Here is a 50538-nt window from a genome sequence, read left to right as displayed (position 1 = left end):
TTACTGCATTGCGCAGCTATTTTCCTTTCTATAACCACAGTAGAATGCACTCATCTTTAAATTATGTGTCACCCGCGAAGTATGAAATTCAATTCGCTTAATCAGGTGTCAATTTTATTGGGGGAAGATTCCGCGCCAAAAGCGGCGCGCCCCTCAGCTTAGACGTTATGTGCTTGTGAGCACTGGAGGCGCATGGCGAAGCTTTACATCATAGGGAATGGATTTGATCTGTGGCACGGACTGCCCACCGGTTACGATCGCTTCTATACATTCGCCAAAGAAATGCTCGACGAGCTTGAGAACTACTATTCATTTGATGTGGCTCATGTGGGGCCGTGGTGTGACTTTGAAAAGTCCCTCGGTTGTTTTGATTGGCTTCAGTTCTATGAAGCTCATAACCACATAGATGTTGCATCTGAAAGCTTTAGGCCAAGCGAAGTGTATGGTTTGGAAGATGATCTTACTGAGCAAGCTGATCATCATGTGGAAGCAATCAGAGAGTCCTTCCGGGAGTGGGTTGAAGGAATCGATATTTCAGTTGCTGAGATGAAGCTGGCATTCCCTCAGGACGCCAGCTTCATCACCTTCAACTACACATCCACGCTCCAATCTATATATGGGATAAGTGATGAAAGGGTATTTCATGTACACGGACGAGCCGACAAGTTTGATGATCTGATTTTTGGGCATGGCGGAAGCATGGAAGAGGAGCCAGAACTGGATGAGAACGGCGACAGTAACCGCACCATGTTCTCTGACGCTGAAGGTGCGGCTAAGTATCCTTTTTATGCCCTTCAAAAGCCTGTGAGTGAAGTGTTAGAGAAGAATCGCAAGCTTTTCGATTCAGTAGGTCACGTCAGCGAAATTATTGTAGTTGGTCATTCGCTCAACAAAATTGATTTGCCATATTTCGGCAAGTTGGCTGCGTGCGCCCCAAATGCTCGGTGGCTAGTGTGCTGTTATGAAGAAGCGGACGAAGTTCATCACGTGGAAGAGTTAGTCAACTGCGGCGTTCGGCGTGAGAGCATCCGGACGTGCACATATGCGGATCTACAAGACGAACATCATCATGGACGCACATAACTACGCCATCAACGCGGACAGTGAAAAGCGGCGCTCCTTCGTCGCCCCGCCTTTCACTGCCGGTTATGGCGAACGTTAGGGAGCAAGAGAAACCACAATGACAAAGAAAGTACATTTTCTCGCTGGCCTGTTGGCAACATTCACTATCGCCACCTTCTTTCTGTCCACGATCCTCGCTGAGTTGTTCGGTTCTCACCAAGCTGTTGCCACAATCAAAAATCTTATTGTCGTTCCGGGTCTGTTTGTTCTCGTCCCCGCCATTATGGCCACCGGTGGCAGCGGTTTCGCTCTCTCAAAATCCCGACAAGGGCGGCTTGTTGAAACCAAGAAGAAACGAATGCCCTTCATTGCGGCAAACGGGTTATTGGTCTTGGTTCCAGCCGCGATCTTCCTCGACCGTTGGGCTTCTGCGGGCACCTTCGATACAACATTCTATTTAGTTCAAGGCGTGGAGCTTCTGGCCGGGGCCGTGAATTTCACGCTCATGAGCATGAATATCCGTGATGGTTTAAAAATGAGTGGGCGTTTCCGTGTATCCCAAACAACTGCTCCCTAACATTGCGTTCGAGCGGGACGCGCCAAAAAGCGGCGCGCCCCTCAGCTTGCACGTTGGGCCTCTTGAAAAGCCACAGCACACACATTGACAGTATGTAGCCGACCGGCTACATTTGGTTCATGATCGAAATCCGCAAGACAGATGTCTATGTTCAATGGCTCGATGGCCTGCGCGACATCCATGCGCGGGCTCGCGTTCTTGCGCGGGTTGAACGCTTGGCAGCCGGGAACCCGGGAGACGTTAGGCCCGTAGGTGAAGGCGTCTCGGAGATGCGGATTGATTACGGCCCCGGTTACCGGGTGTATTACAAGAAGCCGGGTAGGGTGGGCAACATCTTTTTGTTTGCCCACGCGTATCGAATGAACGTGATGCATGATGGACGGTGAATTTTATAGTGTCGGATTCTTCGGTTACCGCGCGGGCACAAAAACCGTGCCCACCCTACTATGAAAAAAGTGAAAAAAAAGGTCAAAAACCGGGGTAGCTCAACTTGACCCTTTCCTGCTCTCTTGACAATATAAACAATATTGTTTATATTTTACTTGTATTGAACGAATGGAAGGCCTATGAAACAAAGCGCGTTCAAGCGGTGGCTCGCCGCCCAAGGAGCAACATTCAAGCAAGGTTCAAACCACTTAAAAGTCTATTTGAACGGCAGGCAGAGCACGCTGCCACGGCATCCAAGCCATGAAATAGGCGAAGGTCTGAGGCAGGCAATCTTGAAGCAGTTGGGATTGAAGTGAAGAATGCGCCAAAAGGGGATGTTTACCGCAGGGAGGCGAGCTGAGTGTGCTTACAACTTGATGGAGAGAAAGATGCGTTACCCTGTGAAAATCAAAACCGATGGTAAAGGCTGGAGGGTATCGTTCCCGGATATTCCCGAGGCGTTGACCTCTGGAGGAACCAAGGAAGAGGCGTTGGCAATGGCAAAGGATGCGCTGGAAACGGCGCTGGACTTCTATTTTGACGATAAGCGCGAGGTTCCTTCGCCGTCAACGGCAAGGCGTGGTCAGCCCGTTATCGAGTTGTCGGCCAGCACGTCGGCCAAGGTGTTGCTGCTTAACGAGATGGTGCGCCAAAAGGTACGTCCTGCGGAACTCGCGCGCCGCCTGCACACTACCGCCCAAGAGGTCAACCGATTGACCAATGTAAGGCACACCACGCGCATTGACGGTATCGCCGCGGCCTTGCGAGCCCTTGGCAGGCATCTCGATATGCGTGTGGTCTGACTGCACAACAAACGTGCCTACAAGAGGACACACATTCGTATCAATGCTCGCCCGCACGCTTGCGCAACTCCACTCGCTGATGACCAACCATGTCCATATCCTGGCCACCCCGAATCGAAGGTAGGACGATGGACAGTCATCACCGGATAAAGGAAGAAACAGACCGGAACAGACCGGGGCCAGCAGACCGGGGCCAGGTCTAGCTAAGTAGCATACTCGTGCGCTGATGCGGGCGTTGTGATTATTGCTGGTGACAGCTACTTGTTTGCGCAATAGGGGCTAGGTCTTGACATCACTGTTTCCGCCTACCACCAACTCACCCAATGGAACAGCAGTGCCTTGAGCTACGACCCGAACGGCAATCTCTTAAGCGACGGCAGCGGTAGCGTGAGCGCCAGCTTCAAAGGGAAGTAGAGGGTCAGGGGAAACAGAGGGTCTTGCCCCAACACACGATGGAATGGAAAGGGGTCGAGCAAGGTAGTCCGGAAGGAGTGAATCGGATTCCGGGATTCGATGAATGAGCGCTGTGGCTATGGCTCTCTCGGAATCTCCCCCGCCTGTAAATCCCGCCTTTTATGAATGACCGCCAGGATGTCGATATGGGTTGCCTTGATCTCGTAGAGGATGCGGTAAGAGTACAGCGACAACTCCCGGACCGCCTCGTCGTCGAGCTCCGGCACTTGCGTCCCAGGCGGGGTAATTCGTCGAGCAGAATGGTCTTGCGCACCAGGGCATCCGACACGCGCTTGGCGTAGAGCGGAGAATCCTGGGCGATGTAATCGTGAATATGGCGAAGTTGAGCTATGGCGTGTGCAGTCCACTTCACCATGATTGAATATTTCGCAACACCTGTTCGGCGGGCGTGGTCTTGCCTTTCTCGACGTCTTCCTGACCGCGGTGGATATTCTCCAGCACATAGAGCCGGTACATGATCTCTTCCATGTCCACGTCATCGGGCAGGTTGGCGATGGCGTTAATGGCGTCTTTCTTTAGGGGTTCCATAGTGACCTCGACCTTTCCAAAGAGTGGATCTTTCTTAGCCGCTGCTGGTAGTAATACAGTATGAATAGTTGACCACAGGATTTCAAATCATGGTGTGCGGCTATTGGCTCGCGGTCAGGAGTTATTCATGTCCTACGAAAATTTTCCGTGGTTCAAGGATGTGCCTGTGGGAAAAATCCTAAACGTTGATGAGCCAACACCTGGGCACTATTACTGGCCGGAATTGGGTGTTGATTTGACCGAAGAAAGCAATCTCGCATCCCGAACGGTTTCCACTGAAAGCAAAGTAACGCACAACAACCGGTTGGCGGACACAAGGGGTCGCTGTTGTCCCCTAACCATGTGTCCGTGAAATCGGGTATGCCTCACGAATAAATTCGCGCCTGCTTGCGGGGCCTTTCCTGATCTCGTCGAAGTCTGTACTGAGCGAAGGATGACGGTGTCAGGTCTTGCATGAACGTACGATAACGGTGTCGCAGAATAAGGGCCGGGTTTTGACATCACTGTTTCAGCACCTGGCGAGGTAGCTTGGAGGGAGTGAAACGGTTTCGGGATTACTTCTTCTGCAAAAAAACCTCCGGTTCAATGTGCGCCTGTTTAAGGATTGCTCGCAGCGTGCCCTCGGGCATGTCGCCGGGATGGTTGGGGAGGGTTGTGTAGTGGTTGGTTTGGGGGTTGTACCAGATTTCATGGCTGCCTGCGGCCTGGCGGTCGAATTCAAACCCGAACCGTTTTAGCCGCTTGACGATCTCGCGATAACGAAAACCTGCCAGCCGCCCCACTTAGCCACTCACCACCAGGGGATAGTCGAAGGAATCCCCAGCTTCTTGGAGATGGAGCGGCCCTTGGCGTTCGGTCTGTGCCTCCAGGAGTTTCTTGGCCACATCACGGGCAATCTCCAAGGTCTCGGTTACGGTGCGCCCTTGGGCCACCAAGCCCGGAAGCTCGTCCGATGTTGCCAAGTAGACGCCTTCCGGCAGGTGCTCGATGTGTAGATTGACGATCTGTTCCATACGTTAAACCTCCGCGTTAAACGGCCTTGTTCTAGCTATTCCTGTTTTACCTCTGACCCTGTTCCGGTTAGCCGGGGTTCTTCGGACCGCACGGTTTCTCTGGGCAGATAGGTCTCGACCTGCTGTGTCTCGGCCGGGCGCGCCAACGGAGGAGTTACAGGTGAAGGCATCACAGGTGGAGCAGGCTGTTCCGTGATCCGTTGTTCGGCAGGGGCCGTCGGCTCGAATGTATGCGGCGGTGCGACGCGCACTGGAGCCGTCGACGTACTACCGGCCGTTTCGGTCGCTCCCGGCATCCTGCCTCCCGCGACACTGGTACGTCCCTGTACGTCGGAACTGCTTTCTACCTGCGGCCGATAGGTGGATGTCTCGGCACGGGGTATGCCTTGCCCCTCAGATGACACCAGGGTGTCTGAGCTGCGCCGCTCCTGTGAGGATGATGTCTCTACGGGTGCGGTGGATGGATCGGCGCCGGCTGTCTTTCTGGCCTGTGTCGAGCCATCGGAAGGACGCCGGCGTCTGCCGCCACGCCGTCCACGCCGTCCGCTTTGGGGTCTCTCGCTGGGCTGGGCGGCGACTTCAGGAGCAGCGGTGGGGACGGGGGCGGCGATAACCTCAGCCGCTTCCGGCGCCTTGTTCTCTGCAATGATGCGTTCCTCCTGAGGGCGAGCCTGACGGGGTCTATCGGGTCTGCGTCCCTCTTTGCTTCCGCGCTCGCCGTTCTTCTTGCGCCCTTGTTGTCCGCCGCGCCGCGCCGCCTGTTCGTGACGGGCTTGTGGGGGGCGTTCGCGCTGTCTCTCTACGGGAGCGCGGGCCACTGGCGTTGCCGCCGGAACTTTTTCGGGTGCAGCAGTTCCGGCCGGTTTGCCCAACAGGCCGAACAAGATCTGCTTGAGTAAACCGGGTTTGGCTGCTGGGGCGGCAGTGTAGTCCGGGCGCACGGGCATGGGTGCGGGCGGCACGATGCCTCTTACTGCGGGCTCTTCGGCCGCTGCCTTTTGCACGGGGGCCATCATCTCGGTGGCTTCTTCGATGGGAGTCGCCAGTTCGTAACTCGGTTTGGCGGCCTCTTCGCTGGGCATGTCCTCCGCGCGGATACGCTTGAGTTCATAATTCGGCGTCATGAGATCCGTATTCGGCACCAGTACGATGCTGATCTCGTGACGTTTTTCGATCGCGCTCACCGCGTCGCGTTTCTCGTTCAGTAAGAAAGTGGCCACGTTGACCGGCAATTGCACCTCAACCCTGCCGGTGCTTTCCTTCATCGCCGCTTCTTCAATAATGCGCAACAAGGAAAGCGCCGAAGATTCAACCCCGCGGATGGCGCCTTGGCCGTTGCAACGCGGGCAGACGATCTGGCTGGTTTCACCGAGTGAAGAGCGGATGCGTTGCCGCGACATCTCCAGCAGACCGAAGCGCGAGATCCGCCCGACCTGGACGCGGGCGCGATCCGCCTTGAGCGCCTCCTTCAGGCGTTCCTCGACCAGGCGCTGATTGCGCGCCGGGGTCATGTCTATGAAGTCAATCACAATCAGCCCGCCGAGGTCGCGCAGCCGCAACTGACAGGCGACTTCATCGGCGGCCTCGAGGTTGGTGTTGAGGGCAGTCTCTTCGATATCCCCGCCGCGAGTGGCGCGCGCCGAGTTGATATCAATCGAGACCAGCGCTTCGGTGCGGTCTATGACGATAGAGCCGCCGGAGGGCAGGCGCACGTCGCGCCGGAAGGCCGATTCGATCTGACTCTCGATCTGAAAACGGGTGAACAGCGGGATGCTGTCCTGGTAGAGTTTGACGCGATGGAGGTTATGCGGCATGACATGCTGCATGAACTCGACGGCCTCATTGTAGACCTTCGGGTCGTCAATCAGTATCTCGCTGATGTCTTTGCGCAGATAGTCGCGGATGGCGCGGATGACGACATTGCTCTCCTGATGGATCAGGTAGGGGGCCGGCCGCGGCTGGGCGGCCGCCTCTTCAATCGCCTGCCACAGGCGGATCAGGTAATCGAGGTCCCACTGCAGTTCCTCGGCGCTCTTGCCGAGCCCGGCGGTGCGCACAATCATGCCCATGCCTTCGGGCACCTGCAGCGCGTTCATCACGTCTTTCAGTTCGCTGCGCTCTTCGCCCTCGATGCGCCGCGATACGCCGCCCGCGCGCGGATTGTTCGGCATGAGCACGAGATAGCGTCCCGCCAGGCTGATGAAGGTGGTAAGCGCCGCGCCCTTGGTGCCGCGCTCCTCTTTTTCGACCTGCACCATGATCTCCTGGCCCTCGCGCAGCAGATCCTTGATGCCGCGGCCGGGGATATTGGCCTGGGCAGGGTTGAAATAGCTGCGGGAGATTTCCTTGAAAGGCAGGAAGCCGTGGCGTTCGGAACCATAGTCTACAAAGGCCGCCTCCAGACTGGATTCGATGCGGGTGATCTTGCCCTTGTAGATATTGGACTTTTTTTGTTCCCGGGTAGAGGTCTCGATATCGAGATCGTATAAACGCTGGCCATCTACGAGCGCTACGCGCAACTCCTCGGGTTGAGTTGCGTTAAATAACATTCTCTTCATTGTGGTAATCCTTCAGCGCTCGACCGCATCCGTGGGGTGCCGGGTCGTCGGACTGCCGATTAAGGTGTACAATGCCTCACGATGCGAGTCGCATGGGAGGTCTGTTGGTATTGCACCACACCTGGTCGGCTGTCCCATTAGACATGGGAACGCATTCGTTATGGTCGCTCTTTACGGGGTGAGCGAAGTAAAACCCTTTATCGTATCCCCATCTATAGCAAGGCGCGGTAGGGTTACACCGCCGCATCGCGCTGACCAGTCGGTCGGGCGATTCTTGGCAGGCAGAGAGTACGTTAGTCCGTGTCGCCTGTCGCCGCGCTGTAGGAAGGTATCTAACCTTGCATCCGCGTCTGGCGTAGGGCCCAAAACCAAACCTAACTGTTTAGTTCTGTTCATATAGTATCTCAAAAATGCGTGAGCCATGCAAAAAAGAGCCCACCCCTGCCCAGTTCGTTGAGATCAGCGCCATGCAGGCTGGGCAACGTATTGATAATTATCTGGTTTCTCGCCTCAAGGGCGTGCCGCGCAGCCTGGTCTACCGGATTGTGCGCAGCGGAGAGGTACGGGTCAACAAGGGCCGCATCAAGGCCGGTTACCGGCTGCAGGCCGGCGATACCGTCCGCATCCCCCCTTTGCGCCTGAGCGAGGAGGGAGGTACGTCCCAACCGGGCGGTCAGTTTCTGGAGCGGATTCAATCGAGCGTGCTGTATGAGGATGACGAACTGCTGATTCTGAACAAACCTGCGGGGATAGCCGTACACGGCGGCAGCGGGGTGAGTCACGGCGTGATCGAGGCCTTGCGCATACTGCGCCCCGAGGCCCCGTTTCTGGAACTGGTGCACCGCCTCGACAGGGATACCTCGGGCTGCCTCATGATCGCCAAACAGCGCGAAACCCTGCTCAATCTGCACATGCTGCTGCGCGGGGGCGGGGTAACCAAACACTATCTCGCCCTGGTCAAGGGCCGCTGGCGCGGCAAGGGCCGCATCATAGATGCGGCGCTGCGCAAAAACCTGATCGAGTCCGGCGAGCGGCGGGTCAAGGTCAGCGAGGAAGGCAAGGAGGCCCAGAGCCTGTTTGAACCCGTGACCCTCTATGCAGAGTGTAGCCTGATGCAGATCCAACTGATGCAAGGGCGCACCCATCAGATCCGCGTGCACGCCGCGCACGCCGGGCATCCCATCGCGGGTGATTCCAAGTACGGCGACCCCGACTTTGACCGCCACATGAAAGGCCTCGGTCTCAAGCGCATGTTTCTGCATGCCCGCAGCGTGGCGTGTCAACTCTCCAACGGCCGCAAGGTGCATGTGACCGCGCCGTTAGGCGAGGATTTGCAGGCGCTGCTAAAGCGATTGGATGAAGGTCGTACTCAGTAATATGCGCTTTCCTTTACTGGTGTTTGATTGGGACGGAACCCTGATGGACTCCGAGGCCCGTATCGTCGGATGTCTGCAGGCAGCCGCACTCGATGCCGGGCTGCCCGCTCTCGATGAAGCCAGGGCCCGGAATATTATCGGCCTCGGTCTGCGCGAGGCCTTTTATGCACTGTTCCCGGATGTCCGCGAAGATCAGCACGCGCGCCTGGCCGCGGCGTACCGCCACCATTTTTTAGGGAGCTCCGAGATTACCTCGGATCTGTTTCCAGGCGTTGCCGAAACCTTGACCGCGCTGCGCGGGCAAGGCTATCTGTTGGCCGTGGCCACGGGCAAGGGCCGGCAAGGCCTCAACCATGTGCTGGAACAGACCGGGTGCACAAGCTTATTTCACGCCTCGCGCTGCGCCGATGAGACGATCTCCAAACCCCATCCGCAGATGTTGCTGGAGATCATGGAGGAGCTGGGGGTGGAGCCCGGTCGAACTCTCATGGTCGGCGATACCGAGTATGATATGCAGATGGCCAAACAGGCGGGCGCCGCCGCGCTCGCGGTGAGCTACGGCGTGCACAGCCGCGAGCGGCTGCTGGGACACGGGCCGCTCGACTGTCTGGATCGGATCAGCGATCTGCCTGTCTGGCTGGCAGAACGTCAGATATCTGATTAAAAAAAGTGCTTCACCGCAGAGGACGCGGAGGGATACATAAAAATAGCTTGTTTCTCCTCTGCGTCCTCTGCGGTGAAGCTTTTTTCAACTTGATAGATAGGAATGACTATGTCCGACAACGAACCGGAAAATCGTCCCGTACCGCCCCCGGCTTCAGAACCATCGAAGGAAGCCTGGGAGCGTAGTCTCGTTCAACGCCTGGTCTTTGCGGCCTACAACGAACAACGGCGCGCGCGCCGCTGGGGCATCTTTTTCAAGTCGCTGGCGTTCATTTACCTGTTCGCCTTGCTATTGATCTACCTGCCTAAGGAAACGGGCATAACGGTGGGCAAGCACACCGCCTTGGTGGACGTGCAAGGCGTCATTGCCGATAACGCGGAGGCCAACGCCGACACCATCAACGCAGGGCTACGCGCGGCCTTTAAGGACAAAAATACCGCCGGGGTGATTCTGCGCATCAACAGCCCGGGCGGCAGCCCGGTGCAGGCCGGCTATGTCAACGACGAGATCCGACGCCTGCGCGCCAAGTATCCGAACATCCCTTTATACGCCGTGATTACCGACATCTGCGCCTCGGGTGGCTATTATGTCGCCGCGGCGGCGGACAAGATTTACGCCGACAAGGCCAGCCTGGTGGGTTCTATCGGGGTGCTCTCCGACGGTTTCGGTTTTGTCGGAACAATGGAGAAGCTCGGCGTCGAGCGGCGCTTGCTGACGGCGGGGGAGCACAAAGGCTTTCTCGATCCGTTTTCGCCGGTTAACGAAGATGAAGTCAAGCATATGAAGAACCTGCTGGGCGATGTACACAAGCAGTTTATTGAGACCGTCAAAAAGGGTCGCGGCGATCGCCTCAAGGAGGGTGCAGATCTCTACAATGGTTTTATATGGACCGGAGAGCAGGGCGTGAATCTTGGTCTGGTGGACGGCTTGGGCAGCAGCAGTTCTGTGGCCCGCGAAATTATCAAAGCCGAGAATATTGTGGACTTCACCGTGCGCGGCCGCTATCTGGATCGTTTGATAGACCGGCTAGGCGTGAGCACGATGCAGTCCCTCTCCTCAGTGCTAGGCCTGCAAGAGCGGACGCCGAGTCTACGTTAGATGACGATTGCGGTCACTTATCTGCTCGCGCCTTATTCGCCAGGTCTTCCATCAGTTCGATCTGGATGCGCTGTATCTCAAGCAGCCGCTGCCACTGTCGCGTAAGCAGGAGATCAATCTTACCGTTGAGATGGCGTATTTCCAGTTCCGCCTTTAGGTTCACCTGATAATCGTGTTCGGATCGCAACCGGTCCTTCGACTCCTGCCGGTTTTGACTCATCATAATGACGGGCGCCTGCAGGGCGGCAAGACACGAGAGTACCAGGTTGAGCAGGATGTAAGGATAGGGGTCGAACGGCTGCCGCAACAACGCAGCAGTATTGACGGCTAGCCACGCTACAATGATAACGCCAAACAAAATAATAAAACGCCAGCTCCCCCCGAACGTTGCGACCCGGTCGGCGACCCGCTCACCCAGTGTGAGTCGCTCGTCAAACTGGATATTGATGTTTTTGGCGAGAAGTTCATGCTCGCGCAGACTTTGCACGACTTCCGACTCAAGGTTTGAGAGCTCCCCCTTTTGGAGTTCGAGCACATCCTCGACATATTCCGTCCTGAAGTGATTGAGGCAATCCAGGCAGATGAGATCGCGCTGGCTCCAATCCGGATGCTTTCTGTGTATCAACTCCGCCACCGGGGCATACACGAGTTCGCCGTGGATGGCCTCGTTCAGCGGCTTACGCTGCTGACATACGGGGCAGGTAAATTCATGATCGGGGGTCATGTCACTACTCCGGTTGTCAAGAACGGGTTTGACAAATTTTGCTCGCCCTTCAACGCTCCCTGTTAGCTCGCGCGCGCCGCCAACTGCGTTTTTTCCAGTTCCACGCCCTGGCTGTGCAGATAATCGTCATAGTTGCCGCTGAAATTGACCACACCCTGCGGCGTCAACTCGATAATGCGTGTCGCCAGTGACGAAACGAATTCGCGGTCGTGGCTGACGAAGATCAAGGTGCCGGGATAGTTATCCAGCGCCGTGTTAAGCGCCTCGATGGACTCCATGTCCAGGTGATTGGTGGGCTCGTCCATGACCAGGACATTGGGCTGCTGCAGCATCAGTTTTCCGAACAACATGCGCCCTTGCTCGCCACCGGAGATTATCTTTACTGATTTATTGATATCGTCCTGAGAAAACAACAACCGCCCCAAGGTGGCGCGTATCATCTGCTCATCGTCACGTTCTTTCTTCCATTGGGTCATCCAATCTAACAGGTTCATGTCGGTGGCGAAGTCGGCGGCGTGGTCCTGGGCAAAGTAACCGATACTGACATTTTCAGACCACTTGACCATGCCGCTATCCGGCTTCAGGTCACGAACCAGGGTGCGCAGCAGGGTGGTCTTGCCGATACCGTTGGGGCCGATCACGGCGACGCGCTCGCCCGCCTCGACCATCAGGTTAAGGTTGCGAAACAGCGGAGTTTCATCATAGCCTTTACTCAGTCGCTTCACTTCCAAGGCCAAACGATAGAGCTTTTTCTCCTGCTCGAAACGGATAAAAGGGCTGACCCGGCTTGACGGCTTGACGTCTTCCAGCTTGATCTTGTCAATCTGCTTGGCGCGCGAGGTCGCTTGCTTGGCCTTGGAGGCGTTGGCGGAGAAGCGGCTGACGAAGGTCTGCAACTCCGCGATCTGAGCCTTTTTCTTGGCGTTGTCGGCAAACAACTGCTCGCGGACCAGTGTTGCGGCGGTCATGTATTCGTCGTAGTTGCCCGGATAGATGCGCAGCTCGCCATAGTCCAGATCCGCCATATGCGTGCAGACACGGTTCAAAAAGTGACGGTCGTGGGAGATGATGATCATCGTGCTGCCGCGTTCGTCGAGCACCCCTTCCAGCCAGCGAATGGTACTGATATCGAGGTTGTTGGTGGGCTCGTCCAGCAGCAGGATCTCAGGATCGGCGAACAAGGCCTGCGCCAGCAACACACGCAGCTTCCAGCCCGGCGCCACCGCGCTCATCAAACCGTTATGCTGCTCCACTGGAATGCCGACGCCCATCAGCAATTCACCGGCGCGCGCCTCGGCGGTATAACCGTCCAGCTCGGCGAAAGTGGCTTCCAGTTCGGCCACCTGCATGCCGTCTTCCTCGCTCATTTCCGAGAGCGAGTAGATGCGATCGCGCTCCTGCTTCACGCGCCACAGTTCGGCGTGGCCCATGATGACGGTATCCAGCACCGTGTAATCCTCGAAGGCGAACTGATCCTGGCGCAGCTTGCCGAGGCGCTCGTTGGAGTCCACGGAGACGTTCCCCGACGAGGGCGCCAAGTCACCGCCCAGTATTTTCATCAGCGTGGACTTGCCGCAACCGTTGGCGCCGATCAGGCCGTAGCGGTTACCGCCACCGAATTTGACCGAGATGTTTTCGAACAGGGGCTTGGCCCCGAACTGCATGGTGATGTTGGCTGTAGAAATCAAGATAGTGTTCCAGAAAATAAAGTTAACAAAAGAGCTTTGCTAAAGCGTGAAGGGCTGCGTATCTGCCTGCGTGTAACCGCCAGGCTCAGGAATATGTATATTATCTCACAATTACCGCCGCACCGCGACCCGCATGAGGCTGTCAGGCCATGCCGGTTGGGCATGGATTGAATATGGAACTCAAGGCTGCAAATCGGGTATTCTTCAAGCCTCCACGTAGTGCACCGCCACAATAACAGCGACCCTATGGCCCTTAAAGCAACGATCTTCAAAGCCGAGCTGCAAATCGCCGACATGGACCGTCATTACTACCACGATCGTGCGCTCACTCTCGCCCGCCACTCATCGGAAACCGACGAGCGCATGATGGTGCGACTATTGGCCTTTGCGCTGCACGCCCATGAAGCATTGGCGTTTGGTAAAGGGCTGAGTGCCGACGACGAGCCCGATCTCTGGCAAAAGGATTTAACCGGCAACATCGAAATCTGGATAGACGTTGGTCTGCCCGACGAAAAACGTGTTCGCAAAGCCTGCGGCCGCGCCAGACAGGTATTTATATACAGCTATGGCGGCCGTAGCGCCGACATCTGGTGGGATCAAAACGGCAGCAACCTCGAACGGCTCAAAAACCTGACCGTGCTAAACCTGCCGGTGGCCGCAAGCATTGCCTTGGCGAAGCTGGCGCAGCGCAGCATGCAGTTGCAATGCAGGATTCAGGATGGACAGATTTGGCTGGCCGACAAGGATGCTACAGCGGAGATCGAGCTGGAGACAGTAAAAACCCCATAGCACCTGCGTATTTTTCAGGGTTTGCACAATTCCACTTTGCCATCCGCCGACACGCCGTCGGCAGCGAACAGCGTCTTGCCCGCGCCGCCGCTTTCGCAAACGCCTGTCAATTTGAGCAGTCGGTTCGGCTCGACAAAATCACCGGTTAGTCTAAACCCAAACTGTTGCATGTGATCACTTTTGCAGTGAAGCAGTGAAATAGCAGGTGCAGCTCGGATGGAGTGAAACACAATCCGGGGTAATAACATTGACATCGCTGAGCATTTTCCCTGGATTTCGCTCTGCTTCATCCAGGCTACGCTCGCTTATATTTCAGGATCTCCTATGCCCCTCTACGTCCTACTCTGCCTCTTGCGCTACTGAAGAGCTGTCAACAATCTTCGGAAGGTTCTCAGCGATGGCTAAAATGGTGGATGCTGCCCCGCGAGCGGCCATGCGACGAAACTCATCAAAGAACTCCGCTATGCCATTTCCGTTCGTTTCCCTGACGAGGCGAAGTGCGTGTTCATAGCCGAGCATAAGGATTCGCATTCCAAGAATGTACTTCTCCGTCATCACGTCTTTGGCAATATCCCCTCGGGCCTGCATCTTGTACTTCAAATGATAGACGTTGTCATAGTTAATAAAGTAGATAGACCGGCCGTCCCCCAGGTCATGAACAGTCCCGCCATCCTGGTCCGTGAATCCGTCCGGCCATACGTCGCTCTCTTGATCACCCACTTTGCGGCCATCCTTGGTAAGAAGCTTGTGTTTCGGTAGGCCGTGGGTCGGGGCAATATCGCCGTCGCCTTTGTGATCTTCGCCCTTACCGCCCTTGGGCTCTGTCGGCATTTTCTTGACTTTCGGCTTCACTGGCGCGGTCTCTTCATCCGTAATGCGAATAGTGAGTTCATCCTCGACGGGTAACGGTATCGCCGGGTCATGCAACCCGATATGGAATGTAAAAGTGTCTCCCGCCTTTAGCTTTGCCTCAATCGGATCGAAGTAAACTGTCAAACGGCCATTGTGGAGTTGAGTACGGAGGGCGAATCGGGTTGTAATCTCATCCGGCAGGACGAGTTGTCCCTGATTATCGGCACGCCCGAGATAGCCGTTCTCGGCATCCGTCCGAGCGGCAATAGGACGCGTGCGGTTGATCGGTAAATCGATTCCCTGGTCGCGAACCTTTTCTTCAAGACGTAAAAAGGTAGGACTGTATTTGCCTTCAAATTCACCCTTGCCTTCGTCATGGCCATTTGTTCCTCCGCTGGCCGGCAACCGAATGATCGGGTCTTGACCCGTGAGCAAGTTTGCCAATGTCGGGTCCTTATCAACCAGCTTTTGGAAGAGGTCGTTACGCTCGGTCTTGGCGGCACTCTCCATCTCTTCGCGGGCCACCTTGATCTGCAATTCCTTGAGTACTATTGATTCTTTAATGGTTGCGGTTACGAGTTCGCGATAACGCTCGCCGACAATCGTATTCCGAATATGCTCGCGATCTCCCTTCCAAACATCGTTGTGTGCCGAGAAGCTGAGATTACTAGCATCAACGATGACAACGACGCGATCTTTCAGCGCCGGAAAGCCGCAATCGGTCAGGTACCCGCGTGTCTGCTTGAACTGCACCTGGCCGTTCAAGGCATGAAAAACGCGGTTATTTGTATTGCTCGGTTTGAGCCAATTCGGCAGTTTTCTCTTTAGCGCGATAGCGCTGATCGAAATCTCTCCCAAGTCGGGGTCTTCGATCTTCCCGACTGTGAGCCTGCCATCGGCGGCTATTTCGTGGTCGTCGGTGTCATCGTCAGCCTCCGAGGAGCTCCCCTCCTTATGCGAACGCAAGAGCAGGAATTCCATCCCGTAAAAAGGGCGAGGATCGATCCCCTCTGCACGTTCGCCGCCTCGCGTTGGGTCCGGCTTCTGCCGAAAGTCCAGCAAGCGGAACGGCAGGATTGTTTCAACGAGATTTTCGTTAAGCGCCTCACGTGGACCGCGAAAACTCAAAAACCTCGAGCCGACTTGATAATCATAGAGCTTGATGATCGTGCCGGTTGCGATATGCACGCCGTCATAGCGTTTTCCATCGCCACGATGGAACGGATGCAACAAATCGGCTTCAAATGACGGAATCGAACCGTCCGGCAGGACGAAATACTCGGCTATCGGCATGCCTTCGCCAGGTCGGCGACGCATGAGTGTCCAGCCCCACGGGGTCTTGCCGTCATAGCGTCGCGAGACTATCAGCTTAAACCAGCGTCGCCCGCAATAACCGAGGACGCCGGAAGAACCCATGTTGTACTTGCCCTGTACGAAGGGGATGCTTCGCTTGTTGCCTTCGCTCAACGACAGAAATGTCTTCACGAAATCCTGTGGCTTTTGCCCCTCGCCGTTGTCGACGAAGGTATAGCAAGGCAAACCCTCTTTTTTGTTCTTCGCACCGGCAACACCGATAACAAGATTTTTCGAGGCAAACTCCCGCAACCAAGGATCATTCGGATCAAGGTTCACGAGCTTGCCGCCTTGTAGCGGCTTCACTAACTTATCGACCGCTTCGTACATCGTGCGGGGTGCATCCGGCCCCTTCGGGTCTATCTTCTTCAGGTAAGCATGCTTCATCAGCACCGCATCGACCATGTTGGTCATCAACTCGGTCAGAGCTTTGCCGCCATCCGATGCCTGGTTGGATGTGATGTTGAAATTGGTTTCTCTGCCATCGAGAGGCTTCCAATTCGAAGCTTTCCTAAATTCCGAAACCTCCTCAATAATTGCTTGAACCGCCGTTTCGGATTCCGCTTCAAGCAGTTGTAGACATATTTCTTTTAATTTCATACTCTTATGGTTCCTTACTGTTTTATGAATTGCCTATTCCAGCGTGAACTGCACGGCAGCTCCCTGGCGCTTTCGTGCAAGTTCAAATTTCTTTCTAGATGCACTTAGCTCATCCTGAAGCGCCTTGAATATCTTCTGTACGTCGTCTTCCGTATAGTCGTAATTTGATTTATTGGATAGGTTACCGACAAGTTGTATTGCTTTTAGAGCATTTGAAACACGCTTGGTGGCTAATCTAACGAATTTTTCTCGATCTTCTTGGCGCATAAATTTCCTGAATTTATAAAGTACTAGTACATTTTTATAATATACTAGTACTTATAACATTACAAGCAATGTAAGAAACTTTTTTCACTGTGTCGGATTCTAGCTATAGATGATCACATGGCATTGATTCGGAAAGTATTTTCGTATGCAGAGTTGTATACTTAAATATATGTGAATATACTTAACTATATCCCATATGGATGCGATAATGCCTAAATCGCTCAACGATAAGATCTATTACTCAGCTCATGAAACTGCACAAGCTGTGGGCATCTCGAAACCCACCTTGCTGCGGTGGGTTAAGCAACAGATCGTTAAAGACTCGGCCAAACGGGAGCGCAATGGGTGGCGTCTCTTTACCGAGAATGAAGTTGAGACGATCCGTAAGTTCGCGCAGTCTGCAAAGTGAATAAGAACCTCATGGCCACGAGATCGGAAACAAAGAAGGCCCGAACCTCGACTCCTCCACGTTTCCTGGCTGTCGATTTTTTCTGCGGCGCGGGCGGTACAACGCGCGGTCTCATTGACGCCGGCGGCTATATAATAGCCGGGATCGACAAGGACGAACGGTGTCGCTCAACGTACGTCGATAACAACAAGAACAAAACGCTTGATCGCCTTAAGCCACGCTTTATGTCATACGACGTTTTCCCCAAGACACGCCGCTACGCGAACGGTCAACAGGAAGGGCTGTTGGCGGAGTTGGAGGAACTAATTCCGACTTATCGCAGGACGGCAAAGGGCGTTCCCTTGCTGTTCGCCATCTGCGCTCCATGTCAGCCTTTTACGCGGCTTTCGCGAAAGGAATTGAGTGAAGAGCGCAAAGCGGGGCGGCGACGCGACAGGAACCTTCTCGGTGAGGCCACTAAGTTTGTCAAAAATTTTCAGCCGGAGCTCGTCCTGTCGGAGAATGTCCAAGGCATCCGCGATCCGAAGTACGGCGGCATTTGGGATGGTTTTCGCAAGGGACTCGAAGCCCTTGGTTACGTCACCGGAACCAAGGTTGTTTGTACTTCGCGTTTTGGCGTTCCCCAGTTTCGGAGGCGCTCTATCTTAATTGCAGCCAAGCGCGAATTCGTAAAGCCGGAGCGTTTTTCCGATTTGCTAGGGGAAGAACTGCTTGTGCCGGAAAACGACCCCGACAGTATGCTCGTGTCAGTGCGCGCGGCCATCGGTCATTTGCCGCCGATTGGGGCGGGGGAACACCATCCCGATATTCCGAACCACCGCACTCGCGCGCTCAGCGAACTGAACTTTCGTCGTCTTGCCGCGGCAAAACCGGGCGAATCAAATGCCTATCTCGAAAGCACCCCGGACGGTAATCTTTCCTTGGAGTGTCATCGCAAAGTCAACGAGCGCCTCGGAAATCGCTGTTTCAGCGATGTCTATACGCGAATGTACCCCGACCGCCCCTCACCGACGATTACGACAAAGTGTCATAGCATTTCGAACGGGCGCTATGGGCATTACGATACTAAACAAGTTCGCGCGCTCTCAATGCGCGAGGCCGCGATCTTGCAATCTTTCCCGGATAACTATGTTTTCTACCCGCTGGATCAGTTGGAGCCCGTGGCGCGGATGATCGGTAATGCTGTGCCTCCCAAGCTGGCCGCTTTCTTCTCGCGTTACCTCGCTCAATCGGTTGATCCTACTCTGGTGAAGCGTGCGCTGAGGCGTCGAGTACCTGCAATCGCTTAATTAACGCACTCACGCCGCGCTCAAGTGCGCACTGCCAGATCACGACAGGTTTCCATCCGGTGGCCCTAAGGGAGGCGCGGTTCCGGCGGTCGCGACGGATATTGCCGTCGATCTTCGTATTCCAAAATTTGAGGTTTGACGTTGGTCGTTTCCCTCGCGGACATGAGTGTCCGTGCCAAAAACATCCATGCACAAAAACGACTGTGCGGAATCGCGGTAACACAATATCCGGTTTTCCGGACAGGCCCCCGGCATGAAGCCGATAACGAAACCCAGCGGCGTGCAGACGTTTGCGAACAAATATCTCTGGCAGCGTATTAACGCCACGAACCGCAGCCATCATTCGAGAGCGTTGCGCTACCGTCACGCGGTCAGTCATTGATTTAGGTAATACCTAATATTTAGTTATGCGGCTTGAAGTTGCCGAGGAGCCGGATCTCGGTAATGAGGGGGTTTGGCTCGCCGGAGTGAGCGTCGCGCAGCGGGATGCTGAAGGTCGGCGCTACGCGGCGGTGGCCTTCGCCGTATTGGTCGTCTTGGATCACCGTATGGGCCGTGCGCCCTTGCAGCACCACGCTCGGCCCGTCTTCAAGCACTTCGATAATCTGGCAGTCTAATCCCTGGTAATTTATACGCCGCCCAATCAGGCCACGCAGTTGTTCCAGGCTGATGTGAGCGTCTGGCGTCTTTTTAGAATATAACGGCCCGGGTTTGAAGTAAAATAGGAGTTATGGTGACACGGGTTATCAGGACGATTATATGGTAAGGGTTTTATTTATCTGCATGGGTAATATCTGCCGCTCTCCCACTGCCCAGGGGATGTTTACGCAGTTGCTTGAACAAGAAGGTCTCGAACACCTTATTGAAGTGGATTCCGCAGGCACTCACGCGTATCACATCGGTGAGCCGCCCGACGTGCGTGCGCAGCAGAGCGCCGGCAAGCGCGGGATAGACATCAGTCGTCTGCGCGCGCGCCGGGTGGAAGAAACCGATTTTGAGCGTTTTGATTACGTGCTGGCGATGGACAGGGAAAATTACTCTCTCCTGGAGACTCTTTGCGAGGAGCCGCATCGTTCCAAACTGAGATTGTTTCTGGAGTTCGCGCCGCATCTGCGCGAAGAGGAGGTGCCCGATCCTTATTACGGCGGCGCCAGCGGCTTCGAGCGGGTGTTGGATATGATCGAGGCCGCCTCGCAGGGTTTGCTGGAGGACATCCGCCAGCGTCACCTCCATCGCGTGTGACCTCGCAACTCTACACCGACATCGAGACCGCTCTGGGGGCCAGGCCGGTCTCGGCGCACGCCTTGAGTGGCGGCTGCGTGGGTGAGGTTTACAAGGTGGAGCTTGCCGATGGGGATGTGATTGTCGCCAAGGTCGGCGGGAGCCCGGCGGCCAGGCTGGATCTGGAAGGCTGGATGTTACGGTATTTGGCCGAGCACAGCCGCCTGCCGGCGCCCGCTGTGCTGTACAGCAGCGATTCGCTGTTGTTGATGGAGTTTGTAGAAGGTGAGAGTCACTTCACCAGGGCCGCTCAACAGCACGCCGCCGAACTGTTGGCCGAATTGCACAACATCCGCGCCCCGCAGTTTGGGCTCGAAGGCGATACCTTGATCGGCGGTCTCCACCAGCCCAATCCATGGACCCCTTCCTGGCTCGATTTTTTCCGTGACCAGCGGCTGCTGTATATGGCGAATGAGGCGGTAGGGGAGGGTCGCCTGCCGCAAAAGATGCTGGGACGCATCGAAAAGTTCGCCGCCCGGCTCGACCGGTGGCTGGAGGAGCCCGGACATCCGTCGCTCATCCACGGCGATGTGTGGACGACCAATGTGCTCGCCGCGAACGGTCGTATCACCGGATTCATAGATCCCGCGATCTATTATGCCGATCCTGAAATCGAGCTTGCGTTTACCACCTTGTTCGGCACGTTCGGCGACGCCTTTTTCCAGCGTTACAACGAAATCCGTCCGTTGCGTCCCGGTTTCATGGAGGAACGGCGTGATATTTATAACCTTTATCCCTTGCTGGTTCACGTGCGCCTGTTTGGCGGCGGTTATGTGCAGTCAGTGGACGGCGTCTTGAGCCGCTTTGGCTGTTAAGGGACCTCTGAAAAACCCGTCCCTAGGATTTTTCAGAGTTTCCTAATAATAAATACCGATTTTACCGCAGAGGACGCAGAGAAATGCGATTAAATAGCTTCTTCTCCGCGTCCTCCGTGGTGACAATTTTATTATAAGGAACCTCTGATGTGTCAGAGGTTCCTTAATTATTGGGGCGTTCCATTGTGAAAGTTGCGACGTTCTGGTAGCCTGTAGTCCCGTCGGGTAGGAGTCGCGCCCGCCTCCAATTTCAGGTTCCGATGGCCAAATATATCTTTATTACCGGCGGTGTGGTGTCTTCTTTGGGGAAGGGCATCGCCTCCGCCTCGCTGGGGGCCATCCTGGAGGCGCGCCGCCTCAAGGTCACTCTGCTCAAACTCGATCCTTACATCAATGTAGATCCCGGCACCATGAGCCCGTTCCAGCACGGCGAGGTGTTCGTGACCGAGGATGGCGCCGAGACCGATTTGGATCTCGGCCATTATGAACGGTTCGTGCGCACCACTACCGGCAAGCGCAACAATTTCACCACCGGCCAGATCTACGAAAACGTGATCCGCAAGGAGCGCCGCGGCGACTATCTGGGCGGCACGGTGCAGGTCATTCCCCACATCACCGACGAGATCAAGCGCTGCATCCGCGAGGGCGCGGGCGACGCCGACGTGGCGATGGTGGAGATCGGCGGCACGGTGGGCGACATCGAATCCTTGCCCTTCCTGGAGGCGATCCGCCAGATGGGGGTGGAGCTCGGCCCGGTGCATACGCTCTATGTTCATCTAACCCTGGTGCCCTACATCTCCACCGCCGGTGAAATGAAAACCAAGCCCACCCAGCACTCCGTGAAGGAACTTCGCAGCATCGGTATCCAGCCCGACGTGCTGCTGTGCCGTACCGATCGGCCGTTGCCAAAAGACGAACGCCGCAAGATTGCGTTGTTTACCAACGTTCAAGAACGCGCGGTGATCTCCGCGGTGGACGTGGACAACATCTACAAAATCCCGCTGTTGCTGCACGCCCAGGGCCTCGATGACATCGTGCTGGATAAACTGCGTATCCAGGCGCCTGAGGCGGATCTCTCCGAATGGGAGAAGGTGATTCACGCCATGGAGCATACGACGAGCGAGGTGCGCGTGGCGATGGTGGGGAAATATGTTCATCTTACCGAATCGTATAAATCGCTTTCCGAGGCCCTGACCCATGCAGGCATACATACCCTTACGCGGGTGAAGATAGTCTACGTTGACTCCGAGGAGATTGAGCGCAACGGCACCGCGGTGTTGGAGGGCATGGACGCCATCATCGTGCCCGGCGGGTTTGGGGAGCGCGGCATCGAGGGGAAGCTTCAGACCATCAACTATGCGCGCGAACACGGTATTCCCTATCTGGGAATTTGCCTCGGTATGCAACTGGCGGTGATTGAGTTTGCCCGCAACGTGGCGGGGCTTGCCGGGGCGCACAGCACGGAGTTTAATCCCGCTACGCCGCATCCCGTGATTGGGCTCATCACCGAATGGATGACGGATGAAGGTACTGTGGAACGGCGCGACGCCGCCTCTGACTTGGGCGGAACGATGCGCCTGGGGGGACAGAAATGCGCCCTCGTTCCCGGCACCCGTGCCCGGGCAGTGTATGGAAAAGATGTCATCACCGAACGCCACCGTCACCGTTACGAATTCAATAATCGCTATCTGGAGCCCTTGCAGAAGGCGGGTTTGGTGATCTCCGCGAAGTCCATGGACGGAACTCTCGTCGAGATGATTGAGTTGCCCAATCACCCGTGGTTTGTGGCGTGTCAGTTTCACCCTGAATTCACCTCCAATCCGCGCAGCGGCCACCCTTTATTCAGTGGATTCATCCAGGCGGCGCGCCGGCAGCACGCGGAGACGCCCCGTCAGGTGGCAGCATTATGAGATGCATGAAAAACGAGAATTTTTGCCCAAGACAAGGCGTAGCGCTTTCGAGAAGCGGAGCATACATGACAGTATGTGAGCATCGGAGCAAGTGCTACAACACAGTATTGGGCAAAAGGGCGAAGTTTTTCATATGAGGTTATGCGGCTTCGAGGCGGGTCTCGACTACCCCTTCTTTTTGATTGCAGGCCCATGCGTCATCGAGAGCGAACAACTCGCCCTGGACAGCGCCGGTCAACTCAAGGAGATCACCGCCAGCCTCGGCATCCCGTTCATCTATAAATCGTCTTTCGACAAGGCCAACCGCACTTCCAGCAAAAGTTTCCGGGGGCTGGGTTTCGAAGAAGGGCTGCGCATTCTGGAGAAGGTCAAGACACAAATCGGTGTACCGGTGCTCACCGACGTGCACGAAGACACGCCCCTGGAGGAGGTCGCCAGTGTGGTGGATGTTTTGCAAACACCTGCCTTTCTGTGCCGCCAAACCAATTTCATACAAAACGTCGCGCGCCAGGGCAAGCCCGTCAATATCAAAAAGGGCCAGTTTCTCGCACCCTGGGACATGAAGAACGTGGTGGACAAGGCCAGAGAAGCCGGCAATCAACAGATCCTGGTCTGTGAGCGCGGCGTGTCTTTCGGTTACAATAATCTGATTTCCGATATGCGCGCGCTGGCGGTGATGCGCGAGACCGGCTGTCCGGTGGTGTTCGACGCGACCCACTCCGTGCAATTGCCGGGCGGGCAGGGGGCGAGCTCCGGCGGCCAGCGCGAGTTTGTCCCCGTGCTGGCCCGTGCGGCGGTAGCGGCAGGGATAGCGGGGCTGTTTATGGAGACCCATCCGCGACCGGCGCAGGCCTTGAGCGATGGACCGAACGCCTGGCCACTGAGCAAGATGGAGCGGCTGTTGCAGACTCTCAAGCTTATAGACAGCAGCGTGAAGATGCACGGCTTCGCTGAGCAGCAAATCTAATAATAAATACGATTTACCGCAGAGGACGCAGAGAAACATTATTTTTCTCCGCGTCCTCTGCGGTGGCGCTTGAAGATTTATATAAAGGATAACAGTGTCGAAGATCAAAGAAGTGCGGGCGCGCGAGATCATAGACTCGCGCGGCAATCCCACCGTAGAAGTGGATGTGGTAACGGAATCGGGGGCTCATGGACGCGCAGCGGCGCCGTCGGGCGCTTCCACCGGCTCACGCGAGGCCATCGAACTGCGCGACAACGATCCCAAGCGCTACGGCGGCAAAGGGGTGCAAAAGGCCGTCGCCAACGTCAACACGGAATTACGCAGCGCGCTGTGCGGGCTGGAGGTCACCGCCCAGTCCCATCTCGACCAACGCATGATCGAGCTCGATGGCACGCCCAACAAGGCTCGACTCGGTGCGAACGCCATTCTTGCGGTGTCGCTGGCCGCCGCACATGCCGCGGCGCGTGAGGCTCGTATGCCTTTGTTCCGCTACCTCGCCGGATTGGTCGCTCCCGGCGTCCTGCCTCCGGCGACATTAGTACGTCCCTGTACGTCAAGCGGCACGGACGGCGCGGCGTTGCTGATGCCTGTGCCGATGATGAATGTCATCAACGGCGGGGCGCATGCCGACAACAGCATAGACTTGCAGGAATTCATGATTCTCCCGGCCGGCGCGGCGAATTTCAGCGAGGCGGTACGCTACGGCGCCGAGGTGTTCCATGCCTTGAAAAAGGTCTTGCACGCCCGTGGTCTCAATACCGCAGTCGGCGACGAGGGCGGTTTCGCGCCGAACTTGTCTTCCAATGAGTCCGCCATTCAAATTATTTTGGAAGCCATTGCTCACGCGGGTTACATACCCGGCAAAGATGTCTTCCTCGGCATAGACGCCGCGAGTTCCGAGTTTTACAAGGATGGCCATTACGTGCTGGCCTCCGAGAACAAGCGGCTTACCAGCGCGCAGTTTGCCGAGTATCTGTCCGCCTGGGTGGACAAGTACCCCATCATCTCCATCGAGGACGGCATGGCCGAGGACGACTGGGCCGGCTGGGCGCTGCTCACCCAGCGCCTCGGCAAGCGCGTGCAACTGGTGGGCGATGATCTGTTCGTCACCAACACCGAAATCTTCAAGAAGGGCATTGCCGAAGGCATCGCCAATTCCATCCTCATCAAGCTGAATCAGATCGGCACGCTGAGCGAAACGTTGGCTGCCATTGCGATGGCGAAGCAGGCTGGCTATACGGCGATCATCTCGCACCGCTCCGGCGAGACCGAGGACACCAGCATCGCCGATCTCGCGGTGGCGACTCAAGTCGGGCAGATCAAGACCGGCTCGATGTCGCGCTCGGATCGCGTGGCCAAATACAATCAACTGTTGCGCATCGAGGAAGATCTGGGCGCGGAGGCCCGCTATGCAGGGCGTAGCGCATTTCCCAAGCTTACTCTATGATGGGCTTTGAGAAATGGTAAGGCGTGAGGAGTGAGGCGTGAGGTCTGTAACTTTTTTACTATCGGCTTTTAACTGTTCACTTGATAGGGCGGCGGCCTAGACGATGAAGTGGCTGGTGACGATACTCAGCGCGATGCTGCTGCCGCTCCAGTATTCTTTATGGTTCAGCGATAGTAGCCTTATCTCCTCTTGGAGTATGAAGCAGGCCATAGAGACCCAGCTCCAGCAGAACAAAACCCTCAGGGAGCGTAACCTCGCCCTCGATGCGGAAGTCAGGGATCTGAAGACCGGCACGGCGGCTGTCGAGGAACGCGCCCGTAGCGAACTCGGTTTGATCCGCTCCGAGGAGACCTTTTATCAGGTTATTCGGTGACACCGGAAGCGACCCGTGATCCGTGGGTAGCCGGTTGCACACATCTCTCATTGACTGCAAAAACAAAATCGCAAACAAAGCCATGAGTTACTGGGCGGTGATACCGGCGGCCGGTGTCGGAGCACGCATGGGCACGGAGCGACCCAAGCAATATCTCCCCCTGCGAGGCAAGCCGGTCATAGAGCATTGCCTGGATCGCTTGGCGGCTCATCCAAAGGTCAGCGGTGTCGTGCTGGCGCTGGGACAAGACGATGGCTATGGTGCGCAGTTTTTTTCACGGCCGTTATGGAACGGCAAACCCTTGCACCGTGTAGTAGGCGGCGCGCAACGTAGCCACTCCGTATTAAACGCCCTGGTGCGCCTGGCGGAAATCGCCGAGCTTGATGATTGGGTTCTGGTGCATGATGCGGTGCGCCCTTGTCTACGGCATGCCGATATAGATAAGCTGATCGCTACCCTGGAGGGACATCCTGTGGGCGGACTGCTGGGTGTGCCGGTTTCAGACACGATCAAGCGCGTGGCGGCGGATCATCGAGCGGTTGAGACAATCGCCCGCTTGGAATTATGGCGTGCACTCACTCCGCAGATGTTCCGTCTCGCTGCACTCACCCGCGCGTTGACCGAGGCGATTGAGAGAGGCATCGAAGTAACCGATGATGCGGCGGCCATGAGTCTCAGCGGTGCAGTACCGGTCATGATCGAGGGCCACGCCGACAATATCAAGATTACTCACCCCGCGGATCTCGCTCTCGCGGAGTTTTATCTGACCCGGCAAGAGGAATCATTGTGAGAATCGGCCATGGTTATGATGCACATGCTCTGGTCCCCGGCAGAAGATTAGTGCTGGGTGGAGTGACCATTCCCTACGAGCAGGGACTGGCTGCGCACTCCGATGGCGACGTTCTTATCCATGCCCTCTGCGATGCGCTGCTCGGCGCGGCGGGTCTCGGCGATATTGGCCGTCATTTCCCCGATAGCAGCACGCAATATAAGGGCATAGACAGCCGCATCCTGTTGCGCCGCGTGCGAGATCTGGTTAAGGAACGGGGATTCGGCATTGCCAATATGGATGCGACACTCATCGCGCAGGCGCCAAAGCTGGCGCCGCATTTTGACGCGATGAGAATGAACCTCGCAAGCGATCTGAACATCCTTCCTGACCGCATTAACATCAAGGCCACCACGACCGAAGGAATGGGATTCACCGGCCGCGGCGAAGGCATCGCCGCACATGCGGTGGTATTGCTTGAATACAGGGGAAAGGGGAAAGGGGAAAGGGGAAAGCAGGCGGTCTCTCTGCCTGGGGAATTTCCATCATAGGCGCTTCAACAGCACATATACCGCACCGGTGCCGCCGTCCACCTGGCGGGCGGAGCAGAACGCCAGCACTTCGTCGCGTTGTTGTAGCCAACCGTTCAGCTTGTTCTTCAAAACCGGTTGTTTGTGGCGCGAGCCATAGCCCTTGCCGTGGATGATGCGCACGCAGCGCGCGCCCATTGCCCGGACATCCACCAGAAACTCCGCAAGCGCCTGGCGCGCCTCGTCCACGGTCATGCCATGTAGATCAAGTTCGGCTTGGACCGTGAATTGGCCGCGCCGCAGCTTGCGGATCAGTCCGTGCTGCAGGCCTTTACGGCTGAATAACAGCTCTTCTCCCGTTTCGACCTCGGCGGGGTCGAATGCGGTCGCTCCCGGCGTCCTGCTTCCCGCGACATTAGTACGTCCCTGTACGTCATCGGACAGCATATCGCGCATGATGCGCTGCTGCTCCAAGTGCGTTTGGCGTGGAACCGGAGACGGCCGTTTGCGCGGGTGGACGGTCTTGTCGTGTTTCAGCGGTGTTACCCGCTGGGTCGCACGGCGAAACAGTTCACCCTCTTCATCGGAGAGTTGAAATTTGCGGGCCATGGTGAGTATCCTGCCAGAATCCGGCCACAGGTGACAAGGAAAAAGCCGGGCTCAGTTCTGGGCGAGTGGACTGGATTTATCTGTAAGGTCGCGGTAGGGCTGTTGCAGCCAGCCGATGAGTTCGTTCGCTGCAAGCGGTTCGCAGAGATAATTCCCTTGAGCTATGTCGCAGCCCAGTTCCTTTAATTTTTTCAGCGTGTCCGGATGTTCAACGCCCTCCGCGCTCACGGTGCGTTTCATGTTGTGCGCGAGATTGATGGCGGAGCGGACGATCACCGCATTGGTCTCATCGGACATCTCTATAACGAATGACTTATCAATATTGATCCGTTGAATGGGCAGCTTGTTGAAATAGGCCAGCGAGGCGAACGAGGCCGTGCCGTAGTCGTCGATGGAAATCTGTACCCCCAGATCAGACAAGCGACCCAGCACCGCTTGGGTGAGCTGGGGGTCGGCCAGAATCGCGGCCTCGGTGATCTCCAACTCCAGCCAGAAAGGAGGTGTGTTTAAACTTTGCAGCGCGTGGTTGATCTGTTCAAAAAGTTGATCGTGTTGCAGACTCGCCGGGGAGAGGTTGACCGCGACGGGCAGTTTGATGTCCGCTTGATGCCAGCTCTGGCAGGTCCTGAGCGCCTCGTTCAGCACCCAAGAGGTGAGCGGGTGAATGAGCCCCGTGCGTTCCGCGAGATGCAGGAAATGTTCCGGCAGAAGTAGACCCTGTCGTGGATGTTGCCAGCGTACCAGGGCCTCGACGCCGGTTACCCGGCCGGTCTTGAGGTCTACCTTGGGCTGATAATGGAGGATCAGTTCGTTGTGTTGGATGGCGTGACGCAATTCGCCTATCAATGTGATTTCATTCAGCCCTTGTTGATTCAGGGTGGGGTTGTAAATGGAATAACCGCTTTGGGTGCGTTTGGCGTAATACATGGAGAGATCCGCATGCCGCATCAAGGTGTCATTGTCCTCGCCGTGCTCGGGGAAGAATGCGATACCGATACTGGCGCCGATGGTGAAGCTGTGTCCGTCCAGATTTAAGGGCTGCTCCAGCGTGGTCAATATCTTCTGCGCGGTATGGACGGCCTGCTCGGGGTTTTCTACACTCGGCAGCACCACGGCAAACTCGTCTCCCCCCAGGCGGGCGATGGTATCCGATTCCCGCAAGGCGCCGCGCATGCGTAATGCGATCTGCTGTAACAACAAGTCTCCAACGTGATGACCGAGCGTGTCATTGACTTCCTTGAAGCGATCCAGATCCATCATGAGCAAGGCGACTGTCTTGCCCAGGCGCTGTGCAGTGACGAAGGCATGTTGCATCCGATCGTGCAGCAAGGTGCGGTTGGGCAGCCCCGTTAAACTGTCGTGCAGGGCTTGATGTTCCAGCAGCTCGCCCTGATGCACCAATTTCCAACGCATACGCTCCAGGTCTTGCCCCAGGCTCGTCACTTCACTGATGTTGGTGGGTACATCGAGTTGCTTGGTGATTTCGCCCATCGCCACCTGGTGCGCCGCGTTACCCAGGCGGCGTAAGGATCGCGTGATTTGCCAGCCGGAGAAGATGACCAGTGCGAGCGACAGCAGGCCGTAAGCCAGCACCAGGAACAAGCCACGCTGGTAGGCGGTCTTGATTTGTTCCTGAGTCGGCTCCTCGTCATAACCGAGACGCAGGACGCCGCTGATGTTGCCGTCTTCGTCTCGCAGGGACACGGAGATGTAATAGACCGTGTCCCCGTGCTGACCAAAGAAAAAGTCTTCCTTGAATTCGCCAAGATCGGCATTAGCGACGTTTTTTGGATTTACTGTTTGCCCGTCAGGGGTCATGATCTGGGCGAAGATCACTTGTCCGCTCTGCAGGGCGCCGGAGACCATCTCTTCCGGCGATTTCTGCGCTATCTCCTGAGCAAACAGGACGGCAAACAGTTGCGAATTGGATCGCACTTGCTGGATAAACTGAGTTTGATAGCCCTCCTTAGTAAGGGATATCACGCCGTAGTACAGCAAGGGCACCAGCAAGGCGTGAATGACCAGCATGCCGAGCAACATGCGCCCGGTGAGGCTGGCGAAGAACGCTATTACTCTATTGGACCTTGCCATAGCTTCGTGCCTACCTAAATGTCCGGCCGGGTGGCCGCGGTCTGCAGATAACTGCCGTGATGATACCGGGTGTTCCAATAGCCCAGCGGCGTGTGAAAACGCCCAATCCAGGCGGTGGTTTCCGAACCCAATAGCCAGCCGGCCTGCAGGCGTTCGATCTCGGCGTCCACTTCTCGAGCGATATCAACCTCGGCTAACACGCGCAGGCATCCATAATCGGCCGAATAAAATATAGCGAGCGCCGCATCGGGCTGGTCCTTACGCAGCGGATGCTCGTCGTGCCCCATGGACATGGCCATTTCATTAGACTCTATGTCCCGCCGTAGGACACCGTTCAATTCGGGAAATAAAATAAATTCGGCCCATGCCGAGTGGCTTGCGCCCAGTAAGAGTGCAGCAAAAGCAAGTTGTCTGATTAAAAGGGGCATAAGAAAAGAGTGACGCGATGAGAGTAAGGTTTTGTCTAACTTGAAATGTCCAGTATCATAGGAGACTGGGCTTGTGGCCGTTGCGTAAACTCGGTGGTAGGCAACCGTACACAATGGGCATATCTGTGGGGGAACTTTATCTTGTATCGAGTCAAGGCAAAAAGCGAGCCAAGTTTTCATATATCGGCCATAAGCCTTGGATCTGAATAATGAAAATCCTAATTAGCAATGACGACGGCTATCAGTCGCCGGGAATCCGTTGTCTGGCTGGGGCCTTGGCCAAGATCGCCGAGGTCACCGTGGTGGCGCCGGACCGCGATCGCAGCGGCGCCAGCAATTCGCTCACCCTGGACAGCCCGATACGCGCCATGCGGATGGACAACGGCTTCATCCGGGTGGATGGCACGCCCACGGATTGTGTGCACCTCGCCATCACCGGCTTGTTGGACGAGGAGCCCGATATGGTCATCGCCGGCATCAACAGCGGCGCGAATCTCGGCGACGACGTGCTGTATTCCGGCACTGTGGCGGCGGCGATGGAGGGCCGGTTTTTGGGTCTGCCCGCGCTCGCCGTGTCGCTGGTCGGGCAGCAGCACTACGAGACGGCGGCGCGAGTGGTGGAGGTGTTGATCGGCCGCTTGCAGGTGGACCCGTTGCCCGCCGATACGATTCTGAACATCAATGTGCCCGATCTGCCGTGGGAGCAACTGGCCGGATTTGAGGCGACCCGCCTGGGACATCGCCACAAAGCCGAGCCGGTGCTGCGCATGACAGATCCGCGCGGGAGGACGATCTACTGGGTCGGACCGCCGGGCACGGAACAAGACGCCGGGCCGGGCACCGATTTTCACGCCATCAAGCGTCACTTCGTTTCGATCACCCCCATCCTGGTGGATCTGACCCGTTATCCCGCCCTCGACAAGATCGCCACCTGGCTGCAAGGATTCTCCTTTCATCCCGCACAAGCTGGATTGCCGGTGAAGCCCGCGCAGGGACTAGAGCGATGAGTGTCCGCCATCAAGGCATCGGCATGACCTCGCCGCGCACGCGCGAGCGTCTGATCCAGCGTCTGCTGGAACAGGGCATACGTCATCCGGACTTGCTGGAGGCACTGCGCAACGTCCCGCGTCATATTTTTATGGACGAGGCCCTGGCAAGCCGCGCCTACGAAGACACCGCGCTGCCTATCGGTCACGGCCAGACCATTTCCCAGCCCTACATCGTGGCGCGCATGACGGAGGCGCTGCTGACGTCGGGTCCGTTCGGCAAGGTGCTGGAGATCGGCACTGGATCGGGTTATCAAACCGCCGTCCTCGCCCAGCTTGCCAAGGAGATCTACAGCATCGAGCGTATCCAACCCCTGTTGCTTACTGCGCAACAGCGCTTCAGGGAACTCAAGTTGCGTAATATCAACGCCAAGTACGGCAACGGCAGTCAAGGCTGGCCGGAACAGGCGCCCTACGACGCTATCCTGGTCACCGCCGCGCCGGCGGCGATCCCTCCCGCCTTGGTGGAGCAATTGGCCGAGGGTGGCCGCATGGTGATCCCCCTCGGCCGCCGCGGTACTCAAGAGTTGACCCTCATCACGCGTACCTCCGAGGGCTTAAAGAAAGAAGTGCTGGAACGGGTTAGTTTTGTCCCTCTGATGGGCGGCAAGTAAAGTGCGACTATTCTCAGCCCTGTATAACCGAACGATGCAGTGGGCCAGGCATCGTCATGCACCGTGGTTTTTGGGCGCACTCAGCTTCGCCGAGTCGTCTTTTTTCCCCATCCCGCCGGACGTCATGCTCGCCCCCATGGCCCTGGCGCGTCCGGAACGGGCCTGGGTTCTCGCCGCGCTGACCATGATCACGTCGGTATTGGGCGGTTTGTTCGGTTATTTGATTGGCCATTTCGCCTTCGAACTGATCGCGCCCCTTATCCAACGCGCGGGTTATTGGCCCGCCTATCTTCAAGCCAGAGAATGGTTCGCGGAGTGGGGCTTCTGGGCGATCTTTATCGCAGCGTTCACCCCCATCCCCTACAAGATGTTCACCATCGCCTCGGGGGTGATCTCAATGGCGCTGTTGCCGTTTGTGCTCGGCTCTTTAATCGGACGCGGCGCGCGGTTTTTTATGGTGGCCGGGCTAATGGTGTGGGGCGGCCCGCGCATGGAAGGATTGCTGCGTAAATATGTAGACGCGATAGGCTGGTCGGTGGTCGCGTTGGCGGTGGCGGCTTATTTCATTTTGAGTACACGATGAGTGTGAGCAGGCTGTTGAAAAACAGTCTGCGTGCGGCCCAGGGATGGGCCGCCATTTTTCAAACACGCCGTATGTGTTTGGAAAATGGAGCAAAGCAAAAACCACATTTTTTGCTTTGCGTGTTGAAGAAGACCAAGGATGGTCTTTTTCAACATCCTATAAGTGCAGCGTGGCCGTTATCCCTGCTGCTGTGGCTTGCCGGTTGCGGCGGCCCCATGGTGCTTGCCCCGGTGGAACAGGACGAGGATGCAGTGACGAGTGATGAGCCTGCACGCCGCGATTTCTATCATATAGTCGCAGCGGGCGAGACCCTGTACGCGATTGCCTGGCTATACGGCCAGGACTACCAACAGGTGGCCGCATGGAACCGGCTCTCGTCGCCTGACCGCATCTACGCCGGCCAACGGCTCCGGGTAACGCCGCCCGACAGCGTGGAAGTCTCCAAGCCGGTGAAAACTATTTCGGCCCCTGCACGCCCCACGCGCCCCGTCCTCCCGCCTGTAGCAACTCCTGCGCCCCTTATCGCGCCGATCCCGGCCGATGATAACGACACGCCGACGAGCGGCAGGGTGTTATGGAAATGGCCCGCGACCGGCCAGGTGCTGCCCGAACGTTCCGGCTCCGAAAAAGGCATCAGCATCGCCGGGCGGGAAGGTCAGCCGGTACGCGCGGCGGCGGCGGGGCGGGTGGTTTACAGCGGAAACGGCCTCAAGGGGCTCGGCGAGCTAGTTATAGTAAAACATGATAAATCCTTCTTAAGTGCTTATGCTAACAACAAAAAGAGGCTCGTAAAAGAGGGTGAAAAAGTCGCCTTGGGACAGCCCATCGCCGAGATGGGCAAGAGCACTTCGGAGCAAGTGCAACTGTATTTCGAGATACGTAAGGATGGCAAGCCGGTGGACCCCTTGCAGTATCTCCCCAGAAACAGGCAGTAGATTTTTTTCAGGATCCTTAGAGCTTATCCACAAATAATTTACCGCAGAGGACGCAGAGGAATGCCTTCAAGAAGGCTTTGTTTCTCCTCCGCGCCCTCCGCGGTGAAGCCTTTTCATCGCAAGGGAGACACAGGGGAGCTATTTATGGATATGCTCTTAGATCATCAGCAAGGCGGCGGCCACCCTACGGCCTTCGTTCATGAGGATGTTATAGGTGCGGCAGGCCGCGCCGGTATTCATTACCTCGACGCCGATGCCTTCTTCAAGCAGGCTCGCGGTGAGGGCGGGCGGGGGAAAGCGCAGTCGCCCGCCGCTTCCCAGCAACACCACTTCAGGCCTCAGTTCCAGCAAAACGGCGAAGTGTCCGGCGCTGAGATCGTCAAAATGTTGCGGCGGCCAGTCTCGCAGGATCAGGTCGGGCAGAATGATGCAGCTTTGGGTGAGCACTTCTCTGGCAGGAGGGCGGCTGGGATGAAGCCCTGCTTCAGGTAGCGAGCTGATACATATTTGTCCAGCCGCATACGAGTGAATGATATAATTGCCCGGATTTGATTCGAGACTAAATTTCATAGATTGACAGCCAAAGGCGCGCTCAGTAATGTGCGCCTGTTACTAATCAGAAACAAAGTAAGCGTATGTACTTACTTTGTTTCTGATTAGTAAAAAACCCTTATTACTTACCCCCACCCTGTCCCGCCCCCTGAACAGGGGGGCGGGAACGAGGCGGAAATGTCATCTTACTATATGAACTGCTTAGTAACTCTTTACACTTTGATTGGGTATATCCCGTGATCACCGATTTTCTCAGGATCAAACGCCTTCCTCCTTACGTCTTCAACATTGTAACAGAGTTGAAAGCGAAGGCGCGCGCGCGCGGCGAGGACATCATTGACTTCGGCATGGGCAATCCCGATCAGCCCACCCCTAAGCACATCGTGGATAAACTGATCGAGGCGGTGCAGCGCGGCGACACCCATCGCTATTCCGCCTCGCGCGGCATTCCACGTCTGCGCAAGGCGATTTGCGGCTGGTACAAACGCCGTTTTGACGTAGATCTAGACCCCGATAAAGAGTCCATCGTCACCATCGGTTCCAAGGAAGGTCTGGCGCATCTGGCACTTGCCACGATGGGTGCGGGGGACACGATACTGGTTCCCAATCCGTCTTATCCCATTCATCCCTATGGTTTTGTAATTGCGGGTGCGGATATCCGCCACGTGCGGCTTACGCCGGGGATAGACTTTTTTGCCGAGCTGGAAAAGGCGATCAAGGATTCATGGCCCAAGCCGAAGATGCTGGTGCTCAATTTCCCCGGTAACCCGACCACCCAATGCGTGGAGCTGGACTTCTTCGAAAAGGTTGTCGCCATTGCGCGGGAGAATGAAATCTGGGTGGTACACGATCTCGCTTACGCCGACATCGCCTTCGATGGTTATGTCGCGCCCTCGATATTGCAAGTCAAAGGTGCGACGGATGTCGCGGTGGAATTTTTTACTTTGTCGAAGAGTTACAACATGCCGGGCTGGCGGGTGGGCTTCATGTGCGGCAATCACCATCTGGTCGCGGCGCTCGCGCGCATGAAGTCGTATCTCGACTATGGTACCTTTACTCCCATTCAAGTGGCCGCGATCACCGCGCTGGAGGGGCCGCAGGACTGCGTGAAGGAGATCTCCGAGATGTACCGCAGCCGCCGCGACGTGTTGTGCGAGGGATTGAATGCCCTGGGTTGGCCTGTGGAAAAACCCAAGGCGAGCATGTTTGTGTGGGCGCCCATTCCCGATCCGTATAAGCATCTGGGTTCGCTGGAATTCTCCAAACGGCTGCTGGAAGACGCCAAGGTCGCGGTCTCGCCCGGCATCGGTTTCGGCGAATACGGCGACGATCACGTGCGCTTTGGGCTGATCGAAAACGAGCACCGCACCCGGCAGGCGATCCGCGGCATCCGCGAGATGTTTCGAAAAGACAGAGTAGGGCCGAATTCATTCGGCCAATCTTCCGGCGCTGAATTCATCCGGTCAGCCAGTTAGGCTGAGTTTTTTCGGTCAATCCCATGAACTCCCTGAACCCTGTCAAAGTCGGCCTGCTGGGCCTCGGTACGGTCGGCGGCGGCACAGTCAATGTGTTGCGCCGCAACGCCGAAGAAATCACCCGCCGCGCGGGCCGCGGCATCCAGGTGGTGCACGCCGCCGCGCGCGATCTCTCCAAATCCCGCATCTGTAACTATGAAGGTATCCGGCTTACCGCACACCCTGTCGAGGTGGTGGAAAATCCAGACATCGAGATCGTCGTCGAACTGATCGGCGGTGTGGACATCGCCCGCGACCTCGTCAACCGCGCCATCGCCAACGGTAAACATGTGGTCACCGCCAATAAGGCGTTGATTGCGCGCCATGGTAATGAGATCTTCGCCGCCGCGCGCGACCAGGGCGTGATGGTCGCCTTCGAAGCCGCAGTGGCGGGCGGCATCCCCATCATCAAGGCAATCCGCGAGGGTCTGGCCGGCAACCGCATCGAATGGTTGGCGGGCATCATCAACGGCACCGGTAATTTTATCTTGACCGAGATGCGCGACAAAGGCCGCGACTTCGCCGACGTGCTGGCCGAGGCGCAGCGGCTCGGTTACGCCGAGGCCGACCCCACCTTCGATGTCGAAGGGATAGACGCCGCACACAAGCTCACCATCCTCGCCGCCATAGCCTTCGGCATCCCGCTGCAATTCGATAAGGTGTATACCGAAGGCATCACCCGCATCACCCGCGAAGATGTGAATTACGCCGAGCAGCTTGGTTACCGCATCAAGCATCTGGCGCTATCGCGGCGCACGACCAAAGGTATCGAACTGCGCGTGCACCCCACCCTGATTCCGTATCGGCGTCTGATTGCCAACGTGGACGGGGTGATGAACGCCATCGTGGTGACCGGCGATGCGGTCGGGCCGACTCTCTATTACGGCGCCGGCGCGGGAGCCGAACCGACTGCCTCGGCGGTGGTGGCGGATCTCGTTGACGTGGTGCGCGCGCTTACCTCGGACCCCGAGAACCGGGTCCCGCATCTCGCCTTCCAGCCCGATGCGCTTTCCGACTTCCCGATTCTGCCGATGGAAGAGGTCGAGACCGCCTATTATCTGCGCATGCAGGCGACTGACCGGCCGGGCGTGCTGGCCGATGTGACGCGCATTCTGGCCGATCACTCGATCAGTATCGAAGCGATACTGCAAAAAGAACCGGTGGCCGGCATGAGCAGCGTCTCGGTGATTATCCTCACCCAGCGCGTCTTGGAACGCCAAATGAATCAAGCCGTGGCGCGCATTCAAGCGCTCGATACCATCAGCGGAGAAGTGACGCGCATTCGTTTGGAGCAGTTGTCGCGGTAATTTTGTTTGCAACCGCAGCGCGAAAGGTAATACGGAACAGTGAGCGCTTAGTTGCGCACCGCAATCACAGGAGATGAAATATGATTCGTAGTTCCAGAGTCGTTTTGATCGCGATATTCAGCGTCGTTGCCAGTGCATTAGGACATGCACAGGACGTGCGTCAAGAGAAGACAATCTCCCTGGCATTGGCGAACGCAGCCGCTGCCGCGGCTGTTGAGGCGTGCCGGACGAAAGGCTGGCTGGTATCCGCTACAGTGGTCGACCGAGCCGGTCAGATCAAGGCCTTGCAACGCGCCGACGGCGCGGGCCCGCACACCGTTGATTCGAGTCGCCGCAAGGCTTACACGTCGGCTTCCATGCGCGCGAACACGAGTGATATAGTGCAAACCATTCAGAAAAATCCCGCTGCCGCGAACCTTGCTCAGATCGACGGCTTTCTGATCCTGGGCGGCGGTATGCCGATTCGTGTGGGCGATGAAGCGGTGGGGGCGATCGGCGTGGGTGGTGCTCCGGGCGGACACCTTGACGATCAGTGCGCGCAAGCCGGCATAGATAAAATTCAGGAGCAGATCAAGCAAGATCAGTAGCCGAAAGCTACGATTTTGTATGTAATTTAATAGAAGTTGAACAGTCACATAGCTGCGAGACGTGACTACGGTAGCTGAACTCAAGGAATCACTATGCCCCGTTACACCGGACTCATCAATAAATACCGCGACCGCCTGCCCGTACACGATGACACGCGCATCATCAGCCTGGGCGAGGGCGCCACGCCGCTGGTGCGGTTGCATCATATCCCGCGGCTGCTCGGCAAGGACGTGGAAATTTATGTGAAGTGCGAGGGTCTGAACCCCACCGGTTCATTCAAGGACCGCGGCATGACCATGGCGGTGACCAAGGCGGTCGAAGAGGGCCGCCGCGCCATCATCTGCGCCTCCACCGGCAACACCTCAGCGGCTGCGGCGGCCTATGCGGCGCGCGCAACGATTACCGCCTTTGTGCTGATCCCCGACGGCAAGATTGCACTCGGCAAGCTCGCGCAGGCGATGATCTACGGCGCGGTGGTGATTCAGATCAAGGGTAATTTCGACGACGGCATGCGGCTCGTCAAAGAGGTCGCGCACGAGGCGCCGGTGACCATCGTCAACTCCATCAATCCGTATCGCTTGCAAGGTCAAAAAACAGTGGCCTTCGAGATCGTCGAGGAACTTGGATTCGCCCCCGATTATCACTGCTTACCGGTCGGCAACGCCGGTAACATTACCGCGCACTGGATGGGTTACAGCGAGGATTACAGCAACGGCGCGATCAAAAAGCGTCCGCACATGGTCGGCTATCAGGCGAGCGGTGCCGCACCGTTCATGCGCGGCCGGATGGTGGACAACCCGGAGACGGTGGCGACCGCGATTCGCATCGGCCATCCGCAGTCCTGGGACAGCGCCTGGAAACTGCAACAGGAATCCGAAGGTTGGTTCGATGAATGCAGCGATGAGGAAATTCTCGCCGCGCAAAAATTGCTGAGCGGCAAGGAAGGCATCTTCTGTGAGCCCGCCTCGGCGGCCTCGCTGGCCGGAGCGATGCGCGACATCCAATCAGGAAAGATACCGGAAGGCAGCCGCATTGTGTGTACCCTGACGGGCAACGGACTTAAAGACCCCGACACCGCCATCAAACAATGCGCCGCCCCCGTAGCCAGTGTGGAGGCGAGCCTTAACTCGGTCAAGGCGGCCATCCTGCAACGCCTTGTTTAGCCATATCTTCCGCAGCTACGCTGCGTGTTCCGTGGCGCCGGCACGGATAAACAGGAGGGCGCCGGTCTTGGTGGTAATAGTGCCGTGGGGCAGGCCCTTGGGGGCGAGATGGTAATCCCCGGCACGGCCCGCAATATCCCCCAGCATTACCTCTCCCTCCAGCACTAAACATTCTTCATCAGCCGGATGGTCGTGCGCGGGCAGACTGGCGCCGGGGTGCATACGCAGCAGGAAAGAGCGGCTGTGTTGAGCAACATCGCTGTAGAGCAGCTTCATCTCTACCAAGGGGGTGAGGCGGGTCCATTCTCCTTCATTGGCCCGTATGGTCAGAAAGTTAAGCGGCGCAATTTGGGCCGCGGAGCGTATGCGTTCCATGATGACGCGGCGCATGGCTTCCTTACGCTCGCGGTCAGGCTCGACAGGATTTAGCCCAAGCAGCAAGGCCTCCGCAGACTTTGGGTCTAAAATAGGATCATCGGGCGGGTTTTCGTTCATAACATTTATTGCTATAGCGAAAGTTGATTATGTGAGTTAAGCAGTTGCTGCAGCGCCGCCAGGGCCTTGCGGAGGTGTGTCTTGACCGTGCCCAGGGGTATAGCGGTATACGTGGCGATTTCTTGATGGCTCATGCCCTTGAAAAAGGCCAGCGCAATGAGTTGGCGTTGTTGCGCGGACAGGCCTTGCAGCGCGGCATGCACAACGCTTTCGCGTTCCACTGCGGATAACAAATCTTCTGGATTGGTCCCGGCAACGCTTAACTCTGAGTCCAGGGTTTGCGGTTCAGGATGAAACTCCGCCTTGTCCCGCCGGCGCAGATGATCGAGCGCCCGGCTGCGGCAGATCGTCAACAACCAAGCCAACACACTGCCGCGTTGAGCATCGTAACGTCCCGCCTGTTGCCACACCTGCCAATAGACATCCGCCACCACCTCTTCGGCCGCATCACGGCGGCCGGTAATACGCAAGGCCACGCCATAGACACGCGCTACGGTCATGTCATAAAGGCTTTCTAACGCGCTCTGCTCCCGCCTGGCGATGGCCGCCAGCAATTCGCAGCAGGCCTGATCCGCACTATCGGCCGTAGGCACTTGGGGCGGATTATTGTCGTTGGACTTATCCATTCCGCCAAGTGTAGCAAATAGGGGCCAAATTTCACCACTAACTCAGGAGTCACAAAGTAAGGCAACAATGTCTTATGACGTGACTCCTGAGTAAATACCCTGTTTTACCTACCCCCACCCTGTCCCGCCCCCTACATAGGGGGCGGGGACGCAGCGGGAAGTGTAATCTTACTTACTGACCTGTGAGTAACTTACGCAACAATCCGCAGTATTGGATGTTTTTGAGCCGCATCCAAAATGACCTCCGGTTCGTATAGACGCAGTGGTGAGGCGGAAAACGTTAGCCTGTGTCTGCATCCATTCACCCAAGATCTGCGTAATAGTGAATGACATTTCTCATCAAACATTTCAAATTAACTAAGGAGAGAATATATGAAACTCAATAAACTAACCTGTGCAATAAGCCTGGCGGCCAGTAGTCTGCTGCTGGGTGGCGGCCTTGTCGAGGCCTCCAGTCATCGCGAGGCGCCGTTCATCACTGAGATGCCCAAGGTGGACGGCACCGATTTTTATATGTTCAGGAGTTACGAAACGGGCAGGGAAGGCTTCGTCACCTGGGTGGCCAATTATCAGCCCCTGCAAGATCCCTACGGCGGACCCAATTACTTCACCATGGATTCCGACGCGCTGTATGAAATCCACATAGACAATAACGGTAACGCCAAGGAAGACATCACCTTTCAATTCCGCTTTCAGAACACTCTGAAAGATACCCAGTTGAATGTCGGCGGCAAGAACGTTTCCATCCCGTTGGTTAATTCCAGTTCCATCGCAGTGGGCAATACTGCCGCCCTCAACGTGACGGAGTCCTACACCGTTAAAATCGTGCGCGGCGACCGGCGTACGGGCAATGTCCAGGACATTACTAACGCCGCCGACGGCAGCAAGACCTTCGCCAAGCCGGTGGACAATATCGGCAACAAATCCATCCCGGATTATGCGGCCTACGCGGCCTCGCATGTCTACAACATCAATATCCCCGGGTGTTCCACCGCGGCCCGGATGTTTGTCGGGCAACGCAAGGATCCGTTCGTGGTCAACCTGGGTGAGATCTTCGATCTCATCAACACCAATCCGATAGGCCCGGAGAATGCCGAGGACGACCTGCTTGCGGATGCCAATGTCACTTCGTTAATTCTGGAGGCGCCCATAGCTTGCCTGACCAATGGCACGGAACCAGTAATTGGTGCATGGACGACCGCCAGTTTGCGGCAAGGAAGGCTGGTGAATTCCAGCCCGAACTTTGATGCCCCGGCCAAAGAGGGCGGCGCATGGACGCAGGTGTCACGACTGGGCAGCCCTTTGGTCAATGAGCTGGTGATTGGGCTCAAGGACAAGAACAAGTTCAACGCCTCTAAACCGGAGAAGGACGGCCAGTTCGCCGACTATGTGACCAATCCCACGCTGCCGGCGATAGTAGAGATTCTCTATCCCATCGCACCCGCACCTACGTTGTTCCCCCGCAGTGATCTGGTAGCGGCATTTCTTACGGGCATCAACACACCCGCGACCGGCAATCTCAACCAGCCGGCCAATGTGGTGGCCTCCGAGATGTTGCGCCTGAACACGGCTGTTGCCCCCACACCTCGCGCCAGTCAAAACCGTTTGGGCGTGATTGCCGGCGATAATGCAGGCTTTCCCAATGGGCGTCGTCCCGGAGACGATATCGTGGATATCGAACTGCGTGTCGCGCAAGGCGGACTGATTGCGTTGGGGCTGTACGGCACCAACGGTAGCGGCGGGACGGTGAATCAGGCGCCGGCCGGCGGAGCGGCGATCACCGACGGCGCATTCGTGGACGCCAGCGTATTTGGCAATGCCTTCCCCTATCTGAACACGCCTATTCCCGGTTCACCTGAAGCCGGTACGCCTTGATTCAGGCTTATCAGGAGGGTTAATCATGAAAACAAAAAATTTACTGCTGGTCGGCATAGCGCTTTTAGCGGCAGGCTGTGGTGGCGGTGGAGGCGGAGACACCGCCACCGGCGATGCCTTCACCAACGCCGTGCGCGACGTAGTGGCGAACGCACCGGACAATACCGAGCCGGTGTCGGTGGACGGCTTCACCGCCACCCAGCCGGATAATACCGAGCCGGAGGCGCTGTAAACAACTTTTATATACTGCCAAGCGGGATGGTCGCAAGACCATCCCGCCAGCAAGCCGGGACTGATATGTTGAACCGCAAGCAGATTACCGCATGGCTTATCGTGGTGTCTGGAGGTTTGGGATGCGCCGTTAATGTTTTGGCGGCGCCTTATATTCCTGCGGATGACGCGCAGGTGCTGGAGCGCTTGCGTGCGCAGGCGGGCGATCCGGTCATCCGTGAGTTGCGCGCGTTGCGCACACACCTGACAGAACAACCGGATGATTTGCCACTCGCCACGCAGCTTGCCAGACGTTACATCGAGTACGGCCGCGCCGAGGCCGATCCGCGTTATTACGGTTATGCGGAGGCGGCGCTCAAGCCGTGGCTGGACATCGCCGATCCGCCTATTGCCGTGTTACTGCTGCGCGCTACCTTGCGCCAAGCACGTCATGACTTCAGCGGCGCACTGCACGATCTCTCGCAGATTCTGAAGATAGCACCTAATGATGCCCAGGCGTGGCTGACCAAGGCGTCGCTGGAACAGGTACAGGGAAATTACTCCGAGGCAAGAAAAAGTTGTATAAAGCTGTTACGCCTCGCTTCGGAACTTACCACGGTGGCTTGCGTGAGCGGTGTGGGGAGCTATACCGGACAGGCGGATAAGAGTTATCGGCTGTTGCAAGAGGTCTTCGCCAAGTATCCGCAAGCGAGTAGTGCAGAGCGGCTGTGGGTGTTGACATCGTTGGCCGAGATCGCGGCGCGGCTGGGTGATGCGCAGGCTGCGGAAAGTCACTTCAGGCAGGCCCTGCAATTGAAGGTGCGCGACAGTTATCTGCTCGGCGCCTATGCCGATTTTTTACTCGATCAGGAACGACCGTCCGAGGTGATTACTTCATTAAAGGATGAGACACGCGCGGACGGCCTGCTGCTGAGACTGACGTTGGCGGAGCAGGCGCTCAATGCCGCGAATCTGGACGAACACATCGAATCCCTGCGTGCCCGTTTCGCTGCAAGCCGTCTGCGTGGCGACACGGTGCATCGGCGCGAGGAAGCCCGCTTTACCCTGTATTTACTCAAGCAACCCCAAGAGGCCCTGCGCCTGGCGCAGGAAAATTGGGTGGTGCAGCGTGAACCGGCGGATGCACGCATCTTGCTCGAAGCTGCGATCGCGGCCAAGAACAAGTCCGCTGCCCAGCCCGTATTGGATTGGCTCAGCCGGACACGCCTGGAATATATACAGTTGCAGGGTTTAAAACAAAATCCGCTGTTTTCGAGCATCCAAGGTCCAGGATGCTGCGATGCAAGAGTCGCGGATTAATTTACAACATCATCTATTCGCCAAGGAGATACCGTGAACAACGTGCAAATTGTGCAGCAGGGCTATGTGGATTTCTCTCAGGGTAATATCGAGGGCATATTAAACGTCATGTCGGATGACGTTGTCTGGATTGACCCGGGATACCCTGACATTCCCTATGCCGGCAACCTTAAAGGCAGGGTCCAAGTCGGTGAGTTTTTTAAAAAAATGGATGCAGCCGCCGTGTATACGAAATTCGAGCCGCGATCATACATCGCCCAGGGGGATCAGGTCGTGGCGCTCGGATTTTTCGCCGGATATTCAAAGGCGACACAGAAGACGTTTGAAAGCGACTGGGCTATGGTGTGGACGTTCAAGAACGGCAAGGTGATGCACCTCGAAATCTTCGTGGACACCAATACTATCGCCAAGGCATATCGTTAGCTCCTCAACTTTGCAATGGGTATGCAACGAACTAAGCGGAAGACAGGTTGCACTGTTGCCGGGCTCCTGCTCCTGCTTTTGTCATTCTCAGTCCAAGCCCATAAACCCAGCGACAGTTATCTCAGCCTGTCGGTGCAGGGTGCATACATCAGCGGCCAGTGGGATATTGCGCTGCGCGATCTCGATTACGCCATCGGCCTCGACAGTAACGACGACGGACAGATTACCTGGGGTGAACTACGTAAACGACATTCGGAGATTGCCGCGTATGCCTTGCCACGCCTTCAATTGCGTGCCGAGGGCGCTTTATGCACCAGCCGGATCAGCGAGCATTGGGTGGACAATCACAGCGATGGAGCCTATGCAGTATTGAAATTTTCTGCAAAGTGCCCCACCCCGCCCGATCACCTCGAATTGGCTTATAGCCTATTCTCCGAGCTAGACCCGCAGCACAAAGGCTTGCTTAATCTCCAATACCACGGTCTTGTCAGAACCGCCATTTTTGGTGTTGAAAAACCCTTGCAGAGCTTTGAACTCGCCAGCACAAATCCCTGGCGCCAGTTTCTCGATTTTGTGCGCGAAGGGATATGGCATATCTGGATCGGCTATGATCATATTCTGTTTTTACTGGCGCTGCTGTTGCCTGCCGTACTCCGGCGCAAGGCAGGTTTATGGATCGCCGTCGCCGATTTTCGCGACGCAGGCTGGAATGTCCTGAAGATCGTCACGGCCTTTACGATCGCGCACTCGATCACCTTAAGCCTGGCGGCATTGGGCATCATCCAATTGCCGTCACGACTGGTGGAATCCACCATCGCGGCATCCATCGTGGTCGGGGCGGTCAACAACATCAGGCCTGTGATTCATACGCGCCTGTGGATGGTGGCGTTTGTATTTGGTCTGATTCATGGATTCGGTTTTGCCAGCGTGCTCACCGATTTGCATCTGCCTCAAGGGGCGCTGCTCAGGTCGCTGGTGGGATTTAATATCGGTGTGGAGCTCGGCCAGTTGGCCATCGTGGCATTGTTCCTGCCACTGGCTTTTTTATTGCGCGGCACTTCTCTATACCAGCGTTACACGCTCTGTCTGGGTTCGTTTGCCATTGCAGTGCTAGCGGCCGTCTGGATGGCGGAAAGGCTCTTTGAATTTAAGGTGCTGCCGGTATAAATCATCACAGCTTTTGCAAGCATTCCAAATAGGCTGCCTCATCCGGCAGCTTGTTTTCACGTTGCGCGCGCCAGATGATTTCCCCAAGGCATTCCGCCATGTGATGCTCGACCTCGTGCGGATCACCGTATTTCCCGAGTAACTTCCGATACACCTGGGTAATCCCGTGGGGTCGGTTACTGCTCAGTTGTTCCCGTAAGGCGATGTGCATGGCCATGTGTAAAAAGGGATTGATCTCTCCAAACTCGGGCAAGTAATCCTTGGCGAGTGCGGCATCAGGCTGTTCCAGCATGGGATGATATTCGGGATGCTCAGCGATAATGGCCGCCACCATCTCCTCGATGGGTTCCATGGGAGCGCTGGTCAGGCGTTTATTCCAGCTATCAATAAAAAGCTGGCGGAGCTGTTCGCGATTCTGGCCGAAAAACACGATGTTTATTCCGGGGTCTTGTCTTTGTATTCACAAAGATCGGCAATCACACACTGAGGGCAACGCGGTCTTCGAGCGGTACACACGTAACGTCCGTGCAGTATAAGCCAGTGATGTGCATCGTGGCGAAATTCAGGGGGGACAAATTTATTGAGCTTGTCTTCCACTTGACGTACTGTTTTTCCCGGCGCGAGACCGGTGCGGTTGGCGACGCGGAAGATGTGCGTATCCACCGCGATGGTCGGTTCGCCAAAGGCGGTGTTGAGGATCACGTTGGCCGTTTTGCGGCCTGCGCCAGGTAATGCCTCAAGTTCTTCACGGGTGCTCGGCACTTGACCCTGATGACGTTCAATCAACAGTTTACAGGTCTTGATGATGTTGGCCGCCTTGCTGTTGTAGAGGCCGATGGTCTTGATGTATTTCTTGAGCCCCCTTTCCCCCAGCTTGAGCATGGCCTGCGGCGTGTCGGCGGCCTGGAAGAGCTCGCCAGTAGCTTTATTCACGCTCACGTCAGTCGCTTGTGCGGAGAGAATAACGGAGACGAGCAATTCAAATGGCGAGGTGTAGCGTAATTCGGTAGTGGGCTTGGGATTGGCGGCCTTGAGGCGCGTAAAAATTTCGTGCCGCTTTTGCGGATTCATGAGGGGACAGCCGAATGAACTCGCCCTATACCGCAATCAAGCGCCGGCAAGAAGCCGAGATAGTGGTCATGAGGGTGATCGTCCACTCTGGGCTAGTTGCGGCCGGCCATCACACCGCCGTCTACGTCCCAGACCGCCCCGGTGACCCAAGAGGCCTTATCCGACAACAGGAAACAGATGGTTTCCGCTACATCAACAGGCTTGCCGATACGGCCGATGGGATGGAATTTATCAAATCCATGCAATGCCGCCTTGACCTGACTAGGCTCGATGAACGACTCGTAAATGGGTGTCTCAACTACGGCCGGAGCGACGGCGTTGACTCGTATGCCAAAGGCTCCCAGCTCCATGGCCAGGTGTTGAGTGAGACTATGCAGCCCCGCCTTGGCCATCGAATAGGCTGACGACGGCGTGGCCAACACTGCTTGATGCGCCCACATCGAGCCGATGTTGACGATGGAACCTGCGATGCCCCGATCCACCATTTTTTGCGCGACGGCCTGAGTGATAAAAAACAATCCCTTGTTGAGATCCAGATATTTGTCGTAATCCTCGGGGCTGTGCTCAAGAAATTTCTTGGGCGTAAACACGCCCGCGGCGTTAACGAGATAATCGAACCCTTCTTCGGCCGCCAGCATGCTAGTAAGTCGCTGCAGGTCAGCAGGCTGCGTGATATCCGCCTTTATGCCTACTATCTTGCCCAAGGCGCCCAGACTGTTGCGAGCGCTGTTGATCTTGTCTTGATTTTTACCAACCAGCGTTACGGCAGCGCCTTGGTTGAGTAACAATTTTGCGACTTCCAATCCGATGCCGCTGGTTCCGCCTACGATGAGTGCATTTTTTGCCATGACTTTATTCTCCTGTCGTACAGTTGCGTAAAGTTTAGCTACCCGCGCAGCCCTCTTACTTCACCCGCATGCCGGGTTGCGCACCGGCATGCGGTTCCAATATCCACAAGTCCTTACCGCCCGGCCCGGCGGCCAGCACCATACCTTCGGAGACGCCGAACTTCATCTTGCGCGGTGCGAGATTCGCCACCATCACCGTGAGCTTGCCTTCCAAATCGGCGGGTTTATAAGCGGATTTAATGCCGGCGAACACGATGCGCGGTTTTCCCTCGCCGATGTCGAGCGTGAGCTTCAACAGTTTTTCCGCACCCTCGACATCTTCCGCTTTGACAATGCGTGCGATGCGAAGATCAATCTTGGCGAAGTCGTCAATACTGATCATGTTCCCCTCTCCCTCCGGGAGAGGGGAGATTGGTCGCAGACCTTCTTGACTCTCAGCGAGCATGCCTTCGACTTGTTTCGGGTCAATACGGGTCATGAGGTGCTGGTAAGGTTTGATTGTTATGGGGGAGTGATTTAGGTCATCCCATTTCAATTCATCAGGGATATTACAAAAGCTTGCGACTTTTTTCGATAGCTCGGGCAGTATCGGAGTCAAATAGATGGTTAACATGTAAAATGCAATACAGCAGTCGCTGCATACGTCATGCAATTTTGTCTTCTGCGACGGGTCTTTGGCCAGTTCCCAAGGTTTATTTTTGTCGAAATATTGGTTAATGTGGTCAGCCGCTTTCATTACCGCACGCAGAACCTTGCTGTATTCCCTCTGTTCATAGGCCTCAGCAATTTCATCTGCCACGCCAGCGCTTACCAGTGCGCAAATTCGGTTAGTATGCTCACCTTGATAATAGGCCTCTGATAAAACACCATTGAAGTGTTTGGTCAGAAATCCCGCGGTCCGGCTCGCAATATTGATGTATTTCCCGATCAGATCGCTATTGACCCGCGCCACGAAATCATCGAAGTTTAGATCAATATCCTCCATCGTGCTATTGAGCTTGGTGGCGTAGTAATAGCGCAGATACTCCGGGTTCAGATGATCCAAATACGTGCGCGCGGTGATGAAGGTGCCGCGTGACTTGGACATCTTTTGGCCGTTCACGGTGAGAAATCCGTGGGCGTATATAGCGGTGGGTTTGCGATAACCTGAGCCTTCCAGCATCGCGGGCCAGAACAAGGCGTGAAAATATAAAATATCTTTGCCGATGAAGTGATAGAGTTCGGCGTCGCTGCCTTCGCTCCAATAGGCGTCGAAGTTGATGCCCTTCCGTTCGCAATAGTTTTTGAAACTCGCCATGTAGCCGACGGGCGCGTCGAGCCAGACGTAAAAATATTTGCCGGGCGCGCCGGGGATCTCAAAACCGAAGTAGGGCGCGTCACGTGAGATGTCCCAGTCCTGCAAGCCCGCCGTGAACCACTCGTCGAGCTTGTTCGCCACCTCGGATTGCACGTGACGCGGCTGCGTGATATCCGGAAACAACCAGGTGCGTAAAGAATCTTCAAAATCACCGAGCCTGAAGAAATAGTGCTCGGATTCTTTTTCGACAGGCTTGGCGCCGGAGAGCACCGAGACCGGATTTTTCAAATCCGTGGGCGAATAGGTCGCGCCGCATGCCTCGCAACTGTCGCCATACTGATCTTTGGCTCCGCAACGCGGGCATTCACCTTTGATGAAGCGATCGGGTAGGAACAGGTTTTTGACCGGGTCGTAGGCCTGTTTGATGACCCGTTGGGTGATGTGGCTGTTGGCGCGCAACTTCTGATAGATGTCGCGCACAAAGAACTCGTTTTCCGGCGAGTGCGTGGAGTAGTAGTTATCAAATTCGACGCCGAAGTCCTGGAAGTCCGCCAGGTGTTCCCGGTTCATGCGTTCGATCAACGCCTCGGGCGCAATGCCTTCCTGTTCGGCGCGCAGCATGATGGGCGTGCCGTGGGCGTCGTCGGCGCAGACGTAAGTGCAGTCATGGCCGCGCATCTTCTGGAAACGCACCCAGATGTCGGTCTGGATGTATTCCACCAGGTGGCCGAGGTGAATGGGCCCGTTGGCATAGGGCAGGGCGCTGGTGACGAGTATTCGGCGTTTGGAGTCCATGGAAAGCAGATTTTATGGTGAGGTGGGCATGCTTGTTCTATAATTATATGTTTAGTAGAACGAAAAGGACACCAAACGGTGTCGAGAGTTGGCCTGGAGGCTGAGTATTACATGGCAGATGTTTCACAGTTACAGGTTGAGACGGCACTTAAAGAGGTGATAGATCCTTATCTGGGCAAGGATCTGGTCTCTGCTGCGGCCATAAAAAATATCGTTATAGAGGGTGATAGGGTCAAGGTCGAGGTGCTGCTGGGCTATCCCGCCAAGGGCTATCAGGATGAGCTGGCGGGAGAGATCAAGCGGCGCGTCGGGGCGATTAGCGGTGTCGCTGAGGTGAGCGCCGTCATTTCCTCCAAGGTCATCCCTCACGCCGTGCAGAAGGGGGTAAAGCCGCTTAAGTCCGTCAAAAATATCATCGCCGTGGCCTCCGGGAAGGGCGGGGTAGGCAAGTCCACCACTGCCGTGAATATTGCCTTGGCCTTGATGGCCGAAGGCGGGAGCGTTGGTATTTTGGATGCCGACATCTACGGCCCCAGTCAACCGCGCATGTTGGGGGGGCACGACAAGCCCGTTTCGAAGGACGGTAAAAGCATGGAGCCGGTGATGCGGCACGGCATTCAGTCCATGTCCATCGGGTATTTGATAGACGAAGAAACGCCCATGATCTGGCGCGGGCCGATGGTGACGACGGCGTTGGAGCAACTGTTCAATGATACGCAGTGGAGGGATCTGGATTATCTGGTGATTGATCTCCCGCCCGGCACCGGCGACATTCAACTGACTCTTTCACAGAAGATACCCGTGAGCGGCGCGTTGATCGTGACCACGCCGCAGGACATTGCCTTGCTGGATGCCCGTAAGGCGCTCAAGATGTTCGAGAAGGTTGCGGTGCCCGTGCTCGGCATCATCGAGAATATGAGCACGCATATTTGCAGTCAATGCGGCCACGAAGAACACATCTTCGGCGCGGGCGGCGGCGAACGTATGGCCAAGCAATACAACGTGGACATGCTGGGCGCCTTGCCGCTCGACATCAGCATCCGTGAAAACGCCGACGACGGCCATCCCAGTGTGGTTGCCGATCCGGAAGGACGCATTGCCAGGATGTACCGCGAGATTGCGCGCAAGGTGGCGGCCAAGCTTTCGTTACAGGCCAAGGATTACAGCGGCAAGTTTCCCAATATTGTGATACAGAATACTTGAACTACAGATACAAGATACAAGAGAAAAGATACAAGTAAACCCTTCATTCCGAGAGAGCATACATGTTAGAGGCAGAAATACGTGCAATATCACCCCAGGTTTGGTTTTTTTTCTAACTTGTATCTTGTATCTTTGCTCTTGTATCTGATTCTATGAGCATTAAATCAGACAAATGGATCCGCGAGATGGCGGAGAAGCACGGCATGATAGAGCCGTTCGAGCGCCACCAGGTGCGCGAGAATGGGGCAGGGCGGGTGGTGTCATACGGCACGTCCAGTTATGGGTACGATATCCGCTGCGCCGATGAGTTCAAGATCTTTACCAACATCAACTCGGCGATTGTGGACCCCAAGAATTTCGATTCCAACAGCTTCGTGGATCTCAAGTCGGACGTCTGCATCATCCCGCCCAATTCCTTCGCCCTGGCGCGCACGGTGGAGTATTTCCGCATCCCGCGCAATGTGCTCACGATTTGTTTGGGCAAGTCTACGTATGCGCGCTGTGGCATTATTGTCAATGTCACGCCGCTGGAGCCGGAGTGGGAAGGACATGTTACACTGGAGTTCTCCAACACTTCGCCGCTGCCCGCCAAGGTGTACGCCAATGAGGGTGTGGCGCAGGTGATCTTTTTCGAGTCGGACGAGGTATGCGAGACCTCTTACAGGGATAGGGGAGGGAAGTATCAGGGACAGAAGGGTGTGACGTTGCCTAAGACGTGATGTAGGGCCGAATTCATTCGGCCGCCGTGGATGCGAATGAATTCGCACCTACAAAATGGTGCCGAGGAGAGGACTTGAACCTCCACGGGGTTACCCCCACTAACACCTGAAGCTAGCGCGTCTACCAATTCCGCCACCCCGGCTTGTACCGGCCCGAATTCAAAGCTTACCATAATCCGCGCCCTTAAGCCGCGCACTTTACCGCAGTGAGAACATTTTATCAATGAAGAAAAAAACCACCGGGCCGTCAGGCCAAACCCCATCAGACCCCCACGCAACGCGCGAGGCGCGCAAATACGAGCGCCCCATCGTCAGCCGGGAATTTATATTGCAATATTTGGCGGAACACGGTGCTTCGCTGACCTTTGGCAATCTCGCCGGTGAGTTAGGGATCACCGACGAAACCGACCTGGAGGC

At 56.4% G+C, this 50538-nt stretch carries 56 protein-coding genes, 1 tRNA gene and 1 pseudogene (1 of these 58 running past the window's edge); 35 read left to right on the top strand and 23 right to left on the bottom strand.

Annotated elements, in window-relative coordinates; translation table 11 throughout:
* Positions 1–192: 192 nt before the first annotated feature.
* From HY028_09660 to HY028_09640, 5 genes are all read left to right on the top strand, one after another.
* On the top strand, positions 193–1083 hold the full coding sequence (locus HY028_09660; protein MBI3345100.1) for a bacteriophage abortive infection AbiH family protein: 891 nt from the start codon (positions 193–195) through the stop codon (positions 1081–1083).
* A 97-nt stretch (positions 1084–1180) separates the two neighbouring features.
* Positions 1181–1639 carry a hypothetical protein gene (locus HY028_09655; GenBank protein MBI3345099.1) on the top strand — a complete coding sequence of 153 codons (459 nt, stop codon included), beginning with the start codon at positions 1181–1183 and terminating at the stop codon, positions 1637–1639.
* Between the two features lie 119 nt (positions 1640–1758).
* Entirely contained in the window at positions 1759–2025 is a 267-nt protein-coding gene (locus tag HY028_09650; protein ID MBI3345098.1) for a type II toxin-antitoxin system RelE/ParE family toxin, read from the top strand.
* A gap of 180 nt (positions 2026–2205) precedes the next feature.
* Positions 2206–2382, top strand: coding sequence for a type II toxin-antitoxin system HicA family toxin (locus tag HY028_09645; protein ID MBI3345097.1), 177 nt, complete (start codon positions 2206–2208; stop codon positions 2380–2382).
* Positions 2383–2454: 72 nt separating this feature from the next.
* Entirely contained in the window at positions 2455–2868 is a 414-nt protein-coding gene (locus tag HY028_09640; GenBank protein ID MBI3345096.1) for a type II toxin-antitoxin system HicB family antitoxin, read from the top strand.
* 418 nt (positions 2869–3286) lie between these two features.
* Here the strand turns inward: HY028_09640 and HY028_09635 are convergent, their stop codons facing one another.
* From HY028_09635 to rne, 5 genes are all read right to left on the bottom strand, one after another.
* Positions 3287–3697, bottom strand: a complete 411-nt coding sequence (locus HY028_09635) for a type II toxin-antitoxin system RelE/ParE family toxin (GenBank protein MBI3345095.1) — start codon at positions 3695–3697, stop codon at positions 3287–3289.
* Positions 3691–3870, bottom strand: coding sequence for a hypothetical protein (locus tag HY028_09630; protein MBI3345094.1), 180 nt, complete (start codon positions 3868–3870; stop codon positions 3691–3693). The genes HY028_09635 and HY028_09630 overlap by 7 nt, the downstream gene beginning before the upstream one ends.
* A 554-nt stretch (positions 3871–4424) precedes the next feature.
* On the bottom strand, positions 4425–4652 hold the full coding sequence (locus HY028_09625) for a type II toxin-antitoxin system HicA family toxin (protein MBI3345093.1): 228 nt from the start codon (positions 4650–4652) through the stop codon (positions 4425–4427).
* Entirely contained in the window at positions 4653–4883 is a 231-nt protein-coding gene (locus HY028_09620) for a type II toxin-antitoxin system HicB family antitoxin (protein ID MBI3345092.1), read from the bottom strand. It abuts the gene before it with no gap.
* A gap of 35 nt (positions 4884–4918) precedes the next feature.
* The gene (rne, locus tag HY028_09615) at positions 4919–7441 is read right to left on the bottom strand and encodes a ribonuclease E (GenBank protein ID MBI3345091.1); all 2523 of its coding nucleotides are present in this window, start codon (positions 7439–7441) and stop codon (positions 4919–4921) included.
* 410 nt (positions 7442–7851) lie between these two features.
* On the opposite strand from rne, the gene rluC reads away from it, so the two are divergent.
* The 3 genes from rluC to HY028_09600 all read left to right on the top strand — a co-directional run bounded on the left by rluC (position 7852) and on the right by HY028_09600 (position 10579).
* Positions 7852–8817 (top strand): 23S rRNA pseudouridine(955/2504/2580) synthase RluC, encoded by a 966-nt coding sequence (gene rluC / locus HY028_09610; protein ID MBI3345090.1) that lies wholly within the window; start codon positions 7852–7854, stop codon positions 8815–8817.
* 1 nt (position 8818) lies between these two features.
* Positions 8819–9481 (top strand): HAD-IA family hydrolase, encoded by a 663-nt coding sequence (locus tag HY028_09605; GenBank protein ID MBI3345089.1) that lies wholly within the window; start codon positions 8819–8821, stop codon positions 9479–9481.
* A gap of 102 nt (positions 9482–9583) precedes the next feature.
* On the top strand, positions 9584–10579 hold the full coding sequence (locus HY028_09600) for a S49 family peptidase (protein ID MBI3345088.1): 996 nt from the start codon (positions 9584–9586) through the stop codon (positions 10577–10579).
* Between the two features lie 13 nt (positions 10580–10592).
* Here HY028_09600 and HY028_09595 read toward each other — a convergent pair whose 3' ends face one another.
* Both HY028_09595 and HY028_09590 read right to left on the bottom strand, forming a co-directional pair.
* A complete protein-coding gene (locus HY028_09595) occupies positions 10593–11303 on the bottom strand; it encodes a DUF1003 domain-containing protein (GenBank protein ID MBI3345087.1) in 711 nt (236 codons plus the stop codon).
* Between the two features lie 62 nt (positions 11304–11365).
* Entirely contained in the window at positions 11366–12991 is a 1626-nt protein-coding gene (locus HY028_09590; protein ID MBI3345086.1) for an ABC-F family ATPase, read from the bottom strand.
* A 246-nt stretch (positions 12992–13237) separates the two neighbouring features.
* On the opposite strand from HY028_09590, the gene HY028_09585 reads away from it, so the two are divergent.
* Positions 13238–13780 (top strand): YaeQ family protein, encoded by a 543-nt coding sequence (locus HY028_09585; protein ID MBI3345085.1) that lies wholly within the window; start codon positions 13238–13240, stop codon positions 13778–13780.
* A gap of 14 nt (positions 13781–13794) precedes the next feature.
* Here the strand turns inward: HY028_09585 and HY028_09580 are convergent, their stop codons facing one another.
* The 3 genes from HY028_09580 to HY028_09570 all read right to left on the bottom strand — a co-directional run bounded on the left by HY028_09580 (position 13795) and on the right by HY028_09570 (position 16852).
* The gene (locus HY028_09580) at positions 13795–13950 is read right to left on the bottom strand and encodes an RNA-binding S4 domain-containing protein (protein MBI3345084.1); all 156 of its coding nucleotides are present in this window, start codon (positions 13948–13950) and stop codon (positions 13795–13797) included.
* Between the two features lie 169 nt (positions 13951–14119).
* Complete coding sequence (locus HY028_09575) at positions 14120–16585, bottom strand: hypothetical protein (GenBank protein MBI3345083.1); 2466 nt, start codon at positions 16583–16585, stop codon at positions 14120–14122.
* 33 nt (positions 16586–16618) lie between these two features.
* Positions 16619–16852 (bottom strand): hypothetical protein, encoded by a 234-nt coding sequence (locus tag HY028_09570; protein MBI3345082.1) that lies wholly within the window; start codon positions 16850–16852, stop codon positions 16619–16621.
* A 208-nt stretch (positions 16853–17060) separates the two neighbouring features.
* Between HY028_09570 and HY028_09565 the strand changes: the two genes are divergently transcribed.
* Together HY028_09565 and HY028_09560 are read left to right on the top strand one after the other, a co-directional pair.
* Entirely contained in the window at positions 17061–17261 is a 201-nt protein-coding gene (locus HY028_09565) for a MerR family transcriptional regulator (protein ID MBI3345081.1), read from the top strand.
* Positions 17258–18550 (top strand): DNA cytosine methyltransferase, encoded by a 1293-nt coding sequence (locus HY028_09560; GenBank protein ID MBI3345080.1) that lies wholly within the window; start codon positions 17258–17260, stop codon positions 18548–18550. Before HY028_09565 ends, HY028_09560 begins: the two co-directional genes overlap by 4 nt.
* Here the strand turns inward: HY028_09560 and vsr are convergent.
* Entirely contained in the window at positions 18501–18929 is a 429-nt protein-coding gene (gene vsr / locus HY028_09555; protein MBI3345079.1) for a DNA mismatch endonuclease Vsr, read from the bottom strand. The two genes, HY028_09560 and vsr, sit on opposite strands and share 50 nt — an antisense overlap.
* Positions 18930–18951: 22 nt before the next feature.
* Positions 18952–19146, bottom strand: coding sequence for a hypothetical protein (locus HY028_09550; protein MBI3345078.1), 195 nt, complete (start codon positions 19144–19146; stop codon positions 18952–18954).
* 163 nt (positions 19147–19309) lie between these two features.
* Here HY028_09550 and HY028_09545 point away from each other — a divergent pair, with 163 nt between their 5' ends.
* From HY028_09545 to HY028_09510, 8 genes are all read left to right on the top strand, one after another.
* A complete protein-coding gene (locus HY028_09545) occupies positions 19310–19792 on the top strand; it encodes a low molecular weight phosphotyrosine protein phosphatase (protein MBI3345077.1) in 483 nt (160 codons plus the stop codon).
* Positions 19789–20646, top strand: coding sequence for a fructosamine kinase family protein (locus HY028_09540; GenBank protein ID MBI3345076.1), 858 nt, complete (start codon positions 19789–19791; stop codon positions 20644–20646). The genes HY028_09545 and HY028_09540 overlap by 4 nt, the downstream gene beginning before the upstream one ends.
* A 260-nt stretch (positions 20647–20906) precedes the next feature.
* The gene (locus HY028_09535; protein ID MBI3345075.1) at positions 20907–22556 is read left to right on the top strand and encodes a CTP synthase; all 1650 of its coding nucleotides are present in this window, start codon (positions 20907–20909) and stop codon (positions 22554–22556) included.
* A 133-nt stretch (positions 22557–22689) separates the two neighbouring features.
* Positions 22690–23523, top strand: coding sequence for a 3-deoxy-8-phosphooctulonate synthase (kdsA, locus tag HY028_09530; GenBank protein ID MBI3345074.1), 834 nt, complete (start codon positions 22690–22692; stop codon positions 23521–23523).
* Between the two features lie 94 nt (positions 23524–23617).
* The gene (gene eno, locus HY028_09525; protein ID MBI3345073.1) at positions 23618–24970 is read left to right on the top strand and encodes a phosphopyruvate hydratase; all 1353 of its coding nucleotides are present in this window, start codon (positions 23618–23620) and stop codon (positions 24968–24970) included.
* 103 nt (positions 24971–25073) lie between these two features.
* Positions 25074–25343: a cell division protein FtsB gene (ftsB, locus tag HY028_09520; protein MBI3345072.1), complete on the top strand. Its 270-nt coding sequence runs from the start codon at positions 25074–25076 to the stop codon at positions 25341–25343.
* A gap of 82 nt (positions 25344–25425) precedes the next feature.
* Complete coding sequence (ispD, locus tag HY028_09515; protein MBI3345071.1) at positions 25426–26133, top strand: 2-C-methyl-D-erythritol 4-phosphate cytidylyltransferase; 708 nt, start codon at positions 25426–25428, stop codon at positions 26131–26133.
* Complete coding sequence (locus HY028_09510; GenBank protein ID MBI3345070.1) at positions 26127–26663, top strand: 2-C-methyl-D-erythritol 2,4-cyclodiphosphate synthase; 537 nt, start codon at positions 26127–26129, stop codon at positions 26661–26663. The genes ispD and HY028_09510 overlap by 7 nt, the downstream gene beginning before the upstream one ends.
* On the opposite strand, the gene HY028_09505 is transcribed toward HY028_09510, so the two are convergent.
* From HY028_09505 to HY028_09495, 3 genes are read right to left on the bottom strand one after another with little or no spacing between them, the layout of a single operon-like run.
* Positions 26658–27251 (bottom strand): Smr/MutS family protein, encoded by a 594-nt coding sequence (locus HY028_09505; GenBank protein MBI3345069.1) that lies wholly within the window; start codon positions 27249–27251, stop codon positions 26658–26660. The genes HY028_09510 and HY028_09505 overlap by 6 nt on opposite strands.
* A gap of 51 nt (positions 27252–27302) precedes the next feature.
* The gene (locus tag HY028_09500; GenBank protein MBI3345068.1) at positions 27303–29342 is read right to left on the bottom strand and encodes an EAL domain-containing protein; all 2040 of its coding nucleotides are present in this window, start codon (positions 29340–29342) and stop codon (positions 27303–27305) included.
* 14 nt (positions 29343–29356) lie between these two features.
* Positions 29357–29635, bottom strand: a complete 279-nt coding sequence (locus HY028_09495) for a hypothetical protein (GenBank protein MBI3345067.1) — start codon at positions 29633–29635, stop codon at positions 29357–29359.
* Between the two features lie 344 nt (positions 29636–29979).
* Here HY028_09495 and surE point away from each other — a divergent pair, with 344 nt between their 5' ends.
* From surE to HY028_09475, 4 genes are all read left to right on the top strand, one after another.
* Positions 29980–30777 (top strand): 5'/3'-nucleotidase SurE, encoded by a 798-nt coding sequence (surE, locus tag HY028_09490; protein MBI3345066.1) that lies wholly within the window; start codon positions 29980–29982, stop codon positions 30775–30777.
* Positions 30774–31430 carry a protein-L-isoaspartate(D-aspartate) O-methyltransferase gene (locus HY028_09485; protein MBI3345065.1) on the top strand — a complete coding sequence of 219 codons (657 nt, stop codon included), beginning with the start codon at positions 30774–30776 and terminating at the stop codon, positions 31428–31430. The genes surE and HY028_09485 overlap by 4 nt, the downstream gene beginning before the upstream one ends.
* Position 31431: 1 nt before the next feature.
* Positions 31432–32013, top strand: a complete 582-nt coding sequence (locus HY028_09480) for a DedA family protein (GenBank protein ID MBI3345064.1) — start codon at positions 31432–31434, stop codon at positions 32011–32013.
* Positions 32014–32135: 122 nt separating this feature from the next.
* Positions 32136–32948, top strand: a complete 813-nt coding sequence (locus HY028_09475; protein ID MBI3345063.1) for a peptidoglycan DD-metalloendopeptidase family protein — start codon at positions 32136–32138, stop codon at positions 32946–32948.
* A 156-nt stretch (positions 32949–33104) separates the two neighbouring features.
* Here HY028_09475 and HY028_09470 read toward each other — a convergent pair whose 3' ends face one another.
* A complete protein-coding gene (locus HY028_09470; GenBank protein ID MBI3345062.1) occupies positions 33105–33518 on the bottom strand; it encodes an Mth938-like domain-containing protein in 414 nt (137 codons plus the stop codon).
* Between the two features lie 221 nt (positions 33519–33739).
* Here HY028_09470 and alaC point away from each other — a divergent pair, with 221 nt between their 5' ends.
* The 4 genes from alaC to HY028_09450 all read left to right on the top strand — a co-directional run bounded on the left by alaC (position 33740) and on the right by HY028_09450 (position 38072).
* Positions 33740–34975, top strand: coding sequence for an alanine transaminase (gene alaC / locus HY028_09465; protein MBI3345061.1), 1236 nt, complete (start codon positions 33740–33742; stop codon positions 34973–34975).
* Between the two features lie 32 nt (positions 34976–35007).
* Entirely contained in the window at positions 35008–36321 is a 1314-nt protein-coding gene (locus HY028_09460) for a homoserine dehydrogenase (protein MBI3345060.1), read from the top strand.
* Positions 36322–36401: 80 nt separating this feature from the next.
* Positions 36402–36908: a heme-binding protein gene (locus tag HY028_09455; protein MBI3345059.1), complete on the top strand. Its 507-nt coding sequence runs from the start codon at positions 36402–36404 to the stop codon at positions 36906–36908.
* A gap of 93 nt (positions 36909–37001) precedes the next feature.
* Positions 37002–38072 (top strand): threonine synthase, encoded by a 1071-nt coding sequence (locus tag HY028_09450; GenBank protein ID MBI3345058.1) that lies wholly within the window; start codon positions 37002–37004, stop codon positions 38070–38072.
* 15 nt (positions 38073–38087) lie between these two features.
* Here the strand turns inward: HY028_09450 and HY028_09445 are convergent, their stop codons facing one another.
* Both HY028_09445 and HY028_09440 read right to left on the bottom strand, forming a co-directional pair.
* On the bottom strand, positions 38088–38567 hold the full coding sequence (locus HY028_09445; protein ID MBI3345057.1) for a cupin domain-containing protein: 480 nt from the start codon (positions 38565–38567) through the stop codon (positions 38088–38090).
* An 11-nt stretch (positions 38568–38578) separates the two neighbouring features.
* Entirely contained in the window at positions 38579–39193 is a 615-nt protein-coding gene (locus tag HY028_09440; GenBank protein MBI3345056.1) for a sigma-70 family RNA polymerase sigma factor, read from the bottom strand.
* Between the two features lie 372 nt (positions 39194–39565).
* Between HY028_09440 and HY028_09435 the strand changes: the two genes are divergently transcribed.
* The 5 genes and pseudogenes from HY028_09435 to HY028_09415 all read left to right on the top strand — a co-directional run bounded on the left by HY028_09435 (position 39566) and on the right by HY028_09415 (position 44188).
* Positions 39566–41068 (top strand): DUF4331 domain-containing protein, encoded by a 1503-nt coding sequence (locus HY028_09435; GenBank protein MBI3345055.1) that lies wholly within the window; start codon positions 39566–39568, stop codon positions 41066–41068.
* A 22-nt stretch (positions 41069–41090) separates the two neighbouring features.
* Positions 41091–41174: pseudogene (locus HY028_09430) on the top strand (DUF3298 domain-containing protein).
* A gap of 191 nt (positions 41175–41365) precedes the next feature.
* A complete protein-coding gene (locus HY028_09425; GenBank protein MBI3345054.1) occupies positions 41366–42598 on the top strand; it encodes a hypothetical protein in 1233 nt (410 codons plus the stop codon).
* 33 nt (positions 42599–42631) lie between these two features.
* Entirely contained in the window at positions 42632–43021 is a 390-nt protein-coding gene (locus tag HY028_09420; protein MBI3345053.1) for a nuclear transport factor 2 family protein, read from the top strand.
* A gap of 21 nt (positions 43022–43042) precedes the next feature.
* Complete coding sequence (locus HY028_09415) at positions 43043–44188, top strand: HupE/UreJ family protein (GenBank protein MBI3345052.1); 1146 nt, start codon at positions 43043–43045, stop codon at positions 44186–44188.
* A 4-nt stretch (positions 44189–44192) separates the two neighbouring features.
* Here the strand turns inward: HY028_09415 and HY028_09410 are convergent, their stop codons facing one another.
* The 4 genes from HY028_09410 to metG all read right to left on the bottom strand — a co-directional run bounded on the left by HY028_09410 (position 44193) and on the right by metG (position 48199).
* Positions 44193–44618 carry a DUF1841 family protein gene (locus HY028_09410; protein ID MBI3345051.1) on the bottom strand — a complete coding sequence of 142 codons (426 nt, stop codon included), beginning with the start codon at positions 44616–44618 and terminating at the stop codon, positions 44193–44195.
* 5 nt (positions 44619–44623) lie between these two features.
* Entirely contained in the window at positions 44624–45259 is a 636-nt protein-coding gene (gene nth, locus HY028_09405; protein ID MBI3345050.1) for an endonuclease III, read from the bottom strand.
* Positions 45260–45351: 92 nt separating this feature from the next.
* Complete coding sequence (locus tag HY028_09400) at positions 45352–46107, bottom strand: SDR family oxidoreductase (protein MBI3345049.1); 756 nt, start codon at positions 46105–46107, stop codon at positions 45352–45354.
* A gap of 55 nt (positions 46108–46162) precedes the next feature.
* Positions 46163–48199, bottom strand: coding sequence for a methionine--tRNA ligase (gene metG, locus HY028_09395; GenBank protein ID MBI3345048.1), 2037 nt, complete (start codon positions 48197–48199; stop codon positions 46163–46165).
* 111 nt (positions 48200–48310) lie between these two features.
* Here metG and apbC point away from each other — a divergent pair, with 111 nt between their 5' ends.
* Both apbC and HY028_09385 read left to right on the top strand, forming a co-directional pair.
* Entirely contained in the window at positions 48311–49402 is a 1092-nt protein-coding gene (gene apbC, locus HY028_09390; protein ID MBI3345047.1) for an iron-sulfur cluster carrier protein ApbC, read from the top strand.
* A 152-nt stretch (positions 49403–49554) separates the two neighbouring features.
* Positions 49555–50121 (top strand): dCTP deaminase, encoded by a 567-nt coding sequence (locus HY028_09385; GenBank protein MBI3345046.1) that lies wholly within the window; start codon positions 49555–49557, stop codon positions 50119–50121.
* A gap of 56 nt (positions 50122–50177) precedes the next feature.
* Here the strand turns inward: HY028_09385 and HY028_09380 are convergent.
* Positions 50178–50264: transfer RNA gene (locus HY028_09380), tRNA-Leu, on the bottom strand.
* A gap of 80 nt (positions 50265–50344) precedes the next feature.
* Here HY028_09380 and rnr point away from each other — a divergent pair.
* On the top strand, positions 50345–50538 hold the start of the coding sequence (rnr, locus tag HY028_09375; GenBank protein MBI3345045.1) for a ribonuclease R. 2038 nt of this gene lie beyond the right edge of the window; the window shows 194 of its 2232 coding nt (coding positions 1–194); its start codon is at positions 50345–50347; its stop codon lies off the right edge, out of view.

This window comes from Gammaproteobacteria bacterium (genome assembly GCA_016195665.1).
Lineage (GTDB): Bacteria > Pseudomonadota > Gammaproteobacteria > SURF-13 > SURF-13 > JACPZD01.
Note: the sequence above shows the minus strand (reverse complement) of the source record. Positions and strands in the feature narration are given on the sequence as shown.

Excerpts from the sequence above, each read along its gene's own strand:
- HY028_09445 (MBI3345057.1), bottom strand. The coding sequence starts at position 38,567 with ATGAACGAAAACCCGCCCGATGATCCTATTTTAGACCCAAAGTCTGCG.
- rne (MBI3345091.1), bottom strand. The coding sequence starts at position 7,441 with ATGAAGAGAATGTTATTTAACGCAACTCAACCCGAGGAGTTGCGCGTA.
- apbC (MBI3345047.1), top strand. The coding sequence starts at position 48,311 with ATGGCAGATGTTTCACAGTTACAGGTTGAGACGGCACTTAAAGAGGTG.
- HY028_09415 (MBI3345052.1), top strand. The coding sequence starts at position 43,043 with ATGCAACGAACTAAGCGGAAGACAGGTTGCACTGTTGCCGGGCTCCTG.
- HY028_09545 (MBI3345077.1), top strand. The coding sequence starts at position 19,310 with ATGGTAAGGGTTTTATTTATCTGCATGGGTAATATCTGCCGCTCTCCC.
- HY028_09605 (MBI3345089.1), top strand. The coding sequence starts at position 8,819 with ATGCGCTTTCCTTTACTGGTGTTTGATTGGGACGGAACCCTGATGGAC.
- HY028_09655 (MBI3345099.1), top strand. The coding sequence starts at position 1,181 with ATGACAAAGAAAGTACATTTTCTCGCTGGCCTGTTGGCAACATTCACT.
- HY028_09535 (MBI3345075.1), top strand. The coding sequence starts at position 20,907 with ATGGCCAAATATATCTTTATTACCGGCGGTGTGGTGTCTTCTTTGGGG.
- HY028_09630 (MBI3345094.1), bottom strand. The coding sequence starts at position 3,870 with ATGGAACCCCTAAAGAAAGACGCCATTAACGCCATCGCCAACCTGCCC.
- HY028_09595 (MBI3345087.1), bottom strand. The coding sequence starts at position 11,303 with ATGACCCCCGATCATGAATTTACCTGCCCCGTATGTCAGCAGCGTAAG.
- rluC (MBI3345090.1), top strand. The coding sequence starts at position 7,852 with ATGCGTGAGCCATGCAAAAAAGAGCCCACCCCTGCCCAGTTCGTTGAG.
- nth (MBI3345050.1), bottom strand. The coding sequence starts at position 45,259 with ATGAATCCGCAAAAGCGGCACGAAATTTTTACGCGCCTCAAGGCCGCC.
- HY028_09500 (MBI3345068.1), bottom strand. The coding sequence starts at position 29,342 with ATGGCAAGGTCCAATAGAGTAATAGCGTTCTTCGCCAGCCTCACCGGG.
- ispD (MBI3345071.1), top strand. The coding sequence starts at position 25,426 with ATGAGTTACTGGGCGGTGATACCGGCGGCCGGTGTCGGAGCACGCATG.
- HY028_09620 (MBI3345092.1), bottom strand. The coding sequence starts at position 4,883 with ATGGAACAGATCGTCAATCTACACATCGAGCACCTGCCGGAAGGCGTC.
- HY028_09660 (MBI3345100.1), top strand. The coding sequence starts at position 193 with ATGGCGAAGCTTTACATCATAGGGAATGGATTTGATCTGTGGCACGGA.
- HY028_09470 (MBI3345062.1), bottom strand. The coding sequence starts at position 33,518 with ATGAAATTTAGTCTCGAATCAAATCCGGGCAATTATATCATTCACTCG.
- vsr (MBI3345079.1), bottom strand. The coding sequence starts at position 18,929 with ATGACTGACCGCGTGACGGTAGCGCAACGCTCTCGAATGATGGCTGCG.
- HY028_09635 (MBI3345095.1), bottom strand. The coding sequence starts at position 3,697 with ATGGTGAAGTGGACTGCACACGCCATAGCTCAACTTCGCCATATTCAC.
- HY028_09400 (MBI3345049.1), bottom strand. The coding sequence starts at position 46,107 with ATGGCAAAAAATGCACTCATCGTAGGCGGAACCAGCGGCATCGGATTG.
- HY028_09440 (MBI3345056.1), bottom strand. The coding sequence starts at position 39,193 with ATGGATAAGTCCAACGACAATAATCCGCCCCAAGTGCCTACGGCCGAT.
- HY028_09600 (MBI3345088.1), top strand. The coding sequence starts at position 9,584 with ATGACTATGTCCGACAACGAACCGGAAAATCGTCCCGTACCGCCCCCG.
- surE (MBI3345066.1), top strand. The coding sequence starts at position 29,980 with ATGAAAATCCTAATTAGCAATGACGACGGCTATCAGTCGCCGGGAATC.
- HY028_09435 (MBI3345055.1), top strand. The coding sequence starts at position 39,566 with ATGAAACTCAATAAACTAACCTGTGCAATAAGCCTGGCGGCCAGTAGT.
- HY028_09450 (MBI3345058.1), top strand. The coding sequence starts at position 37,002 with ATGCCCCGTTACACCGGACTCATCAATAAATACCGCGACCGCCTGCCC.
- HY028_09580 (MBI3345084.1), bottom strand. The coding sequence starts at position 13,950 with ATGCAACAGTTTGGGTTTAGACTAACCGGTGATTTTGTCGAGCCGAAC.
- metG (MBI3345048.1), bottom strand. The coding sequence starts at position 48,199 with ATGGACTCCAAACGCCGAATACTCGTCACCAGCGCCCTGCCCTATGCC.
- HY028_09575 (MBI3345083.1), bottom strand. The coding sequence starts at position 16,585 with ATGAAATTAAAAGAAATATGTCTACAACTGCTTGAAGCGGAATCCGAA.
- kdsA (MBI3345074.1), top strand. The coding sequence starts at position 22,690 with ATGAGGTTATGCGGCTTCGAGGCGGGTCTCGACTACCCCTTCTTTTTG.
- HY028_09505 (MBI3345069.1), bottom strand. The coding sequence starts at position 27,251 with ATGGCCCGCAAATTTCAACTCTCCGATGAAGAGGGTGAACTGTTTCGC.
- HY028_09585 (MBI3345085.1), top strand. The coding sequence starts at position 13,238 with ATGGCCCTTAAAGCAACGATCTTCAAAGCCGAGCTGCAAATCGCCGAC.
- HY028_09570 (MBI3345082.1), bottom strand. The coding sequence starts at position 16,852 with ATGCGCCAAGAAGATCGAGAAAAATTCGTTAGATTAGCCACCAAGCGT.
- HY028_09640 (MBI3345096.1), top strand. The coding sequence starts at position 2,455 with ATGCGTTACCCTGTGAAAATCAAAACCGATGGTAAAGGCTGGAGGGTA.
- HY028_09385 (MBI3345046.1), top strand. The coding sequence starts at position 49,555 with ATGAGCATTAAATCAGACAAATGGATCCGCGAGATGGCGGAGAAGCAC.
- HY028_09650 (MBI3345098.1), top strand. The coding sequence starts at position 1,759 with ATGATCGAAATCCGCAAGACAGATGTCTATGTTCAATGGCTCGATGGC.
- HY028_09495 (MBI3345067.1), bottom strand. The coding sequence starts at position 29,635 with ATGTCCATGGGGCACGACGAGCATCCGCTGCGTAAGGACCAGCCCGAT.
- HY028_09455 (MBI3345059.1), top strand. The coding sequence starts at position 36,402 with ATGATTCGTAGTTCCAGAGTCGTTTTGATCGCGATATTCAGCGTCGTT.
- HY028_09645 (MBI3345097.1), top strand. The coding sequence starts at position 2,206 with ATGAAACAAAGCGCGTTCAAGCGGTGGCTCGCCGCCCAAGGAGCAACA.
- HY028_09565 (MBI3345081.1), top strand. The coding sequence starts at position 17,061 with ATGCCTAAATCGCTCAACGATAAGATCTATTACTCAGCTCATGAAACT.
- HY028_09425 (MBI3345054.1), top strand. The coding sequence starts at position 41,366 with ATGTTGAACCGCAAGCAGATTACCGCATGGCTTATCGTGGTGTCTGGA.
- HY028_09485 (MBI3345065.1), top strand. The coding sequence starts at position 30,774 with ATGAGTGTCCGCCATCAAGGCATCGGCATGACCTCGCCGCGCACGCGC.
- ftsB (MBI3345072.1), top strand. The coding sequence starts at position 25,074 with ATGAAGTGGCTGGTGACGATACTCAGCGCGATGCTGCTGCCGCTCCAG.